Origin of the sequence: Micromonospora arborensis (assembly GCF_003205615.1) — a bacterium.
Lineage (GTDB): Bacteria > Actinomycetota > Actinomycetes > Mycobacteriales > Micromonosporaceae > Micromonospora > Micromonospora arborensis.
Window position 1 is genome coordinate 450,102 of record NZ_PYBV01000005.1, and the last position, 47,691, is coordinate 497,792.

The following is a 47,691-nucleotide window of genomic DNA, read 5'->3' on the forward strand; positions in this document are numbered from 1 at the left end:
CCACCAGCATGGCCACCGCGGTCAGCGACCGCTCGCCACCGGAGAGCAGCGACAGCCGCTTGATCTTCTTGCCCGGAGGGCGGGCCTCCACCTCGACACCGGTGGTGAGCAGGTCGTCGGGGTCGGTGAGGATCAGCCGGCCCTCGCCACCGGGGAAGAGCACGGTGAACACCTGCTCGAACTCCCGCGCGGTGTCCTCGAACGCGTGGGCGAAGACCTCCAGGATCCGCTCGTCCACGTCCTTGACCACGGTGAGCAGGTCCCGACGGGTGGCCTTGAGGTCCTCCAACTGCTCGGAGAGGAACTTGTAGCGCTCCTCCAGCGCGGCGAACTCCTCCAGCGCGAGCGGGTTGACCTTGCCGAGCAGGGCCAACTCGCGTTCCGCCTTGGCGGCCCGCTTCTCCTGCACCGGCCGCTCGTAGCGCACCGGCTCCGGCACCGGCAGGCCGTCCCGTTCGGCCATCGCGACATCGACCTGGGTCGGCGGGACGGGCTGCGCGGGGCCGTACTCGGCGACAAGCGTCTCCACGTCCAACCCGAAGTCCTCGGCAGCCTTCGCCTCCAACTGCTCGATACGCAGCCGTTGCTCGGCACGGGCGACCTCGTCGCGGTGCACCTGGCTGGTCAGCCGCTCCAACTCCGCGCCGAGCCGCTTGGCCGCCCCGCGTACCTCCTGCAGCTCCGCCTCGCGGGCGGCGCGTTCCCGGGCGACGGCGTCGCGGTGCTCCTCGGCCGTCGCGATCGAGGTGGTCAGCCGGGTGAGCGCCTCCCGGGCACCGCCGGCGACGGCCCGGGCGATGCCCGCGCCCCGGGTCCGCGCGGCCCGGCGGGCCGCGGCACGTTCCCGGGCGGCCCGCTCCGCGGTGGCCTGCCGCGCCAGCGAGTCGGCCCGCCCGGCGATCGAGGAGACACGCTCCTCGGCGGTACGCACCGCGAGCCGGACCTCCATCTCGTTCTGCCGCGCCTGCGGCACCATGGCGGCGAGCTGGTCCCGTTCCTCGGTGGAGGGCTCGGCGTCGGCCGGGGTCTCCTCGGCCAGCCGCAGCCGCTCCTCCAACTCCTCCAGCGTGGTGAGGTCCCGCTGCCGGGCCGCCTCTGCGCGGGCCCGGGATTCGCCGAGGCGGTCGGTCTCCGCCTTCGCGGAACGTGCTGCCGCGCCCAGCTCGGCCAGCCGGCGGGCGGCGGCGTTGCGGTGGCTCTCCGCCTCGCGCTTCTCCGCGGCGGCGTGCTGCACGGCCTCCTTCGCGGCGGCCACCTCGGCGCGCGCCTCGACGAGCTGGTCCCGCAGCTCCGCGCCACCGCGCTCGGCGGTGAGCCGGTTGGTACGGGCCTCCTCGACGGCGGCCTGCACCTCGATGTAACTGGGCGCCTTGGCCGACCCGCCAGCCGCCGCGTACGCCCCGACCACGTCACCGTCCGGGGTGACCGCCCGCAGCTCGGGGTTGCTGGCGACCAGCTCGGCAGCGGCGGCGAGATCATCGACGAGGGCCACGTCCCGCAGTGCCCGGTGCACCGCCGGACGCAGCTCCGCGCTGCACTCCACCAGGTCGGGTGCCCACCGGGCGTCATCGGGCAGCTTCGGGCGCAGCGCGTCCGCGGAGCCGGTCATGCCGGGCCCCGCCGGGCTGCCGACGAGCAGGCCAGCCCGGCCGGCGTCGGAGATCTTCAGCAGCCGCATCGCCTCGACGGCCTCGTCCACCCCGCTGACGGCGACCGCGTCGGCGAGGCCGCCGAGCGCGGCGGCCAGCGCGGCCTCGTGGCCCGGCGCGACGGTGAGCAGCCCGGCGAGACTGCCGAGCAGGCCCGGTACGTCGCCAGCGCGGGCGAGCAGCGCACCCGCGCCATCCTTGCGCCGCAGACCCAGTGCGAGCGCCTCTTCCCGTGCCTTCCAGGTGGCGGCGTCCTTCTCCGCCGTCCGCTCGGCGTCGGCCAGCGATCGCACGGTGGCTTGTGCCCGCTCCTGCACGGCGACGGCTTCGGCGTGCCGGGCGTCGAGGTCCGCGTTGTCGCGGTCGGCCTCGGTGGACTGGGCGGCCACCGCGTCCAGGTCGGCCTGCGCCTGCTCGGCGCGACCCAACGCGTCGGCGTGCGCGACGGCGAGCCGTTCGATCTCCTCACCGGCGCTGGTGGTCCGGGCTCGAGCCGAGTTGACCTGGCCGGTGAGCCGGGCCATCCCCTCCCGCCGGTCGGCGATGGCCTTGGCCGCGGCGACCAGCTCCCGCTCGGCGGCGGCGAGCTGCCGTTCCAGCTCCTGGCGGTGCTCGACCGCCTCGGCCAGCCGGATCTGGTCGTCGGTGAGCGCCGCGCGCAGCTCCTCCTCCTGCTCGCGGACGCGTTCCGCCTCGGCCTCCAGCTGGTCCGGATCGCGGCCGGGCCGCTCGTCGTCACCGCTGGTGCTGAGGTGCCGCAGCCGCTCCCGGGCCAACTGCTCGATCGAACGGAAGCGTTCCTGCAGGGCGGACAGCTTGTACCAGGTGTCCTGGGCGGCGGCGAGCAGCGGAGCGTCCTCGGCGAGGGCGGCCTCCAGCTCGCCGAGCCGGCCCTGCACCTCGGCGTGCTCGCCCTCGATCTGCTCGCGCCGCTCCCGCAGCGCCGTCTCGTCGGCGATCTCCCGGTCGAGGGTGGTACGCAGGGTGGCCAGGTCGTCGGCGAGCAGGCGCAGCCGGGCGTCGCGCAGGTTGGCCTGGATGGCGGCGGCGCGCCGGGCCACCTCCGCCTGCCGGCCGAGCGGCTTGAGCTGGCGGCGCAGCTCGGCGGTGAGGTCGGTGAGCCGGTTGAGGTTGGTCTGCATCGCGTCGAGCTTGCGCAGGGCCTTTTCCTTGCGCTTGCGGTGCTTGAGGACGCCGGCCGCCTCCTCGATGAAGGCCCGGCGGTCCTCCGGCTTGGCGTGCAGCATGCCGTCGAGCCGACCCTGCCCGACGATGATGTGCATCTCCCGGCCGATGCCGGAGTCGGAGAGCAGTTCCTGGATGTCGAGCAAGCGGCACGTGTTGCCGTTGATCTCGTATTCGCTCTCGCCGGAGCGGAACATCCGGCGGGTGATGGAGACCTCGGTGTACTCGATCGGCAGCGCGCCGTCGGTGTTGTCGATGGTGAGGGTGACCTCGGCGCGACCCAGCGGTGCCCGGCCGGCCGTGCCGGCGAAGATGACGTCCTCCATCTTGCCGCCGCGCAGGGCCTTGGCGCCCTGCTCGCCGAGGACCCAGGCGATGGCGTCGACGACGTTGGACTTGCCCGAGCCGTTCGGGCCCACCACGCAGGTGATCCCGGGCTCCAGCTTCAACGTCGTGGCGGAGGCGAAGGATTTGAACCCCTTCACCGTCAGGCTCTTGAGATACACCTTCTCGATCCTCGTCCGGTGGCCGCCGTACCGTCGCCGGCTGTGGGGACCTGGGTGAACTCGCAGACTAACCCGGAGGTGGAAGCGGGCCGGCACGCGACCCGCCCCGGGTCGCGTCGGTCGAGGACGCGCTGTTGTTCCGTCGGCCGCGAGAAAGACAAGAGCCGTTCATGATCGGCTTATCCGGTGACGCGCTATTCGGATCTCGTCGGCACGGTTCCGGCGCCATCGACGACAAGATCATAAATCGTCGGCGCCGAAAGGGGCCGGACAGCGTTGCGCGCCGGCACAGACGTGTCGGCGCGCATTTTTGCGATAGTGCGATTCAGTTTTTCGACGCGAAGATCAGGTCAGCGCCGGCTCGGCCAGACGGAGCAGATCGTCCGCCTCCGCCGCAGCCGCCGCGAGCCGATCGTTGTCGGCACGCAGACGCGTGATCTCGAACTCCAGCGCCTGAACCCTGGAACGCAGTCGGGTGACCTCGTCGAGCAGACGCCGATCGGGCGCTGCACCTACGTGGCCGTAGAGGGCCTTCGCCATGCTGACTCCTTGATATGCGCTGCCGGAAAGGCCGGCCAACGCGCGCCCATTTGTACGCGGCTGTCATTCCAGGCTGTATCTGGGCATGACCGGGCGCGACTGGCGACACCTATATATTGAGCCGCAAACCCCTCCTTCGTCAAGTTCTCGCAGGCCGTAGATCATCTCCACGTCGACCTGTCCACTTGTCGGGGGGTTGCCGCAATGGCACGGACACGCTCTGTCCGGACGCCTTTACTGTACGCCCGGATCCGCGGAAGTCCGCACCCTGGCGTCCGACTTCCCCTTAACTCTTCCTTAGCCACGTTGCCGCAGGTCGCGGACGCGCCGTAGCGTCACCCCGGCCCGCAACCGACCCGTGGAGGCATAGGCGTGTACGGCTGGACCGACCCGATGGACCCGAACGGCGCCCCCCGGCGTGCCGAGCGGCCGACCGACGAGCCGGCCTGGCTGCACGACCGCCCGGAGCCCCGCTCGGCCTACCTGTTCGGCGACGTCCCCGATCAGCCCGGCGAAGAGTGGCACCGGGAGCAGTCCCCGTCCGGCCCGGCCACCGGCACGGGGTCGACCGACGCCCACACCGCCGCCTGGCCGGCACACCGGCCGGAGCACGAGCCGACCGCTGACTGGCACCGCGGCAGCCCGACCGACGCCACCAGCGACGGCTGGCACGGCACCGGCCCGGTCGAGGCGACCACCGGCACCTGGCACACCGACGCCGACCCGGACCCGACCGGTGGCTGGCACGCCGGTGCCGATACGACCGGAGGCTGGCGGACCCACGCCGACCCGGACCCGACCGACGGCTGGCACGCCGATGCCGGCCGGTCGGGCGAGGGGCGGCATCGCCCCCCCCGCCGCTGGCGACGGCCGCTGATGATCGGTGGCGCCGCCGCGGCGGCCACCCTCGTGGTGAGTTTCGGCGTCGGCGCGCTCGCGATGCCCGGCGGTGACGACGGGGCCGATCAGCCCACGGCGGTCGACGACACCTTCGCCGCGTCGGCGGCACCGACCGAGCCGCCGGCCCTCGACACCCTCGCCGCGCCCTCCCCGACCAGCACACCCAGCCCGACCCAGCCGAGCCCGACCCCGAGCAGGACCGTCAAGCCCACCCCGGAGTCGTCGCGCTCCACCGCCGCGTCGCGCCGCAGCGCGCCGCGCACCAGCGCGCCGAGTACCAGCAGCGGCTCCGGCGGCTCCAGCGGCACCGTCAGCGCCCAGGCCCGCGAGGTGGTGGACCTGGTCAACGCCGAGCGGGCCAAGGCCGGCTGCAACGCGCTGAGCATCGACGACAAGCTGATGACCGCCGCCCAGCGGCACAGCCAGGATCAGGCCGACCACCAGAACATGTCGCACACCGGCAGCGACGGCAGCGACTCCGGCGTCCGGCTGGACCGGGTCGGCTACGCCTGGCGCACGTACGGCGAGAACGTGGCCTGGAACCAGAAAACCCCGGCCGCGGTGATGGACGCCTGGATGAACAGCTCCGGCCACCGGGCCAACATCCTGAACTGCGCCTTCACCGAGATCGGCGTCGGCATCGCCAGCAGCAACGGGCCGTACTGGACGCAGGTCTTCGCGGCGCCGCGCTGACCGCGCGTCGTTCGCGCCCCCGCGCTCGTTTGACCCGGTGAGGTACGCCGGGCCGGAGCGTGGGGGCGGCGGCGTACCGGTGAGGGCGGCGACGGGCCGTCCGGGACCCGGGAGCTGCCGATGCGGATCCGGCCACGGCGACGCGCCGCCGTACGCCCACTGCGCCGCGTCCTGTCGGCCGGCGTCGTGCTCGTCCTGGTGGTGCCGGCGTACGCGTGCCGACCCGAACTGACCCCGCCCGGCGCGCCCACCCCCTGGCCAGCCGCACAGGCCCGCCTCTGGCAGTGGCAGTGGCAGCTCAGCGGCCCGCTCGATACGGCGGTGGACGCGGATGTCTTCCTGCTCGACCCGGTGGAGACCACCGCCGCGCAGACCGCCGAGCTGCGGTCCCGGGACCGCCGGTTGATCTGTCAGGTGTACGTCGGCTCGGTTCGCTCCGCCGACCCGGATGCCAGCCGGTTCTCGGACGTCGTGCAGGGCTCCGCCGCTCGCCGACCCGACAGCCGGTGGCTGGACGTCCGGAGCTGGGACGCGCTGGAGCCGGTGTTGGCCGACCGGTTCCGGTTGTGCCGGGGCAAGGGTTTCGGTGCGGTGGCGTTCGCCGACGCCGACGGGTACGCGTCTCGCACGGGCTTCCCGCTCGACTTCGACGACCAGCTGCTGTTCAACCGCCGGCTCGCCCAACTGGCCCGCTCACTCAGCCTCTCCCCCGGGCTGGTCAACGACGTGCCGCAGCTCGCGGCGCTGGCCCCGGACTTCGACTTCGCGGTGAACGAGGAGTGTGTCCGGCTGCGCCAGTGCGCCAAACTGCTGCCGTTCGCCGACGCGGGCAAGCCGGTCTTCCACGTCGAGTACACCGGCGCGACCGACGACTTCTGCGTCACCACCGTCGGCTACGGCTTCGCCTCGATCCGGAAGGACCGCGACCTGGATGCCTGGCGGGAAGCCTGCCCGCTGCCCTAACCCCACCCCACCCGAACCCCACCCCGCCCCACCCCACCCCACCCCGCCCCACCCCACCCCGCCCGCGATCTTGCACTTTCGGTCGTCGATTCGGCGGGGTTGGCCCGCTTTGTCGCGACGGAAAGTGCAAGATCAGCGGAGCGAGGGGGTGGGGGTGGGGGTGGGGGGGTGGGGTCCGGCGGTTAGGGGACCGGCACCAGCTCCGGGGTCGAGGCCGGCGGGTCGGCCGGGGCGACCCTAGGGCGCTGGCGCAGGAAACGCGGCGCCCACCAGTTGGCGTCACCGAGCAGGGTCATCAACGCCGGCAGCACCACTCCCCGGATGATCGTGGCGTCCAGCAGGATCGCCGCCGCCAGGCCGATGCCGAGCTGCTTCATGTCGATCGTGCTCAACGTGGCGAAGATCGAGAAGACGCCGACCATCACGATCGCCGCGCTGGTCACCACCCCGGCGGAGGAGGTGATCCCGTACGACACGGCGTCGCGGTTGGGCATGCCGGCCCGGACCCCCTCGCGGATCCGACTGACCACGAACACGTGGTAGTCCATCGAGAGGCCGAAGAGCACCACGAAGAGGAACAACGGCAGCCAGGACACGATCGCGCCCATCGACGTGAAGCCAAGCAGCCCTTCGGCCCATTCGCCCTGGAAGACCAGCACCAGCAGCCCGTACGCGGCACTGGCGGAGAGCAGGTTCAACGCGATCGAGCTCGCCGCCACCACCACCGACCGGAAGGTGAACACCATGACCAGGAAGGTCAGCACCAGCACGAAACCCATCACCAGCGGCAACTTGTTCCGGACGTGCTTGGCGTAGTCCGCACTGTCGGCCACGCTGCCGCCGACCGCGTACTCGATGCCCGGGATGCCCCGCAGCTCGGCCGGGACCAGGTCGCCGCGCAGCTTCTCCAGCGACCGCACCGACCGGTCGTCCCGACTGGAGTACGGGGTGGCGACGTCCAGCACCGACACTCGCCGGTCGGCCGACACCTCGATCTTCGGGCCGTCCGCCTCGGCCGGGGCGAACAGCGGGTCCCCGGTGGCCCGGGTGGACAGGTCGGTGAGGGCGGCGCGAACCCGGTCGGCCTGCTCGGCCGGTGCCCGGACGGCCACCACGTGGTTGGTGCCGGTGCTCGGGAACGCGGCGGTGAGCCGGTCGTACGCCTGCATCGCCGGCGTGGTGCGCGGCAGGTCCTCCATGCCGGGGAACTTCAGCTTCATGCCGAGCGCCGGCGCGGCCAACGCGAGCAGCAGACCCACCGAGATGACAAGCGTCACGACCGGGGCGCGCAGCGCCGGCCGGAGCACCGCCGGCCAGAGCCGGGGTGCGCGTGGTTCGCCGTGCCGGCCCGTACGCGGCGCGGTCAGCCGCCAGAGCAGCGGCACCCGGGGGCGGTCGACCCAGCGGCCGAGCCGGGCCAGCAGAGCGGGCAGCACGGTCAGTGAGCCGGTCACCGCGACGGCGACCACCAGGATCGAGCCGATGGCCAGGGACGAGAAGACCACGTCGCCGGCGAGCAGCAGCCCGGCCATCGCGATGATCACCGCGAAACCGGAAACCACCACGGCGTGCCCGGAGGTTTCGGCGGCGATCTCCACCGCGTCCAGGCCGGAGCGGCCCTTGGCCCGTTCCTCCCGCTCCCGACGGATGTAGAACAGCGAGTAGTCGACCCCGACCGCCATGCCGATCAGCAGGATCACGGGTGACGTCGTGTCGGTGGCCGGCACCAGGTGCGAGGCGAGCGTGGACAGGCCCATCGCGGCGGCGACCGAGGAGAGCGCCAGCAGCACCGGGACGCTGGCCGCGATCAACGCGCCGAACGCGATGATCAGGATGGCCAGGGTGACCGGCAGGCTGAGCAGTTCGGCGCGCTTGAAGTCCTTGCCCAGGGTGTCGTCGAGGGCCTGGCCGATCGACGGCCCGCCGACCTGTTCGACGCGGAGCTGCGGGTGTGCGGCCTGCAGGGCGGCGGTGGCGTCGCGCAGCGGCTGCACCCGGTCCGAGGCGGTCTCCGGGTCGCCGGACATGGTGATCGGCAGCAGCAGCGCCGAGCCGTCCCGGGCGGTGACCGGCTGACCCACCGCGGCGACACCGGTGACCGTGCGCAGCCGGGCCGCCGCGTCGTCGGCCGCCGCCTTCGCTGCCGTCTGATCGAGCGCACCGCCCCGCGAGGTGATGAGGACGTTGTCCACGGCCGGGTCGTCGAAGTCGGCGGCGTCCACGATGAGGCTGGCCCGCCCGGCCTCGCCGATCGCCTGGTCGGCGCTGGTGGCCTCGTTGAGGCCGGCGGCGTTGCCGCCGATGAAGCACACCGCCACGAACACGACCCACAGTGCGATCGCCCGCCACGGGTGTTCGGCGCTCCACCGCGCCAACCGCACCGTCACCGGTCTGCTGCCCATCTCGGGTCCCCCTGTCACGTCAGCCCCATGTCAACGGTGCTGACGTTAGGTACGTGACGAGGCGGTCACATCGGGGAACGGCCCTGGCCCGCCCCGGAACCCGTACACCATGGCGGCGGGTCGATCCGGCGGGCGGCGACCCGCGCTTCGGACAGTTCCCGGGGGCCAGCCCGGAGCGTCCGGACACGACCCGCCGGGACCGACCCGGAGCCTGCTCCGGGTCATCCCCGAAGGGAGCCCCGAGGCCGTGGCTGACAGCGCGGGCAGCTGTACGAGGACCGGTTCATGAACGCCTCCCGGCGGATCGGTGCCCCGCACCGCCGGCACGGTTCGCCCTCGCGGCCGTAGGCGTTCAGCTCCCGGTCGAAGTAGCCGCTCTCCCCGTTGACGTTGACGTAGAGGGCGTCGAAGCTGGTCCCACCCACTTTGATCGCCTCGGCGAGCACGTCGCGGACGTGACCGAGCAGGCGCTGCGCGGCCGGGCCGGTCAGCGCGTCGGTGGGTCGGCCTCCGTGCAGCCCGGCCCGCCAGAGCGCCTCGTCGGCGTAGATGTTGCCCACCCCGGAGATCAGGGTCTGGTCGAGCAGCGCCCGCTTCACCTCGGTGTGCCGGCGGCGCAACGCGGCGACGAACTCCGCGTCGGAGAACTCCGGGTCCATCGGGTCGCGGGCGATGTGCGCGATCTCGTCGGGCAGATCGGCGCCACCCTCGCTCACCGCGAGCCCGCCGAACGTGCGCTGGTCGACGAAGCGCAGCTCCGGCCCGTCGTCGGCGAACCGGAACCGGACCCGCAGGTGCGTCTCGTCCGCGGTGCCGAGTGGCTGGAGCAGCAGCTGACCGGACATACCCAGGTGCCCGATGATCGCGTCGCCGCTGTCCAGCGGCAGCCAGAGGTACTTGCCGCGACGGCGGGCGTCCAGCACGGTCCGGCCAGCGAGTACGTCGGCGAAGTGCACGCCGCCCGGGACGTGCCGGCGAACGGCGCGCGGGTGACGGACCTCCACCGAGGCGATCCGGCGGCCGATGACCCAGCGGGCCAGCCCCTGCCGGACGGTCTCCACCTCGGGCAGCTCAGGCACGCCCCAACCCCGTCTCGTGGCCGTCGGCACCCCCGGCCGGCAGGGCCTGCGCCAGATGGTCGGCCTGCTCGGCCTGGGCCGACCGCTCGGCGCGCTCCAGCGGCCCGAACGGCTCGTCCCGGTCGGCTGCGTCGTCCGGGTCGACCGGCTGGTCCTTCCGGTCGTCGCCGGTCCGCCCGTCCTGACCGTCGTCGCCGGCCTGGCCGTTCTGCTCGGCGAGCGTTCGCCAGGCAGCCTCGGCCGCCCGCTGCTCGGCTTCCTTCTTGCTGCGCCCATCGGCACCGCCGTACCGGTTGCCGGCCACCACCACCCAGGCGGTGAACGTCTTGAGGTGATCCGGGCCGGTGCCCTCGATCCGGTATTCCGGGACGCCGAGACCGAGCGCCGCCGTCAGCTCCTGCAGGCTGGTCTTCCAGTCCAGTGCGGCGCCCCGGCCAGCTGACTCGGCCATCAGCGGGTCGAAGAGCCGGTGGATGACGATCCCCGCGGTGTCCAACCCGTACTGCAGGTAGATAGCGCCGAGCAGCGCCTCGAGCGTGTCGGCGAGGATGCTCGCCTTGTCCCGGCCACCGGTGGTCTCCTCGCCCTTGCCGAGCAGCAGGTACGCGCCGAGGCCGTCCGGGCCCAGGCCACGGGCCACGTCGGCGAGCGCCCGCATGTTGACCACGCTGGCGCGCAGCTTGGCCAACTGCCCCTCGGGCAGGTCGGGGTGGTTGTGGAAGAGCGCGGTGGTGATCACCACGCCCAGTACCGAGTCGCCGAGGAACTCCAGCCGCTCGTTGGTCGGCAGCCCGCCGTTCTCGTACGCGTACGAGCGGTGGGTCAGCGCGCGCTGCAGCAGCTCGGGTTCCAGGCTCACGCCGAACGCGGCTTCCAGGTGACCGACGGACGCCCGCCGCCGCTTGTCGTTGCTCATGATGTGCGTACCTCGGTGTCGGTGGAGCGGTCGGTGCGGTTCGTCGCGGCGTCGAGCAACGCCGAGACCAGATCGATGGCGCGCCGCCGCCACAGGTGGGCCGCGAGGGCTATGCCGGAGGCGACGTCGTCGGCACGAGCGGAACCATGGCAGACGACCACCGTCCCCGCGACGCCCAGCAGGGCGGCCGCCCTGGGCGCACCGCCCTCGGCAGGGGGGCCGCCGGCCATCGCGTACGCGCCCTCGATGGCCTTGAGCAGCACGTTACCGGTGAAGCCGTCGGTGACGACCACATCGACGCGCGCGCCGAGGGTCACGTCGTACCCCTCGACCAGCCCGACGTAGCGCGCCCCACCGGGCAGCGGCTCGACGGCGAGCAACGGGTCGGTGGCCCGCCGGACCCGGTCGCCCTTGCCTGCCTCGGTGCCGACCGAGAGCAGTCCGACGCGCGGCGCGGCGATCGAGTGCGCCACCGCGGCGTAGGCGGCGCCGAGCACGGCGTGGCGGGCGAGGGTGGCCGGGCGGGGCTCCAGCGAGCCGCCGACGTCGAGGAGCACGACCGGCCCCGCCACGGCGGGCAGGGTGGCGACGAGCGCAGGTTGGCGGATCTCCGGCCAGCGGCCGAGGCCGAGCACGGCTGCGGTCACGGTGGCGCCGGTAGCGCCGGCGGAGACCAGGGCGTCAGCGGTCCCGTCGTGGACGGCGGTGACCGCAGCCCGGACGGTGCTCTGTGCGCGGGCGGCCATGGGATGGTCGGCCATGCCGACGGCAACGCGGACGGGCCGCACCGTGATCCGGGCGCGTTGCGCCGGATCGAGGGCAGCAATCAACTCGTCGGCGACCTCGGCCGGGCCGACGAGGAGCAGGTGCAGGTCAGGGTCGGCGCGCATGGCCCGCAGAGCGCCGTCAACCACGACGGCGGGAGCGTCGTCCCCGCCGAGGAGGTCAACGGCGATCCGCGCGGTGCCCGGCTCCACCGGAACGCCGACCGGAGTGGGCCGGCCGGTGTCGGAGGGAGCCGGGGCACCGGGCGAATGCCAGGATGCGCGCGCCGCCCGACCTGAGGTCGGGGGCGTCACTCGGCGTCCAGGTCAGACCTCGAGAACCTGGCGGCCGTTGTAGGTGCCGCAGACGGAGCAGGCAGCGTGCGGCAGCTTCGGGGACTTGCACTGCGGGCACGCGACGGTCGCGACCACGGTCGCCTTCCAGTTCGCCCGGCGGGACCGGGTGTTGCTGCGCGACATCTTGCGCTTCGGGACGGCCACGGTTCTTACTCCTCTGTAACGGTCAGTTGCGACAGGCCCGCCCAACGCGGGTCGATCTGCTGGTGACTGTGGTCGGCCGGCAGATCATCCCAGTGCGCCCCGCATTCGGGGCACAACCCTGGGCAGTCCTCCCGGCAGAGCGGGTTGGTCGGCAGCGTGAGCACCAACGCGTCCCGCAGCGCCGGCTCCAGGTCGATCAGATCGCCCTGCATCCGGCCCACCTCGTCCTCGTCGGTCGTGGCATCCGTGGTGCTGTCCTCATACGCGTACAGCTCCTGGATCGTCACGCCCATCGAGTCGTTGATCTCGCGCAGGCAACGGCCGCACTCGCCCCGGACGGGACCGGTGATGGTCCCGGAGACGAGCACGCCCTCGGACACCGACTGCAACCTCAGATCGAGGTCGAGGTCCGCGCCCTCCGGCACGCCGATCAACTCCACACCGAGGTCCGCCGGTGCCGGCACGACCCGCTGGACCTCACGCAACGCGCCAGGTCGGCGCGGCAGGTCCCTCGTGTCGAGGACCAGCGGCGACCTGGGGTTGAGTGTCGATGGCGAGTGCTTGGGCATAGTTAGACTCCGGCCGGTGAGAGGCCGACAAAAAAGGTTACCTGGACGACCGCCGGACCGTCGAACCGGGGGCGACGCCCGCCTGAGAATGTCGGCTGGTGAGGTGCCGCTCAGAAGGGTAGCGGGCGTTCCGCCTCATCCCCACCGAAGGTACCGATCTCCCGCAGCGCGTGCATCTTGTCGCGGCCACGCTCTATCGAGGCCAGCGCCCGGGTGAGGAACTGCTCGAAGTTGGCCAGCGCGGTGTCGACGTAGTCGTCGACCTCCTCCCGCAGGCGCTGCGCCTCGGCCCGGGCCTCGGCGATGATCCGGGCACCCTCGTGCTCGGCCGACACGGTGATCTCGTTCACCGAGACCAGGCGGGCGTGTTCTGCCTCACCCTCGCTGATGATCCGGTCCGCCTCGCGCTTGCCGGCGTCCATGATCTTGTCGCGCTCATCGAGGAGCGCGGCGGCACGACGCAGGTCGGCGGGGAGGTCGGCGCGCATCTCGTCGAGGGCAGCGATCATCTCACCCCGGTCGACCATGCAGTTGTTGCGCGACATCGGGACGGAGCGGGCCTGCTCCACCATGGCGATCAGTTCGTCGATGCGATCGAGCGGGTCCACCGGTACCTCACTCCTGTCGTTCCTCGGCCGACCTCCATGATGCGGGCTACGGCCGTTCCCCGCGCCACCAATCATGTCGTGCGAGCCCCACACAAGCCCCATCCGCCCCAACCCGGCGCGTCGCGACATCGTCACCCCGCGCCGACCTTGCACTACCTGTTACGGCAATCCGCCGCAAAAGGGGCAACGGCGCGACCGAAAGTGCAAGATCGCGGGAAGCGGATGAGTCGGTCAGGGGCGGGGGCCGAGGCGGGCTTGCAGGGCCTCGCGGACCGGGTCGGGCACGTGGGCGGAGATGTCGCCGCCCCACTTGGCCACGTCCTTGACCAGACTCGAGGAGAGGAACGAGTAGAGCGGGTTGGTCGGCATGAAGAGCGTCTCGACGCCGGCCAGCCCGATGTTCATCTGGGCCATCTGCAACTCGTAGTCGAAGTCGCTGACCGCCCGCAGACCCTTGATCAGCACACTCGCCTGCTGGGCCCGGCAGAAGTCCACCAGCAGCCCGCGGAACGACTCGACCCGCACGTTCCCGTACGAGGAGGTCACCTCGCGGAGCATGTCGATCCGCTCCTCGACGGTGAACAGGCCACTCTTCGACTGGTTCACCAGCACACCGACGATCACCTCGTCGAAGAGCCGGCTGGCTCGCCCGATGATGTCGAGGTGTCCGTTGGTGACCGGATCGAACGAACCGGGGCACACCGCACGTCTCATGATCGGCGACCGTACCAAAGGGTGGTCTCGCCGTACCGGCGACTGCGCTCGGCGGTGATCCCGTCCACCCAGTCGAACTGCCTGGTGCGACGGGACCGCTCCACCACCACCAGCGCGTCGGGCGCGAGCCAGCCGCCGTCGACAAGCGCGGTCAGCACGGCGGTGATCTCCTCGGCCGGCACCGCGTACGGCGGATCGGCGAAGACCACGTCGTAGGTCTCGCCACCGGGGCCAGCGGCGAGCACCGTCGCCACCTTGCCGGTGACCAGGCGGGCCGCCGTTCCTGCGCGCAGGGTCGCCACGTTCTCCCGGATCACCCGGGCCGCCCGCGGGTCGGACTCGACCAGCAGCACGTGCCGGGCCCCCCGGGAGAGCGCCTCCAGCCCGACCGCGCCGGAACCGGCGTACAGGTCGGCGAAGCGGGCACCGTCGAGGTCGACCTCGGCCTGGACGGCACTGAACAGCGCCTCCCGCACTCGGTCGGACGTGGGTCGGGTGCCGGCGCCGGGAGGCGCGGCGATTCGCCGGCCGCCGAGCGTCCCGGCCACGATCCGGGTCACCGTTTCCTCCTGCTCATGCCCGCGACGCTACGCGAGCCAGCGCAGACCGCGACCGACACCGCCCGTATCACCAGTCACCAGCCGACCAGGTCCGAGCCGAGCCGCTCAGCCACGGCGTCGACACCGAACGGCACCGGAGGCGGGTGCACTGGTGAGCGTTATGACTCAGAGGTATAAATATGCCGCTGAGTCATAACGCTTGTCGGGATGTCCGCCCGGCGGGCCGGACGACAGACGTCCGCACTTCGCACCGGCACTTGAGGACGATCCGGGTCCATTGCGGAGCCCCTCGCGACCGTCGCCGCCGATCCTCAGTGATCAGACGGGCACCACCAGTTCATCAAAGATCACGAATTGATTACATTGCCCAATGGCAATGATATGAACTCCCTTCATTCGTGGCCCGCCAGTACAGTCACCCCCTGTCCCCGCTTCGCGCGGGAACACCCCCGTGTTGCGCGACGTCCCGGTGAGCAGACGATCCGTCCGGTCGCCAGGCCTCCCGACCTCCCGCACACGATCCGTACCCCCTCATCAGGAGCAGGCGTTGAACCTCCCCAAGTCTCCGCTGCGGCGCATCGCGGCCATCGCCGCGGGCGCGCTGATCGGCCTCACCGGTGTTGGCGTCATGGCGTCCCCCGCCAGCGCCCACTACAGCGAGCCGAGCGGCAAAGCGGTCTGCGACACCACCACCGGCGAGTGGGTGGTGACCTGGACCGTGCAGAGCAAGGCCCACTACTCGTCCAAGTTCTTCGGGCTGAAGACTGTCCGGCTCACCCCCGCTGGCACCACCGTGACCAACATCGAGGTGTCGGAACGCGGGAAGTACCCGTACGACGTCAACACCCCGATCACGGGCGAGCAGCGGGTCCCCGGCTCGGCGACCCAGGCCACCCTCGCGGTGCAGGCCAAGTGGGACGACCGCTACTCCGAGGACAAGCCCACCAAGGGCAAGGTGACGTTCGGCGGCACCTGCACCAAGGACACCCCGCCGGCCAGCCCGACGCCGACGCCGACGGCCAGCCCGACCCCCACCCCGAGCCCCACCGTGACCCCGCCGGCTGCGGTCACCGTCCCCACCGCCAGCTTCGCCTCCGACTGCGAGGGTGCCGTCACGGTGACGCTGGCTAACGGTGCCGACGCCACGACCGACGCCAAGCTCACCGTCAAGGCGACGGGCTTCTCGGAGACCTACACCGTCAAGCCGGGTGCCAGCAAGAGTGACATCGTCGTTCCGGCCAAGGCCGGCGCGATCACCGTCAGCGAGGGCGACAAGGTCGTCGGCACGCCCTACACCTGGGCGACCCCGGAGGACTGCGTCAAGCCGGGTGAGCCCCAGGCCGGCTTCGAGTCCACCTGCGACAAGCTCGTCTTCGGCTTCGCCAACCCGGAGGACGGCAAGGCCTTCGAGGTGACCCTGACCCCGAACAAGGGCGAGGCGCAGAAGCGGACCGTCGAGCCCGGCAAGACCGTGATCGTCGAGTTCCCGGCGTCCGAGGGTCTGACCGTGACGCCGGCGGCCGAGGGCCTCGACGACACCAGCCCGATCGCCTGGGAGAAGCCGGCCGACTGCAACGCCGGCCAGGGTGGCGGCGACAAGGACGAGCCGGCGCTGCCGCTGACCGGTGCCGCGACCGGCGGGATCATCGCTGGCGCCGTGGTGCTGCTCGCCGCTGGTGCGGGCCTGTTCGTGATGGCGCGTCGTCGTCGGGTGCGCTTCACCGCCTGAGACAACCCGCTCTGAAAGCTGAGGGCGCGTCGACCATCTGGTCGACGCGCCCTCGGTGTATTCCGCTGACCAGTTGATGAGAAGCAGGCCAGGCGGGGACCGTCAGCCCTTTTCCAGGTATTCCGCGCGGTCCTCGTCGACAAGCGCGGCGACCGAGGCGGCCAGCGCCGGGTTGCGGGTCAGCTCCGGGTCCTCCTCGACGAGGGTGATCGCCTCGGCGCGGGCGTCACGGATCAGGTCGGCGTCGCGGCGCAGGGACAGCAGCCGCAGGTGCGAGCGGTGCCCGGACTGGGTGGCACCAAGCACGTCACCCTCGCGGCGCTGCTCCAGATCCAGCTCGGCGAGCTTGAAACCGTCGCTGGTGGACGCCACCGCGTCCAGCCGTTCCCGTGCCGACGAACCCTCGGCCGCTTCGCTGACCAGCAGGCAGAGCCCCGCCGCGGCGCCACGGCCGACCCGGCCACGGAGCTGGTGCAGTTGGGAGACACCGAACCGGTCGGCGTCCAGCACGATCATGACGGTCGCGTTCGGTACGTCCACGCCGACCTCGATCACGGTGGTCGCCACGAGCACGTCCAGCTCACCGGCGGCGAAGGATCGCATCACCGCGTCCTTCTCGTCGGCCGGCAGGCGACCGTGCAACACCCCGATCCGCAGGCCGTGCAGTGGCCCCTCGGCCAGCAGTGGGGCCACCTCGGTCACCGCCAGCGGCGGCCGTCGGCCGTTGTCGTCCTCGGGCGGTGGTTCCTCTTCCGACGCCGGGCCGTCACCGATTCGCGGGCACACCACGTACGCCTGATGGCCGGCGGCCACCTCCTCGCGGATCCGACGCCAGGCCCGATCCAGGTACGCCGGTTTCTCGGCGGCCGGCACCACGTGCGAGGCGATCGGCGATCGCCCTCGGGGCAACTGGGAGAGGGTGGAGACCTCCAGGTCGCCGTAGACGGTCATCGCCACCGTGCGCGGGATCGGGGTGGCCGTCATCACCAGCACGTGCGGCGGCTGGTCGGCCTTGGCCCGCAGAGCGTCGCGCTGCTCGACGCCGAAGCGGTGCTGCTCGTCGACGACCACCAGGCCCAGATCAGCGAAGTCCACGCCCTCGTAGAGCAGGGCGTGGGTGCCGAGCACGATGCCGGCGGCTCCACTGGCCACCTCGCCGAGCGCCCGTCGCCGGGCTGCCGCGCCCAGCGAACCGGTGACCAGCTCGACCCGGGTGGCGTGCTCGGCGGAACCCAGCTCACCGGCCTGCCCGAGTGGCCCGAGCAGGTCGAGCATGCCGCGGTGGTGTTGGGCGGCCAGCACCTCGGTCGGCGCCAGCAGCGCGGCCTGCCCTCCCGCGTCGACCACCTGGAGCATTGCCCGCAACGCCACCACCGTCTTGCCCGAGCCCACCTCACCCTGCAACAACCGGTGCATCGGGTGCGGGGCGGCCAGGTCCGCGGCGATCTCCACGCCGACGTCGCGCTGGCCGGCCGTCAGCTCGTACGGAAGGCGGGCGTCGAAGGCGTCCAGCAGCCCGTCGGGACGCGGCGGGCGGGGCCGGGCCGGCCAGTCCGCGGCCCGGTGCTTGCGCTGCACCAGGGTCAACTGGACGGCGAACGCCTCGTCCCACTTGAGCCGCCGCCGCGCCCGGTACAGCTCCTCCTTGCTGGTGGGCCGGTGGATCTCCCGCAGGGCGGTGCCGAGCCCGACCAGTTTGCGGCTGGCCCGCACGCTGCCCGGCAGCGGATCGTCCGGCGGGGTGAACGTGTCCAGCACGACCCGGACACAGCGGGCGATCACCCAGGTCGGCACGGCCGCCGCGGCCGGGTAGACGGGGATCAGCGCACCGGCGAACTCCTCGATCTCGTCGTTGACCGCCGCCTCGCCCTCACCACCCTCGCCGAGCAGGACGTACTCCGGGCCGTTGAGCTGCCGTTTGCCCCGGAACTCGGTGACCTTGCCGGCGAACAGCCCCCACCGGCCGGGGCGCAGCTCCCGCTCGCGCCACGCCTGGTTGCCGAAGAACGTCAACGTCAGCAGCCCGCCGGAGCCGTCGCCGACGGTCACCTCCAGCAGGTTGCCGCGCCGTTGGCGCATCGGGCGCACGGCGGTGCGCTGCACCTGGGCCAGCACGGTGACCTGCTCGCCGACGTCCAGCGAGCGGATGTCGGTGTGCTCGCCGCGCTCGTCGTAGCGTCGTGGGAAGTGATAGACCAGGTCACCCGCGGTGTGCAGGTCGAGGTGTGCGGCCAGCGCCTTGGCTGTCTTGTCCCCGACCAGCTTCTTCAGCGGAGTGTCCACGGTGGCTGGTTCGCTCATTCGATCCCTACCAGGAGCGGATAAAACGGCTGGCCGCCCGGGTACGTGTGCACCTCGACGAACGGCCAGCGCCTCGCGACGTGCGCGCGGACGGCATCGGTGAGCCCGGCCGGGGCGTCCGCCCCGGCCAGCAGGGTGACCATCTCGCCACCGCCGCCGAGCATCCGGTCGACCACGGCCGCGCAGGTGTCGGTGAGGTCGGTGCCGATCAGGTGCACCTCCCCCTCCACCAGCGCCAGCACGTCGCCCGGACGACAGGGGCCGGCCACCGTCAGCGCCTCCCGGCTGGCATGGCAGACCTCGGCGTAACGGCAGGCCCCGGCGGCCTCCGCCATCGCGATGACGTCGTCCTCGAAGCGGCGGTCGCCGTCGCGGACCGCGAGGGCTGCGAGGGCCTGCACGGGCGAGCGGGTCGGCACCACGCTCACCTTGATGCCGTGGCGATGGGCCTCGCGGGCCGCCGCGCTCGCCACCGCCTGCGTGTTGGGGTCGTTGGGCAGCACCACCACCCGGGCCGCGCCGGTGCCGCGGACCGCGTCCAGCAGCTCGCCAGTGGACGGGTTGCCCGGCACCACGGTGGCCCCCTCCGCGGCGAACAGGTCGGCGATGCCGCCGCCGGTGGCCACCACCACCGCGGCCCGGCCGTCCGCGACCGGGCCGCGGGGCGGCTCCGGTTGGTCGGCGAAGCGGGTCACCGAGATCCGGTACGGGCGGCCGGCGGCGACGCCCGCCTCGACCGCCGCGCCCACGTCGTTGACGTGCACGTGCACGTTCCAGGTGCTCTCCGGCTCGCGCCCGTCGCCGACGACGACCAGCGAATCCCCCAGCGCGTCCAGCGCCCGCCGCATCCCGGCCACCGCCTCGGCCCCGGCGTCGAGCAGGAACTGCACCTCGTACGCGTACTCGTCGGAACCGGCCTCCCGCGCGACGGTGGCCGCCGGGCGGGCGGAGCGCGGCGTCGGTGCGGGCCGGGCGGCGCTCTCGCCGGTGAGCACCTCGACCAGGGCGTCGAGCAGCACGCAGAGCCCTCGGCCGCCCGCGTCGACCACGCCCGCGAGGGCCAGCGCCGGCAGTTGCTCCGGGGTCCGGGCGAGGGCCTCGGTCGCCGCCCGGGCTGCGACGCGGGCCACCGCCGGCAGGTCGCCGCTGTCGGCGCGTTCGGCGGCGGTGGCGGCCGCCGCGACAACGGTGAGCAGGGTGCCCTCGACCGGTCGGGCAACCGCGGTGTACGCGGCGGTGGCGCCGGAGCGCAGCGCGGCGGCCAACTCCCGGCCGCGCACCGCCGGAACCACGGCGACCTCGTCGGCGAAACCCCGCAGGATCTGCGAGAGGATCACCCCGGAGTTGCCCCGCGCGCCGAGCAGCGCGCCCTGGGCCATCAGCCGCAGCGCGTGCCCGTGCGCGGTCGGCCCGCTGTCGGGCAGAGTGTCCAGATCCATCGCGAGGGCCTGCTGGGCCGAGGTGAGGGTGAGCACCAGATTGGTGCCGGTGTCGCCGTCGGGCACCGGATAGACGTTGAGCTGGTCGATCTCGCCCTGGTGACGCTTCAGCGCGGTCAGCCCACCCGCGCACCAGCGGCGGACCGCGGCGGCGTCGAGGGTGTCCAGCACGGCCAGAAGCCTACTGGCGCGCACCGACACGCGTCGGACTCGTCCGGCGTGTCCGGTTGCCCCCGCCCCGGGCGGCGCTCCCTCCCGGGCCGATCAACCCGGACCTGCCCTGCGGGTACAGTGGCCGCCGGAACCACCCCCCTGCAACCGGCGGGCCGACCCACCATCCGCTGGCGGGGGCGCGGCTGGCCACCGGGCCAGGGCGGTTGGTCCCGTCGGCGGGGCATCGGGTAGGCTGACCAGGTTGCCCGTGCAGCACCTCTGCCGGCGACCTCATGAACGTTTCAATCCCAGGAGTATCCCGTGGCTAGCGTGTGCGACGTCTGTGGCAAGGGGCCGGGCTTCGGCCACAACGTGCCCTGGTCCAAGAAGAAGACCAACCGCCGCTGGAACCCGAACATCCAGTCGGTGCGCACCCCGGCCGGTGGCGGCAACACCAAGAAGCTGCAGGTCTGCACCTCGTGCATCAAGGCCGGCAAGGTCACCCGCGCCTGACGCGGCGGCACCACACTTCTCGTTCGGCTCAGCCGGCGGACCCTGAGGTCCGCCGGCTCTGTCGTGTTCGCGCCGAACGCCGTACCGCCCGCGCCCGGAGCCGCAGGCCGCGCCCGTCGGCGACCTCAGGTCAGAGGGTGCGGCCGAAGGAGACGCAGCCCTCCGCGTCCTTGTAGAAGCCGAAGTTCGGGATCCGCTCGTAGCCGGCGGAGCGGTACATCGCGATTGCCTCGGGCTGCTTGTCGCCGCACTCCAGAACCACCCGCTTGCGGCCCTGCTCCCGAGCCGAGCGCTCGACGGCCGCCAGCACCGTGCGGGCCACGCCTCGCCCACGCGCCGCCGGGGCCGTGTACATCCGCTTCAGCTCCGCGGTGTCCGCACCGTGGCTGCGCCAGCCACCGCAGCCGACCGGCTCGCCAGCCAGATAGGCGACGAGGAACGCGCCATCGGGCGGCTCGAACTCGGTCGCGTCCACCGGGGTGTCGTCGCCGGAGCCGCCGTAGCGGGCACTCAGGTCGGCCAGGGCCGAACCGATCAACTGCTGCGCCACCGGTGCGTCGAACCGCACCACCCGGATCTCGATCTCACTCACGGTATCCAGGGTACGGCGGACGTCAGGTTTCACCGGAAGTGATCCCAGCCGGTCGGGCCCTCGTAGGGTGCGCCGTCGACCGTCACCCCGGCACCGTCTGTCACCACGCCGATCGGCCGCCAGTTCGGCGGCAACACCACCGCCGGGGGGAAGGTCGCGGCCAGCGCATGGTCGTCGCCACCGGAGAGGATCCAGGTGTACGGGTCGACGCCGAGCGCCTGCGCCGCGTCGGCCATCTGCCGGGGCACCTCGAACGCGTTCCGGCGCACATCGATCGCGACCCCGCTGGCCGCCGAGACGTGCCCGAGGTCGGCGAGCAGCCCGTCCGACACGTCGATCATCGAGGTGGCGCCGAGCCGGGCGGCCTGCGGGCCGGCCGGGTAGGGCACCTGCGGCCGTCGGTACGCCTCGACCAGCAACCGGGGGGTGCGGAAGCCCCGGGTGAGCACGGTCAACCCGGCTGCCGCGTGCCCGGTGCGCCCGGCCAGGGCGAGCACGTCCCCCGGGCGGGCACCCGAGCGCAGCACGGGCGCGCGACCCTCCAGGTCGCCCAGGGCGGTGACCGCGACGGTCAGGGTCGGGCTTGCCGACATGTCCCCGCCGACGACGCTCGCGCCGACCGTCGCGGCCTCGGCGCCCAGCCCGTCGGCCAACTCCTCCGCCCAGCCGGTGTCCAGGTCCGCCGGCATGCAGAGCGCGACCAGCAGCGCGGTCGGCGTGGCACCCATCGCCGCGATGTCGGCCAGATTGGCCGCCGCCGCCCGGTGCCCGACGTCGCGGGCGGAGGACCAGTCCCGCCGGAAGTGCCGCCCGTCGACCAGCACGTCGGTGGAGGCCACCACCCGGCCGTCCGGCGCGGTCACCACCGCCGCGTCGTCGCCCGGGCCGAGCAGGGTCGTCGGTCCGTACGACAGTCGGGCGGTGATCTTCCCGATCAGCCCGAACTCTCCAATTCCGGACACGCCGGCACCGCCGCCGGCGTTCCGCCCGTGCTGCTGCCCGGCTCCGCCGTGCTCGCTCACCGCTGCTCCTTGACCGCCGATAGGGATCAGACCTGGTCCGTAAGGTACTTTCACCCTTCGGGCCGCTCCCGAGCGGCGACGGACGGAGGTCGAGTCGTGGTACAGGCGTACATCCTCATCCAGACCGAGGTCGGGCGCGCACGTGACGTGGCGGGTCTCATCGCGGACATCACCGGCGTGGTACGCGTCGACGCCGTCACCGGGCCGTACGACGTGGTCGTCCTCACCGAGGCGAACACCGTCGACGAACTCGGCAAGCTCATCGTGAGCAAGGTGCAGATGGTGCCCGGCATCACTCGTACCCTCACGTGTTCGGTGGTGCGGCTGTAAGTGGACGAGATGACGACCTCCCCTGCGGCTCTGGACGACGGCACGCGCGAGCCGGCTGACGGTACCGGCGAGCCGGCCGATCCCGCCGCCGCCGCGCCGGCCGGCCGGGACCGGACCATTCGTGGCGCCGCACTGCTGGCCACCCTGATCGCGCTGCCGATCACGCTGCTGGTGGCCCTGCTCGCGTTCAGCAAGCTCACCCCGGACACGCCGGCCGCCGCGCCGACGCCCTCCGCGACCACCGCGCGGGTGCAGTCCACCGACCCGGTGCAGATGGCCGCCCCGGCTCTGGCCACCCGCCCGGCCACGGTCTGCCGGGCCCTGCTCTCCCAGTTGCCGACGGGCATCCGCGACCTGGCCCAGCGGCCGGTCACGGCCGGCCCGGAGCAGAACGCCGCGTATGGCGACCCCGCGCTCACCGTGGCCTGCGGCGGCACCGAGCCGACCTTCCCCAGCACCGACGAGGTCTGGACGGTCAACCGGGTCTGCTGGCACCTGGCCGAGGAGACCGAGGCGACCGTGCTCACCACTGTCGACCGGGAAACCCTGATCACGGTGCGGGTGCCGCGCTCGTACGAGCAGCCGTTGCAGTGGGTGTCACCGATCTCCAGCACGATCGTGGCGGCCGTGCCCTCCGGCGGCGCCATCCCGTCCGGCTGCCAGCGCTGACCCGACGCTGACCCGGCCTCGGCCGGGCTGACGTCGGCGGGTGCGGCCGGGTCGCTCAGTGCAGGCCGACGCCGCGCCGCTGGGCGGTACGCACGAGCCGGTTGACCAGCTTCGGATACTCCAGGCCGGAGGCCGCCCACATCCGCGGGAACATCGACGTCGGGGTGAACCCGGGCATCGTGTTGATCTCGTTGAGGTAGACGTCCAGCTCGGGCGTGACGAAGAAGTCGGCCCGGGCCAGGCCGGCGCAGTCCAGCGCGGTGAACGCACGGACCGCGTACTCCTGCACCTGGCGGGTCACCCGCTCCGGCAGGTTGGCCGGAACGTCGTACTCGCAGGATTCGTCGAGGTACTTCGCCTCGAAGTCGTAGAACTCGTGGTCGGCGACGACCCGCACCTCGGCCAGGACGGATGCCTCGGGCACACCACCGGCCTCGCCCTCCAGCACGCCGCACTCGACCTCGCGGCCGACGATCGCGGCCTCGATGATGACCTTCGGGTCGAACTGCCGGGCGGTGGCGACCGCGTCGTCCAACTGCTTCCAGTCGGTGACCTTGCTGACGCCGAACGACGACCCGGCCCGGGACGGCTTGACGAAGACTGGCAGGCCGAGCCGCTCCTTGTCCTGCTCGCTGAGGGTCATCCCGTTGCGCAGCACGGCGTACGTGCCGACCGGGATGCCCTCGACGGCGCAGAGCTTCTTGGTGAACTCCTTGTCCATGGCGGCGGCGGAGGCGAAGACGTTCGCCCCGACGTAGGGGATGCCGGCCATCTCCAGCATTCCCTGGATGGTGCCGTCCTCGCCGTACGTGCCGTGCAGCACCGGGAAGACCACGTCCACGTCGGCCAGGACCCGCGGCCCCTCGGTCGGATCGAGCACCATCAGCCCGTTGCCGGTGGGGTCGGCACGCAGCACGATGTCGTCGCCGGAGTCGGCGGTGATCTCCGGGAGCTCACGGGCGTTGATCGCCAACTGGGCGGGATCTCCGCTGGTCAGCACCCACTGGCCGGCCCGGGTGATGCCGACGGGCACCACCTCGAACTCGTCCGGGTCGAGCGCGCCGAACACGCTGCCGGCGCTGACGCAGGAGATGCCGTGCTCCGGGCTGCGGCCGCCGAAGACGATCGCCACGCGGGTTTTGCCTGGGGTGGTCACTCCGGTCACCTCTTCGTACGCGACTGCGGCTGGTCGTGCTCGCCGGTGGCGCTCACCCGGTTGACCTTACTGTGCGTGGCGGTACGACGAGGCGATACCCGGCGAGCCACGACCCGACACGGCATTCGGTCATCACAGCATATACGGTGCGTGACGGTACTGTCGCATTGTCGCAGGTCAGCGGCCCTGGGCCTGCTCAGTCGCGGGAGTGCCGGCGGCCGACCGCGATCACCTTCACCCGCTGCCGACCGGCTCGCACCATGCCGAGCGCCATGAACGCTCCGGCGATCCGGTCGGCCGCCTCGCGACTGCTGGCGCCGACCACCTGCCGTCGCCGCTCCGGCGCGGTCCGCTCGTCACGGTCGATGCCCTCGACGGCACGCACGTCGGTGAGCACCACCAGAAAGCGGGTCATCGAGGGCCGGCCGGATGCATGGCGGAGGGCTCCGGAACGTTACGCACGTCGTCGTCTCCTTCCGGCGGGCCGGGATGGCGGCGGCACGCGACGATCGGGTACGGGGGAGAAACCCGATCGCCGCGCGCCCTATCCCCTCCGGTCGCTCACCACCACCGTCGCCACGACAACCGGCGGTGAGGACGCGATGACAGATTGACACGTGTACAGGCGTGAATGCAACTCCCATCGGCGTTCTCTCATGCACACGTTCCCACAGATGTGTGCGACCATCGATGTATGGCCCCGAAGACAGCCCGTGCCCGCCGGCTCGGTATCGCCCTGCGCCACCACCGGGAAGCCGCCGGGCTGACGCTGGAGACCGCGGCGGATGAGATCAACAGCACCCGCAGCACCCTCTCCCGGTACGAGAACGCCCAGACCCTGATCACTCCGGCCACCGTGCGCGCCCTGCTCACGTCGTACGGGGTGGGTGCCGAGGAGGTGGCCGCGGCGGTGCAGCTCGCCAAGGACGCCCGCAAGCCGGGCTGGTGGGTGTCGTACTCCTACCTGCTGGATCCGCGCACCATCGACTTCATCGCGTTGGAAGCCGAGGCGACCGCCATCGCCAACTTCGAGCCGTCGGTGGTGCCCGGCCTGCTGCAGACCGCCGACTACATCCGTGGCGTCATGCGCGGAGGCCCGCACACCCTCGGCGACGACCTGGTGGAGCAGCGGGTCAAGGTCCGGCTCGACCGGCAACAGCGGCTCACCGGCGACGATCCGCCCATCCTCGACGCGATCATCGACGAGGGCGCGCTGCTGCGCCCGGTCGGCGAGCAGTCGGTGATGGACGGGCAACTGCGGCACCTGGTCAAGATGGCCGAGTTGCCGAACATCACCGTTCAGGTGATCCCGCTCTCCGCCGGTTACCACCGCGGCACCCGGGGCTCACTGCACATCCTCGAGTTCGCCGACCCGGAGGATCCGATCATCGCGTCAGTGGAGACCGTCGCCGGTCAGATGATCCTCGACCGGGCCGGCGAGACGCGTACCTGCACCAAGATCATGGAGCATCTCCGCAGCGTGGCCCTCAGTCCGGCCGACAGCCGCGGGATGCTCCTGACAGTCCTGAAGGGACGGTAGGACCGATGACACCGACGATCACAGCGGCCTTGGCCGCGGCGGCGTGGCGCAAGAGCAGCCGCAGCGGCGACGAGGGCGCCTGCGTGGAGGTGGCCGCGATCCCGCGGCTGGTGGCCGTCCGCGACTCCAAAGACCCGTCCGGCCCGGCCCTGCTGTTCCCGCCGGCCGCCTGGGCCACCTTCGCCGAGGCGCCACCCCGCCGCTGACCGGGTCGCCGCATCGCCGACCTGACCGGACGTACCACCCCGCCGTCCCGGCCGCCGCGTCGCTGACCACGCCGCGCGGCGGCCGGGACGGGGCAGACCACGCTCAGACGACCACCGGACGGGGCTCCCCGACGGTGCGCAGCGCCTCCAGTGCGGCGATTGCCACACCCCGGGCACCGGCCATGTCCCGGTCCGGCACCAGCGCGAAGGTGGCCACCGCCGCCTGCTCCTCGCGAAGCACGGTGTGCTCGCGGACCGTCGCCAGGAACCAGTCGCGAAACTCCGGCGCCGCCTCCACCACCCCACCCCCGACGAAGTACGCGTGCGGGTCGGTGAAGTTCGCCGCCACGGTGAACAGCCGACCCAGCGCCATCGCCTGCTGGGTGAAGAGGTCCCGCGCGAGGGCGTCCCCCCGCTCGCCGTACCCCCGGACCAACTTGGCCGCCCGGGCCAACGGCTCGGCGGCCAGCGGGTGGTCGGGATACCGCGTCAGCCAGTACGGCAGCAGGTTGCGCTCGATCCCGGTCAGCGACGCGATGCTCTCGACGTCGCCGGTGAAGCCGCAGGCGCAGGTGGGCTCCGCCTGCCCCGGGCCGAGCAGCCCGGTCAGCGGGATGTGCACGTGACCAAGCTCCCCGGCCATCCCGGCCGCACCGGCGATCACCCGGCCGCTCTCGACCACACCGCCGCCGAGGCCGGTGCCGACGATCGCGGAGACCGACGAGCGGCCCATGGCGTCGGCACCGAAGTGCACGTGGTGGGCGTAGAGCGCGGCCGCGTTGCCGTCGTTGTGGTAGATCACCGGCAGGCCGAGCCGCCGTTCCAGCGCGCCCCGCACGTCGAAGCCGCGCCAGGCCGGCTGGGAGAAGTTGGTCGAGCCCCGCGACGAGATGACGCCGTCGGCGCTGGCCGGGCCGGGAGTGTCCAGACCCACCGCCTGGACCAGTTCGCGCGGCACCCCGGTCTGCGCCAGGGCACCGTCCAGCGCCTGGGCGAGCGCCTCGATCGCCGCCTCCGGCCCGGCGCGCACCTCGCTGGGGATCTCCAACAGCCCGTCCACCAGGAAGCGACCATCCACCGTCAGCACGGTGGCGTTGTTGCTGGTGCCGCCGTTGTCCAACCCGACGACCACCGGCACCCCTGCGCTGCCCACCGAAACCGCCTCCCGCCGCCGTAAGTGTGAGCCGAGGCTAGTGCCAACCCCTCTCCCCCGCCATGCCCGCCCACCCCGACCAGCCGACCCGCCCGCGATCTTGCACTTGCTGTCCCGACATAAGGGGTGTTCGGCTCAATTCGACGACCGAAACTGCAAGATCGCCGGGGTGAGGGGCAGGGCGGGGTGGGGCGGGGTGGGGTGGGGGGGGGTGGGGTGGGGGTTGGTGGGTTAGGGGGTTGGGAGGGTCAGGGTGGCTAGGACGGGGCGGTGGTCGCTGCCGGGCAGGGCGAGCACCCGCACCGAGCGGACCGCGATGCGCCGGTCGACCAGCACGTGGTCGATGGTGACCGGTGGGATGAGGTCACCGTCGTAAGGGCCCCAGGTGCCGGTCAGGCCCTTCCCGGCGGCGTCGGCTGCGTCGACGTAACCGCTGCGCAGTAGCGCCCGCAACGGGCTGTGGTCGAGGGTGGCGTTGAAGTCCCCGGCGAGGATCTGCAGGCCACCGTCCGGGGTGGCCGGAGGTTGGGCGGTCAGGTCGGTACGCCATGCGCCGACCTGGTCCACGGCGTACGGGGCCGAAGGGTGGGCCGACTCGACGCGAACCGGGGGTGCGCCGGGGACGGCTATCGTCCCGTACGCCTGGGTGAAGCCCCAGCCGTTGAGGTTGCGCCGGAGGCCGAGGTCGGTGACCGGCCACCGCGAGTAGACCCCGGAGCCGGGTGTGCCGATCTCCGCGTTGAGCTGCCGGTGGGGCAGTAGTCGGTCGAGGCCGAGCTGATCCAGGGCGGCCTGCGCCTCCGGCGTGAACTCCTGCACGGTGAGCACGTCCACCTCGTGCCGTCGGACCAGCTCGACAAGCGTCCCCGCGTCGCCGGAGCCGGCGAGCAGGTTGGCGGTGAGTAGCCGCACCGTCGGTCCGGCCGCCGCCGGCTGCGGCGCGGCCAGCGCCCGGGGGGCGACGACGCCGACAAGTGCCACCGCCGCCAGGGCCGCGACCGCCGTCGCCCACCAGCGCCGCAGGGCGAGGGCGAGGGCGAGGGCCAGCACGCTGAAGCCGGCGACGTACGGCGTGAAGGCGAGCGCCTGCACCAGCGGCCCCCGGTCCAGACCGACCAGGCGGACGGCCGCCCAGAGGGCGGTGGGTACGACCGTCAGCCAGCAGAGCGCTGTGCCCACTCGGGCGGCGCGGTGTCGCCCGGTGGCGGGCGTGGGCGTGGACGGGGTGTCGACGATCATGTCAATGATCCTAGTGGCTTTACCGAGCCCATTTCATGAATGGTGGTGCGTTCACCTTTCACAATTATCTGACGGCTGATCGACAGCTCGATAAAGTGAGATCAACTATTGACGGCTGGCTTTTTGCGGTGCTACGTTCCATCTGGCTCAAACGACACAACTCTGAGTAGTAATACCAGCTCAGACCGGCTGTGGATCGTTGAGAAATCAACCTCACCGGATGTCGGTAAGTGCGCTTTCCCTCGCCCTGCTGTCGTCGTCGACCTATTTATTGGCAGTCATCCGTCCCGCCCTGCGGGTCGGCCGAATTCGCACGGTCACACAAGGGGGACCTGTCATGGAAACATCCTTCCGACGCAAGGCGACAGCGGTCACGTTCGCTGTCCTGGCGCTCACCCTGGCTGGTGGGGGGATCGCCGTCGCCCAGCCGTCGGCGAAGGCGCCGCAGGCGGCCGTCAAGCCGACGGACCGTGGCACGAACAGCCAGCCGCCGGTCTCCGCCGAGTCGGCGCGACTGTCGAAGGCCGCGTTGAAGGCGGGTGGGGTCAGCACGATGGCGGCCTCCGTCAGCATCACCGTCGTCAACTCCAACGGCACCAAGGCGCGCGGCGCCGGCACCGTGATCAAGTACGGCACCGGTCAGTACGAGGTCCAGTTCGGCTACAACGTCGCGTCCGCTGTCATCGTGGCGACCGTCGGCCGGGCTGACAACTGCTGCATCCCGCCGGCCGGCGAGATCTCGGTCGCGCCCCGGCTGCTCACGCCGAACGGGGTCTTCGTGCAGACCCGCACGTCGTCCGGCTACCCGACCGACCTGGGCTTCCATCTGGTCGTCCACACGCCCTGACCGAGTCGACGTCCGGCCCCCGCGCCCCGCGCGCGGGGGCCGGATCCCTGTTCGCCCGGCACGCGCCGGCCCTCCGACCGCACCCGGCAAGCCTGCACCCCGGCAGCAACCTGTCCCAGGGGCGCTCACTCCGGTGGCAGCCTGTGAGCGAGCATGATCCACTCCAGGTCGCCGACATTGTGCTTTCCCTCGTCGCGGACACCGCCATGTCGGCGAAACGGAGTGGATGAGCCGTCCGTGGACGGTCTCCGGCTCTTCCTGGTCGGCTCGTGCCGATCGTCACCCTTCCGTGCGGCTCATCCCCGTTCGGGCTGCTCCGGGCCTGTCCGGGCCGCACAATCCCACGTTTGCCAGGCCCCTGGCCCGGGAAGCAAGCACCGTGACGGACATCTCGGACACCCTGGCCAGCATGCCCAGCTCGGTCGAACCCGAACCGACCGGCGTCGAGCTGGAACAGACTCTCTTCGAGGTCAAACGCGTGATCGTCGGGCAGGATCGGCTCGTCCAACGCCTGCTCACCGCACTGATCGCCAATGGGCACTGCCTGCTGGAGGGCGTGCCCGGGGTGGCCAAGACCCTGGCCGCGCAGACCCTCGCCACCGTGGTCGGCGGCACCTTCACCCGGATCCAGTTCACCCCGGACCTGGTCCCCAGCGACATCGTCGGCACCCGAATCTATCGGGCCTCCAAGGAGACCTTCGACATCGAACTGGGCCCGATCATGGCCAACCTGGTGCTGGCTGACGAGATCAACCGCGCCCCGGCAAAGGTGCAGTCCGCGCTGCTGGAGGCGATGGCCGAACGGCAGGTCTCCATCGGCGGGCGGAGCTGGCCGGTCCCGGAGCCGTTCCTGGTGCTGGCCACCCAGAACCCGATCGAGTCCGAGGGCGTCTACCAGCTTCCGGAGGCGCAGCGCGACCGGTTCCTGATGAAGGTGGTGGTCGACTACCCCAGCGACGCCGACGAGCTGGCCATCCTCTACCGGATGAGCACCGACCGGCCGAGCCCGCGCCAGGTGCTCGACGCGCAACGGCTGCGGGACCTCCAGGCCCAGGCCGAGAGGGTCTTCGTCCACCACGCGTTGGCCGAGTACGTGGTGCGGCTGATTCTCGCCACCCGTGACCCGGGCCGGTTCGGCCTGCCGGAGATCGCCCCGCTGCTGGCGTACGGGGCCAGCCCGCGCGCCACCCTGGGCCTCGTCGCGGCCGCCCGGGCGCAGGCTCTGCTGCGCGGGCGGGAGTACGTGCTGCCCGAGGACGTCCGTGAGCTGGCCGTCGACGTCCTCGCCCACCGGCTGGTGCTCTCCTTCGACGCGGTGGCCGACGGTGTGTCGGCGGAGAGCCTGGTGCGGCGGCTGGTCGAGGCGGTGCCACCGCCCCGGCTGGCGGCCGGGCACCCACAGCAGGCGCCGGATCTGGCGGCGGCATGAGACGCGCGAAAGTCGCGCCGGCTGTTGCGCAGGCTGATCCCGGCCTGGCCGAGCTGGCACCCGATCAGCGGTTGCGCCGTCTGGAGTTGACCGTCACGCGCCGACTGAACGGCCTGCTGCACGGGCAGTACCGCGGCCTGCTGCCCGGCCCGGGCAGTGAACCCGCCGGCAGTCGTGAATACCGGCCGGGCGAGGACGAGGTCCGTCGGATGGACTGGGCGGTGACGGCCCGCACCGCCGTGCCGCACGTCCGTCAGGTCGACGCCGACCGGGAACTGACCACCTGGCTGCTGGTCGACGGCAGCGCCAGCATGGAGTTCGGCACCGCCGAACTGGACAAGCGGGAACTGGCGGTCGCCGCGGTCGCGGCAGTGGGCTTCCTGACCGCGGGCGTCGGCAACCGACTCGGCGCCCAGGTGCTGCGTGCCGACGGCGTACGCCGGTTCCCGGCCCGCAGCGGGCGTACCCATCTGTTTGCTCTGCTGCGCGCGCTGCTCGCCGCCCCCCGCCCCAGCGCGACCGACGATCGGTCGGGGTGGGCGGCCGGCGTGTCGGCCGAACCGCCCGATCTGGCGGACGGACTCGACGCGTTGCACCGGATCGCCAACCGACGTGGACTGGTCGTGGTGGTCTCCGACTTCCTCGACGGACTGCCCGACGACCCCGGCCAGCCGGCACCCTGGGAGCGGACCCTGCGTCGGCTCGCCGCCCGGCACCAGGTGCTGGCGATCGAGGTGACCGACCCGCGTGAGCTGGAGCTACCGGACGTCGGCCTGATCACGCTCGTCGACCCGGAGACCGGCCGCCGCCGCGAGGTGTGCACATCGGACCGCCGGCTGCGCGAGCGGTACGCCGAGGCAGCCTCCGCCCAGCGCGAGCAGGTCCGCCAGTCGTTGCGCCGCAGCGGTGCGGCCCACCTGGCCCTGCGCACCGATCGGGACTGGAGCGCGGACATCGTCCGGCACGTACACGCGCAGCGCCGGATGGCGGCCGCGCCGGCCGGCCGACGGGGAGGTGCCGCGTGACCTGGCAGTCGCCGCTTCGCCTCTGGCTGCTGCTCGGCGTGCTCGCCCTGGTCGTCGCGTACCTGGTGATGCAGCGCGGACGCAGCCGCTACGCGGTCCGCTTCACCAACCTGCGGCTGCTGGACCGGGTGGCGCCGGAGCGACCCGCCTGGCGTCGACACGTACCGGCCGGGCTCTTCCTGGCCATGCTGGCGCTGCTGGTGGTCGGCTTCGCCCGCCCGAGCGCCGAGGTCCGGGTGCCCCGGGAACGCGCCACGGTGATGGTGGCGGTGGACGTGTCCACGTCGATGCTCGCCACCGACGTCGAGCCGGACCGGTTGGCCGCGGCGAAGGATGCGGCCCGGCGCTTCGTCGAGGGCCTGCCCGACGAGTTCAACGTGGGTCTCGTCGCGTTCGCCGGAAGCGCGGCCGTGCTGGTGCCGCCGGGCACCGACCGGGACGTCCTCGACGAGGGGATCGGCCGACTCGCCGAGGGAATCACCGGCGTGCAGGGCACCGCGATCGGCGAAGCGATCAACACGTCGCTCGGCGCGGTCAAGAGCCTCGACAGCGCGGCCGCGAAGGAGACACCACCGGCCCGGATCATCCTGCTCTCCGACGGCGCCAACACCTCCGGAATGGATCCGATGGAGGCGGCGGCGGAGGCGGTGACGGCGGAGGTGCCGGTGCACGCCATCTCCTTCGGCACCCCCTCCGGGTTCGTGGACCGGGGTGGACGGCCCATCCAGGTGCCGGTCGACGGGCAGACCCTCAGGGCGGTCGCCGAGGAGACCGGCGGGATGTTCCACGAGGCCAGCACCACCGACGAGCTGCGGGCCGTCTACGACGACATCGGCAGCTCGGTCGGCTACCGCACCGAGCGGCAGGACGTCTCGGCCCGGTTCATCGGCCTCGGACTGGTGTTCGCGATGGGTGCCGCCGTCGGCTCGATGCGCTGGTTCTCCCGGCTGCCCTGACCACCGCGCACAACCGACGTCGACCGTGAGGAGTACGCATGGCAGTGCAGACCGGACTGGGCGAACCGCGCGGTCCCTGGTTCATCTCACCGCAACTCGACCCGGACGGGCGCGGGTGGTGGGACGCGCCCGAGCGTGACCCGGGCGGGCGACGGCCGCGACGGCTGCTCGCCGCGCTGGCCGTGGTGGCGGTCTCCGCCCTCTCGGGCGCCGTCGCCGGCGGTGTGGTGGCCGCCCGGGACGGGGGTCCGGGCACGGCTGCCGCGTCCGCGGCCCCGGTGCCGGCCGAACTGGTCACCGCGGCTGAGCGGACCGTACCGGGGGTGGTGTCGGTGCTGGCCGGCGGAGCGAACGGCGGGTCCGCGACCGGCTCGGGCTTCGCCATCGACGACCAGCAGCATCTGATCACCAACGACCACATCCTGGCCAAGGGCGGTGGCGGGCCGGTGACCGTGGAGCTGCCCGACGGTCGCCGGTTCGCCGCCGAGGTGGTCGGACGCGAGCCGCGCAGCGACCTGGCGGTGCTCAAGGTGCCGGCAGCGGCCGGTCTCACCCCGTTGCCCCTGGCCAAGCCGGGCGCGACCCGGGTCGGTGAGCCGGTGCTCGCGGTGGGCTCGCCGCTCGGTCTGGCCGGAACCGTCACCGCGGGCATCGTCAGCGCGTTGGACCGCCAGGTGCGGTTGGGCGACAACCGGCACAGCGCGGTGCAGACCGACGCGTCCATCAACCCCGGTAACTCGGGCGGGCCACTGGTCAACGCCCGCGGTGAGGTCGTCGGGGTGAACACCGCCATCGCCACCATCGACGGGAGCGGCTCGATCGGCATCGGGTTCGCCATCCCGATCGACCAGGTGCAGCAGACCGCCGACACGATCATCGGCAAGGGCGGCTGACCTGCTCGGACAGCCCTGTCGCGCGCGATGGGAACGCTGTCACTGTCAGATATCCGGCGTGACGGCATCGGGCCATGGAAATATTACGGTCGATCCGGATACTGGCGGAGGTGGAGCGTCCTCTTCTCGCGGTCCTCCTGCTGGTGGGCCTGGTCATCGGAATCGCAGTGGGGTCGGCGTACGCCCGGGCACGACGCGGGTGGAACGACTACCAGACCGTCAAGAAATCGGTGCCGGGCGCCCGTCGAGGCGCCTGGGCGCTGATCCGTGGGGTCGCCGTGAAGGCCGGGGTGATCGCGCTGCTGCTCTTCGGCGCGGTGGCGTACGCGGCGGTCGGCGACGACGAAGAGACCGCCGGGCCGGTGCCCAGCCAGTCCCCGACGCAGAGTGAGACCCCGCACCGATGACCCCTGCCGGATCGTCGCGGGTTAGCCTCGGGGCGTGGACGACGGACTGCGGGTGACCGACCGGTGGGTCGTCCCTGCCGGGGAGCTGCGGGAGCGCTTCTCCCGCTCGTCCGGGCCGGGTGGACAGGGTGTGAACACCGCGGACTCCCGGGTCGAGTTGAGCTACGACCTGGCCAACTCGCCGTCGGTGCCCGACTGGCTGCGGTCGCGGGCGCTGGACCGGCTGGCCAACCGCCTGGTCGACGGGGTGCTGACGATCGCCGCCAGCGAGCACCGGGCCCAGTTGGCCAACCGGGAGGCGGCCCGTGAACGGATGACCGCGCTGCTGCGCGAGGCCGCCGCACCTCCACCGCCGCCCCGCCGAGCGACCCGCCCGTCCCGTGGAGCCAAGGAGCGACGGTTGGCCGAGAAGAAACGCCAGTCCCAGCGCAAACGGGACCGCCGCGCCGACGGCGACTAGTCGGCAGCCCCCGGCTCAGGCCGGGACGGCGGCGAGCAGCCGGTCGCGCAACACCGCGGCCCGGTCGGCGAACGTCCGCTGCGCCGCCGCGTACTCCGCGCGGCCCTCCGGCGTCTCCACCCGCACCGGCGGGTAACCGAGTGCTGCCAGGTCGTAGGGGCTGGCCCGCATGTCCAGCGTCCGGATGTCCCTGGCCAGGTCGAACGCGTCGGCCACCAGCTCCGAGTCGACCAGCGGGGACAACTTGTACGCCCACTTGTACAGATCCATGTTGGCGTGCAGACAGCCCGGCTGTTCGAGTGCGTGCTGCGTCTCCCGGGTCGGGGTGAGCAGGTTCAACGGCCGGGCCGGCGGTGTGAAGAACCGGAACGCGTCGAAGTGGCTGCACCGCACGCCCCGCTCCTCGACGACCGCGGCGGTCCCCTCCGGGGTCAGCCGCAGCGGCCAGGCGTTGTGCCGCAGCTCGTCACGGGTCTGCCGGTAGACCATCGCCCACTCGTGCATCCCGAAGCAGCCGAAGTGTGGCGCTCGCCCAGCGGTGGCCGCCAGCAGGGAGCGGATCCAGGCGATCGACTCGCCGCGCCGCTCGCGTACCCCATCGGTGTCGAGGGTGACCCCGGCGGCGGTGGCGCGGTAGTCCCGGCCGAACTCGGCCGGATCGGCGTCGCGCAGCTCGACCCCCGCGCCCGGGTGCCAGCGGCGGAGTTGGGCCGGGCGGTGCGAGTAGTAGGTGAAGAGGAAGTCGGCCACCGGATGCCGTTCACCGCGCCGCCGGCGGGCCAGGTGCGGGGTCAGCCAGACGTCCACCCGCTCCTCGTGGGCACGCCGGCGGGCCTGCCACTGGCCCACGTCGAGCACGGCGGGGGCGAGGGCGGCGGTCACGCACCCCAGGGTACGACCGCCGCCCGCTGACCGGTCAGGGCATGTGCACCCGAACGCCGGCGGAGAACACCCCGCTGCGCAGCTCCAACTGCTGGGGCTGGTCCCGCCCGTCGACGGTGAACACCAGCGGAAGCACCATTCGGGTGCCCGCGGCCATCGGGTCGGCGAAGACGTCCCGACCCAGGTTCGCCGCCCGTGTGGCCGACTCGTCGGTGCTCACCCAGCGGCCGCCCGGCAGGTACGCCCGTTGTAGTTGGCTGTGCCAGGGCTGGTGGTCGCCGGTGACGTTGCGCACACCAACGGTGGCCTGACAACGTCGACCGTTGGGCGGCGTGGCGCCGCCGTCGGCAGGCTTCCCGGCGGTGCCGGGTGCGCCGCAGGACATCCTGTACACGGTGAACTCGAACGCCGACTCGCGAAGCGGCACACCCACCGGTCCGGTGACCCCGGTGCCCATCCACGCGCCGCTGGTGGGTTGCTTCTGCGTGTCGATCTCCGAAACCTGTCGGGTCGCCGTCCATCCCGCGGTGCCGACGATGGCGGCCAGTACCGCCACGGCCGCACCCACCACCAACCAGACCGGCGGGGTACGCCGACGCCGCGCCGTGCTCGGGGCTGCCGGACGCGGATAGATCGTCCCGCGACCACCGTCGGGCCCGCCGCCCGTGGTGGCCAGTGCGGCGGCCGTCACCCGACGCCCACGCCGACGTCGCCACACCCAGACCAGGGCGGCGCTGACCAGCAGCAGGACGGCCAGACCGGCGAGCAGCACCGGGTACCGGCGCCAGGGCGGCGCCTCGGAGACCTCGGCCGCCGGTGCCGCCGCCGCCTTCCAGGTGGCTGTGGCGCAGTCGAACGGTCGGGCTCCGTCACTGGTGAACGCGCAGGTAGGCGCGGTCAGCGGCTGACCGGGTGCGGTCGCGGCGAGCGCGGTGCCCAGCGTGGTGGTGCTGTGCGCCGGCAGCCGCAACCGCCAGGTCACCTCCGTGGTGGACCCGCCAGCCCGGGTGGATCGGCCACCGGCGCTGATCGCGGTCGGCGACGAGCCGGGCGGCAACTCCTGGCGCACGGTGGTCTCCACCGGCGCGTTGCCCACGTTGCGCACCTGGATCCGGTACCTCGGCGCGGGGCTGCTCTCCGGGGCGACCGCCACCGTGACCTGTTGCGGGGGTGCCTTCGCCGGTCCCCGCGAGGGCGGAGCAACCGCCGGTGGCGCCGAGGGCGGGGTCGGCTCGGCGGCCACCCGCGCGAGCACCGCCACCGGTGGCTGCGTGACCCCTGCCGGCGCGGACGTCCGCACCCCGGGCGTCGTGGCGCTCGGTCGTGGTGTGGCCGCCGGCCCTGGTGTGGTGGCCGGTGCCGGCGTTCTGCCCGGTGCTGGTGCTGTGCCCGGTGGTGGCGTGGCCGCCGTTGGTCCGGTGGCGGCGGGTGGTCGTGGCGCGGCCGCCGCCTCCGGGGCCACCGCCGGCAGGGCCGGCACGGCGGCGAGGATGCCGAGGCAGTGCACGAACACTGCGAGGGCTCTGTGGTGTCGTGTCGATGCAGGCATACGAACGAACCTCCGGAGCCGACGCTAGGGGCGAGCTGCGTCCGTGCGGGTACGAAGTCGGGAAGCCCGCCCCGGTCACCTCCAGCTCCGGTAGGGTGCCCGCGCGGTGACGCGTTGCGCACACCCGACGGCCGGTCCTGGCCGGTGGAGGTGTCGGCGGCGCTAGATTGGCCGGGTGCGTATCGCTCGTTTCGCCCATGCCAAGGGAATGTCGTTCGGTGCCGTCGAAGGCGAACCGGAGGCCGGGCCGCAGGGCCTGACCATCGCCGAGATCGAGGGCCACCCGTTCGGCAAACTCTCCTTCAGTGGGGCCCGTTGGGCCCTCTCCGATGTCCGGTTGCTCTCCCCGATCCTGCCCAGCAAGGTCGTCTGTGTCGGTCGCAACTACGCCGACCACGCCGCCGAACTCGGCAACGACGTGCCCAAGGAGCCGCTGCTCTTCCTCAAGCCGTCCACCTCGGTGATCGGTCCCCGGGACGCCATCCGACTGCCGATCTTCTCGAAGCAGGTCGAGCACGAGGCGGAGCTCGCGGTCGTGATCGGGGCGCCGGGTGCGCGCCGCGCCGACCGGGCCGCCGCCGAACGCGCCATCTTCGGCTACACCTGCGCCAACGACGTCACCGCTCGGGACCTCCAGCGTTCCGACGGGCAGTGGACCCGGGCCAAGGGCTTCGACTCGTTCTGCCCGATCGGCCCGTGGATCACCACCGGTCTGGACGTCTCCGACCTGGAGATCCGGTGTGAGGTCGGTCGCAATCCGGAGGAGATGGAGGTACGTCAGCTCGGCCGCACGAAGGACATGGTCTTCGACGTGGCGGGCCTCGTGTCGTACATCTCGCACGTGATGACTCTGCTGCCCGGCGACGTCGTTCTCACCGGCACGCCGGCAGGGGTTAGCCCGCTCGTCGAGGGGGATACCGTCACCGTGCGGATCGAGGGCATCGGCGAGCTCACCAACCCGGTGGTTCCCGTCGCCTGATCCGTCCGATGCCCCTGTTTCCGCAGCTCAGAGGTGGTTCGGGGGGATCGGATTTGGCCTGCTGGCACCGGGAGGGTAAAGTTCACTCCCGGCGCCGCAAGGGGCCAATGGGGTATGGGGTAATTGGCAGCCCGACTGATTCTGGTTCAGTTAGTCTAGGTTCGAGTCCTGGTACCCCAGCGCTACCGGAATTCGCGAGAATTCCGGACGCTGGATTCTGACGGAGTTCGACTCCGCCCCTTCCGGGGGGCGGAGAGTGATCCGGTAGAGTACAGCTCCTCCGCCCGCAGGGGTGGGGGAGCAGAAGTAGTTCTGGCCCCGTCGTCTAGTGGCCCAGGACGCCGCCCTCTCAAGGCGGTAGCGCCGGTTCGAATCCGGTCGGGGCTACATTGTGCACAGCCCGTCTCACCTGGTGAGGCGGGCTGTTTCGTTGTCTGCTCCGGTGCCACGGGGGCTCGCACCCGGTGATTGTGCCAACGGGCGGTGCCGCTAGACTACAACCGCACCGCCCGCGAGGGCGGTGAACAGCAAAGTTCTGGCCCCGTCGTCTAGTGGCCCAGGACGCCGCCCTCTCAAGGCGGTAGCGCCGGTTCGAATCCGGTCGGGGCTACAACCAAAGGCTCGTCTCGCTTCGCGAGACGAGCCTTTTCGCTTCCCCCCACCCCCACCCCTTCTGCTCGCGGTGATCAAGAGGTTTGCGTCAGCAGCCTCGGCGTGTCATGACGCAAACCTCTTGATCACCGCGGAGAGGCGGGGGGAGGGGGAGGGGGGAGGGGGGTTAGAGGCCGGAGAGGCGTTGGCCTGCTCTTACTACGGCCATGGCGTGGCGTTCGCCGGGGCGGCGGCCCAGGCGCTCTATCGGGCCGGAGATGCTCACCGAGGCGATGACGCGGCCGGTGCGGTCGCGGATCGGGGCGGAGACGCTCGCCACACCGGCCTCCCGCTCGGCGACGCTCTGCGCCCAGCCACGACGGCGCACCTCGGCGAGGGTACGACCGGTGAACTTGCTGCGTGGCAGCAGCGGCATCACCGCCTCCGGCGGTTCCCAGGCGAGCAGGATCTGGGCCGCCGAGCCGGCGGTCATCGGCAGCACCGAGCCGACCGGAACGGTGTCCCGCAGACCGCTGGCGCGCTCCGCCGCCGCCACGCAGATCCGCTCGTCGGCGCGGCGCAGATACAGCTGTGCGCTCTCACCGGTGGCGTCGCGCAGCGCGGCCAGCAGAGGCTCGGCGGCGGTCAGCAGAACGTCCGGTGCCGCGTTGGCCAACTCGCCCAGACGGGGGCCGGGGCGCCACCTGCCCTGTGTGTCCCGGACCAGCATCCGGTGAATCTCCAGAGCCTGGGCCAGCCGATGTGCGGTGGCTCGGGGCAGCTTGGTGCGATCAACGAGTTCGGCCAGGCTGGCGCCGTCGACACAGGCGGCCAGGATGACCACCGCCTTGTCGAGAACGCCGACACCGCTCATACTGTGTCCCACAAGCCGAAACTTACCTCCCAGAATTTAGGATGTCCAGATGGTGGGAGTCACTCCTGAGCCGAGGACCCTGGCCGAGAAGGTCTGGGACGCGCACGTCGTACGGTCCGCCGCTGGTGAGCCGGACCTGCTCTTCATCGACCTGCACCTGCTGCACGAGGTGACCAGCCCGCAGGCGTTCGACGGGCTGCGGCTCGCCGGGCGCCGGGTGCGTCGTACCGACCTGACCCTCGCGACCGAGGACCACAACACCCCGACCGGGTACGCCGACCCGGCGTTCCGCCTCCGCCGCGGTGACCTGCTCACCATCGCGGACCCGACGTCGCGTACGCAGATCGAGACCCTGCGCCGCAACTGCGCCGAGTTCGGGGTGCGGCTGCACCCGCTCGGCGACGACAACCAGGGCATCGTGCACGTGATCGGCCCGCAGCTCGGCCTCACCCAGCCGGGCATGACGATCGTCTGCGGCGACTCGCACACCGCCACCCACGGCGCGTTCGGTGCGCTCGCCTTCGGCATCGGCACCAGCGAGGTGGAACACGTACTGGCCACCCAGACGCTGCCGCAGAGCCGGCCGAAGACGATGGCCGTGAACGTCACCGGGCGCCTCGCCCCCGGCGTCACCGCCAAGGACCTGGTGCTCGCGCTGATCACCCAGGTCGGCACCGGCGGGGGGCGCGGGCACATCGTCGAGTACCGCGGCGAGGCGATCCAGGCCCTCTCCATGGAGGGGCGGATGACCATCGCCAACATGTCCATCGAGTGGGGTGCCAAGGCCGGCATGATCGCGCCGGACGAGACGACCTTCGCGTACCTCAAGGGTCGACCGAACGCGCCGCAGGGCGCGGACTGGGACGCGGCGCTGGCGTGGTGGCGGACGCTGCCCACCGACGAGGGCGCGCGCTTCGACGCCGAGGTGACCCTGGACGCCAGCCGGATCACGCCGTTCGTCACCTGGGGCACCAACCCGGGGCAGGGCGCGCCGCTGAGCGCCCCCGTGCCGGACCCGGAGGACTTCGTCACCGACTCGGAGCGCACCGCCGCCCGGCGCGCGCTGGAGTACATGGACCTGCGTCCCGGCACCCCGTTGCGGGACCTGCCCATCGACGTGGTCTTCGTGGGTTCCTGCACCAACGGCCGGCTGGAGGACCTGCGGGCCGCCGCCGACGTGCTGCGCGGCCACCAGGTCGCCGAGGGCGTCCGGATGCTCGTGGTGCCCGGTTCCGCCGCCGTGCGGGAGGCCGCCGAGGCCGAAGGGCTGGACAAGGTCTTCGCGGACGCCGGTGCCGAGTGGCGGTTCGCCGGCTGCTCCATGTGCCTGGGGATGAACCCCGACACGCTGAAGCCGGGTGAGCGCTCCGCCTCCACCTCGAACCGCAACTTCGAGGGCCGGCAGGGCCGGGGTGGGCGTACCCACCTGGTCTCCCCGCCGGTCGCCGCCGCCACCGCCGTGGTCGGCCGGCTGGCCGCCCCCGCCGACCTGTAGAAGGGACCGAGGAGATGGACAAGTTCACCACCCACACCGGCACCGCCGTGCCGCTGCGCCGGTCCAACGTGGACACCGATCAGATCATCCCGGCCGTGTACCTCAAGCGGGTGACCCGGACGGGCTTCGCCGACGGCTTGTTCAGCGCCTGGCGGGAAGATCCCACATTCGTGCTCAACGATGAAACCTATTCCGGAGCGTCGATCCTCCTCGCCGGCCCGGAGTTCGGCACCGGCTCCTCCCGGGAGCACGCCGTCTGGGCACTACGGGACTGGGGTTTCCGCGCGGTGGTGGCACCGCGGTTCGGTGACATCTTCCGGGGCAACGCCCTCAAGGAAGGCCTGTTGCCGGTCGAGTTGGAATTGAAGGCCGTCGAGGAACTGTGGGATCTGGTCGAGGCGGAACCGACCACCCCGGTGACGGTCGACCTGACCGCCCGCCAGCTCCGGGCCGGGGACGCCAGCTGGTCGTTCCCGCTGGACGACTTCAGCCGCTGGCGGCTGCTTGAGGGCTTGGACGACATTGGACTCACCCTCCGGCACGGCACCGAGATCGACGCCTACGAGGCCCGCCGATTGCCGTTCCTGCCCTCCGTGGCATAGCCCAAGACCCGCCCGCGCAGCAGAATCCGCCCCCACCGGCCTGACCGGTGGGGGCGAATCCGTTACGACACAAGGGCTTTTTTCCACCGAATGTTTGTGTAGCGGCAGCACAGGGCATACGGTGCGCGCAGAATGGCTCGCGACGAGTCAGTTGCACAATCGGGAGGAAGTCGTGAACAAGGCCGAGCTCATCGAGGCGCTCGCCGTTCGCCTGGGGGACCGGAAGACGGCGACGAACGCCCTCGAGGCGGTCCTCACCGAGGTCCAGGCGGCGGTCACCAAGGGCGAGAAGGTGGCGATCACCGGATTCGGAGCATTCGAAAAGCGTGTGCGTGGCGCGCGAACAGCGCGCAACCCGCGTACCGGCGAGGCGGTGAAGGTCAAGAAGACATCCGTGCCGACCTTCCGCCCCGGCGCCGGGTTCAAGGAAATGGTGGCCAGCGGCAAGGTGCCGAAGGCCACGGTGGCGACGAAGAAGGCCGCCAACGCCACCGCCACGGCCAAGACGGCCGGCACCAAGGCGGCGGGCACCAAGGCGACCGCGGCCAAGGCGGCCAGCAAGAAGACCGCCCCGGCCAAGGCCGCCACCAAGAAGACCGCCCCGGCCAAGGCGAGCAAGACCACCACGGCGACCAAGACGGCCGCCAGTAAGAAGACCGCCCCGGCCAAGGCGAGCAAGACCACCACGGCGACCAAGACGGCCGCCAGCAAGAAGACCACTGCCGCGGCGAAGAAGACCACCGCGGCGACCAGGTCGACCGCGGCGAAGAAGACCACCGCGGCGGCGAGCAAGAGCACGGCGGCCAAGAAGGCGCCGGCGAAGAAGGCTCCGGCCAAGAAGGCGGCCAGCAAGCGCTGACCGACCCTGCGCGAAAGGGCGTCCACCCGTGGGTGGACGCCCTTTCCGCGTACGCGGACCGTTGACCCGCTCGTTTCGGTCGCGCGGAATCGCCGTGCCGGCCCCCTCCGCCGGCCCGCCGACGCCGACACCGGTTGCGGTGTCCCGCACCCTTCCGCCCCGCCGACGCCCGGAAGGGACGGCCCTACAGGCGGTCGGCGGCCAGCAGCCGGTCGGCGGTGAAGGCGAGCAACCAGCCGCCGCCCTTGGGGGTGGTGAAGTCCTCGTCGGCGCGGCCGGTCAACCGCTCCAGGGCGCCCGGCAGCACCTTTCCCTGGCTGCACACCGCCACCTGCCCGCCGGCGCCGGCCAGTTCCAGAAGCGTGGCGGCGGTTGCCAGGATCCGTTCGTCGCTCTGCTGGCCGGGCTGTGGCTCGTCCAGGTCGCCGCAGACCTCGATCGGCAGGTCCAGCAGCGCGGCCGCCGGATCCAGTGTCTGTACGCAGCGTCGCGGTGACGCCGACACCAACCGGGCCGGCCGGATCAGGGCGACCAGGCCGGCCAGCGCGGTCGCCTGGGCCCACCCCTCGGCGTCCAGGGGGCGGCCGACGTCCGGGCCGGACCAGGTGGCCCGCTTACCGGCGTGGGCGTGCCGGACCAGCACGACCGTCGCGGTCACCGACGGCAGCGCGGCGAACGCCGCCAGCACCTCGGCGTCGTGGGGGTAGCTGACCAACCGGATCGCGTCGTCCACCGCGAGCCAGCGGATGTCGTCCACCTCGGTGTCCGGTTGGAAACCGCCACTGGCCGCCGCGAGCATCGACCAGTAGTCGACCAGCTTGTCCTGCCCCTCGCTGCGGTAGCGCACCGACGGCAGCCGGACCTGCGGTACGCCCCGCACGTCGGCCTCCTCGGCGACTTCGCGGACCGCCGCCGCCAGCGCGTGCTCACCCGGCTCCAGCTTGCCCTTCGGCAGCGTCCAGTCGCCGTAGCGGGGGCGGTGCACCACGCAGACGCGTACGCCGTCGGAGGTCGGCCGCCAGGCCACCCCGCCCGCCGCCCGGATGCCGGTCACGGCAGCCAACTGGTCCGCCGTCGCCGGGTGGCCCGGTGCCAGGCAGCCGGGAACAGATCCCGCATCCGGCGGACCGACTGGCGTTCACGCTCGGCCAGCCGCCCGGCGGTGACCGCCAGCTCGTGGTCGTCCGGCCGCTCGGCGGCGATCTCCAGCCAGGTGTCCGCTGCCACGGCCGCATCCTGGTGCTCGCCGAGCACGTCCTGCACGTCGGCGAGGGCGCGGGACAACCGGCGGGCGCCCTTGCTGACGGTGGGTGCCACCGCGTTGACCGCGTACCGGGCCTGTTTGCCCTCCTTGCGCACGGCGTGCCAGCGGTCGTCGGGTGACTGGGCGTCGAGCCCGTCGACCCCGTCCGGCCCGGCCAGCCGCCTCCAGGGCCGAGCCACCAACGCGGGCAGCGCCTCCGCCGCGGGGGCGGCCGACCGACGGGTGAGCCGGGGCGCGCGGGCGGCCAGCACCAGGTTGTCCACCAGGGCCAGGTAGCGCGCGGAGCGCAGCGCCTCGTCGATGCCGGTGAGTGCCCGTCGTTGCCGTCCGGCGAGCACCTCGTCCAGCCGATCCACCGCGCCCTGGTCGAGCGGGCTGAGCGGATCGGCGGTCGCGGTCTTGCGGAGTCGCTCGCGCAGCACCTCGGCGTCGCGGGCCGCGCCGAGAACACCGGCCAGCCAGCGCAGCTCGTCGCGCAGCGGACGGGCCCAGGTCTTGCGGACCAGCGGTTTGAAGGTGCGCAGATCACTACGCAGGCGTCGACAGGCAACCCGCATCTGGTGCACGGCGGTGTCGCCGCCAGCCGCCGGGGCGCGCAGCCGGACCAGCGGGTCGTGGGCCAGCAGTCGGCGGACCTCCTTGCGGACCGCCTCGGTCACCACGTCGCCGGCGCTCGGCTCGGCGGTCAGCCCCGTCGGCGCGACCAGGTCCGGATCGGCCTGCGCGGTCGCGCCCAGCGCGCGTACGTGCTTCGGGGTGAACGCGCCACCCTGGGCACCAGCCTCGCGCAGCACCGCGCCGACCCGGTCGAGCAGCTTCCGGTCGCCGGCCTTGAGCTCCACCTCCAACTCGCGGAACGTGCCGGTGGTGGCACCGGCGTCGTCGAGCACGGTCACCCGGTCGTCCACCACCTCGACGAGCACCGTGGCGGAGGCGTCACACACCTCGTACGCGTGCCGGAGGGTGCGCACCACCGTCACCGGGGCCAGCGGGGCCCCACGGTGCAGGACGGTGACCAACTCCACCAGATCCGGAGGTGGCTGACCCGCCGGACCGGGGCGGGAGACCTCGTGCCGGACGCCCGGCGTCCCGGTCGGCAGCTTGACCGTCCAGGGCAGCTCGTCGCCCCGGCGGTGGCGCAGCGAGGCGCCCGCGCGGGCCAGCCGCAGGTCGACCGTGTCGAGGTAACGGGCGACGAGCGTCACCGGTGGCAACGCCCGGACCCGACCTCCGGCCGGGGATGTGGCGGTCAGGTCCGGCAGCACGTAGGCGTCGTCCACCTCGTACTTCTGTTCCTCCTCGACCATCGGTTCAGCCTATGCGCTGATCGGTCAACTGGCCGTGCCACCGACGCGGTGCAGCAGCAGTTCCTGCAGATGCACCCGGGCGGCGTCATCACTGCCGGTGCGCCTTGTCCAGGTGCCGTCGCCGGCCAACTCGAACGCGTCCACGTCGGGGCTCATCGCGGCGGTCAGGACGTGGTCCAGCTCGGCGCGGGCGATCGGGTCGGTCACCTGCACCAGCGCCTCCACCCGGCGGTCGAGGTTGCGGTGCATCAGATCGGCCGAGCCCATCCAGAACTCGGCCTCGCCGTTGTTGCCGAACCGGAAGACCCGGGAGTGTTCCAGGAAACGACCGAGGATCGAGCGGACGCGGATGTTGTCCGACAACCCCGGCACCCCCGGGCGCAGCGTGCACATGCCCCGGATGAGCAGGTCGACGTGCACGCCGGCCTGGGAGGCCCGGTACAGCGCGTCGGTCACCCCCTCGTCGACCAGAGAGTTGACCTTGAACTGGACGAGGCCGGGCATGCCCAGCCGGACGTGGGAGATCTCCCGCTCGATCCGCTCGATGAGGCCGCTGCGGATGCCCTGCGGAGCAACGAGCAACCGCCGGTACGCGGTCTGCCGGCTGTAGCCGGTGAGCACGTTGAACAGGTCGGTGAGGTCGGCACCGATCTCCGGGTCGGCGGTGAGCATGCCGAAGTCCTCGTACAGGCGGGCGGTCTTCGGGTGGTAGTTGCCGGTGCCGATGTGGCAGTAGCGGCGGATCTGGTTGCCCTCCTGGCGGACCACCAGCGCGGTCTTGCAGTGCGTCTTCAGGCCGACCAGGCCGTACACCACGTGGCAGCCGGCGCGTTCCAGGGTGCGCGCCCAGCCGATGTTGGCCACCTCGTCGAAACGGGCCTTCACCTCCACCAGCACCACCACCTGCTTGCCGGCGGCGGCCGCGTCGACCAACGCGTCGACGATCGGGGAGTCGCCGCTGGTGCGGTAGAGGGTCTGCTTGATGGCCAGCACGTTCTCATCGGCGGCGGCCTGCTCGATGAAGCGCTGCACGCTGGTGGCGAACGAGTGGTAGGGGTGGTGCACCAGGATGTCCCCGTCCCGCAGGGTCGAGAAGACGCTGCGCGGCACCTCGCCCTCGGCGAGCCGGGGATGGGTGGACGGCACGAACGGCGGGTCCTTGAGGTCCGGCCGGTCGGCCTCGCCGTAGACCTGCCACAACGCCGACAGGTCCAGCAGTCCGGGTACCCGCAGCACGTCCTGCTCGTTCATGTCCAGCTCGCGGACGAGCAACTCCAGCATGTGGTCGGAGATGGACGCGGCCGCCTCCAACCGGACCGGTGGGCCGAACCGCCGCCGGGCCAGCTCCCGTTCCAGGGCCTGGAGCAGATCCTCGTCGCGGTCCTCGTCGACCTCCACCTCGGCGTTGCGGGTGACCCGGAACAGGTGGCACTCGACCACCTGCATGCCGCTGAACAGCTGGCCCAGGTGCACCGAGATCAGGTCCTCCACCGGCAGCATCCGTACGCCCGGCTGGTCCCGGTCCACGCGCACGAAGCGGGGAACGTTGTTGGGCACCTTCACCCGGGCGAACAGCTCGGAACCGCCGTCGGGGTCACGAACCGCCACCGCCAGGTTCAGCGACCGCCCCGAGATGTACGGGAACGGGTGCGCCGGATCCACGGCGAGCGGGGTCAGCACCGGGAAGATGTGCTCCCGGAAGTAGGTGCGCAGCCGCTCCCGCTCGGGATCGCCCAGCTCGGCCCAGCGCAGTATGCGGATGCCCTCGTCGGCCAGCTTGGGCAGCACGTCGTCGACGAAGCAGGCGGCGTGCCGGGCGCCCAGCTCGGCGGTCCGCTCGGCGATCAGCTCCAACTGGGTACGCAGGGGCAGTCGGTCCCCGCCGCGCACCGGCAGGCCGGCGGAGAGCCGCCGCTTCAGCCCGGCGATCCGCACCATGTAGAACTCGTCGAGGTTGCTGGCGAAGATCGCCAGGAACTTGGCCCGTTCCAGCAGCGGGGTGCGTTGGTCCTCGGCCAGGGTGAGCACCCGGGCGTTGAAGTCGAGCCAGGAGAGCTCCCGGTTGAGGAAACGGTCCTCCGGCAGCGGCGGGGCCGTCGGCGGTTCGTCGTCGTCCTCGTCCCCCTGCTCGGCGTCGGTCGGCAGGTCGCTCGGCAGCACCGGGTGGACGTCGACGGCGGCCGGTCCGTCCGCCTCGGCGGTCGGCCCGGGGTCGAGCACCTCGTCCAGCCCGGAGGAGGCGCCACCGGGGTCGTCGGCGAGGGTGTCGGCGCGGGCCGCACCGGCCCGTTCGGCGCGGGACGGGCGGAAGCGGCCGTCGGTGCCGCGTACGCGGGAGCCGTTGCGGGGGTCGGTGGCGGACGGGCGGACCGGATGCTCGCGAGGGGTGCTCACCCGCTCATAATCACCCGATTACGGTAAACGCAAAATGAACTTGGGCTCGCTGGCTCAGATCATCGTCGGCAATGTCACCCGGACGACCTCGCCGTCGGGATCGGTGTCGATGCGAACCCGCTGGCCGAGCCGGAGCAGCCGCAGCCCGGAGGCGTCGAAGGCCCGGGCGGGGAAGCGCATCTCGGTGCCGTCGTCGAGCAGCAGGACTCCGCTGCGCGTCGCCGCGTCGTAGCTGGCCACCGTGCCCTGCATGCAGGCACCGTACACCGGCGGGTCAGCCCGCGGGG

The 47,691-nt window shown here is 72.1% G+C and carries 44 protein-coding genes, 3 tRNA genes and 1 pseudogene (1 of these 48 cut by a window edge); 22 read left to right on the forward strand and 26 right to left on the reverse strand.

Annotated elements, in window-relative coordinates:
- Nucleotides 1-3,340 carry the 5' portion of a chromosome segregation protein SMC gene (gene smc, locus C7C45_RS05130; protein ID WP_110562449.1) on the reverse strand. 275 nt of this gene lie to the left of the window's left edge, so only the first 3,340 of its 3,615 coding nucleotides appear in the window; the start codon lies at nucleotides 3,338-3,340; its stop codon lies beyond the left edge, outside the window.
- A gap of 345 nt (nucleotides 3,341-3,685) precedes the next feature.
- On the reverse strand, nucleotides 3,686-3,880 hold the full coding sequence (locus C7C45_RS05135) for a hypothetical protein (protein WP_030487463.1): 195 nt from the start codon (nucleotides 3,878-3,880) through the stop codon (nucleotides 3,686-3,688).
- A 372-nt stretch (nucleotides 3,881-4,252) separates the two neighbouring features.
- Between C7C45_RS05135 and C7C45_RS05140 the strand changes: the two genes are divergently transcribed.
- Nucleotides 4,253-5,473, forward strand: a complete 1,221-nt coding sequence (locus C7C45_RS05140) for a CAP domain-containing protein (RefSeq protein WP_110562450.1) — start codon at nucleotides 4,253-4,255, stop codon at nucleotides 5,471-5,473.
- Nucleotides 5,474-5,593: 120 nt separating this feature from the next.
- Nucleotides 5,594-6,436, forward strand: a complete 843-nt coding sequence (locus tag C7C45_RS05145) for an endo alpha-1,4 polygalactosaminidase (protein ID WP_110562451.1) — start codon at nucleotides 5,594-5,596, stop codon at nucleotides 6,434-6,436.
- Nucleotides 6,437-6,618: 182 nt separating this feature from the next.
- Here C7C45_RS05145 and C7C45_RS05150 read toward each other — a convergent pair whose 3' ends face one another.
- From C7C45_RS05150 to rsmD, 9 genes and pseudogenes are all read right to left on the reverse strand, one after another.
- Complete coding sequence (locus C7C45_RS05150) at nucleotides 6,619-8,838, reverse strand: MMPL family transporter (protein WP_110562452.1); 2,220 nt, start codon at nucleotides 8,836-8,838, stop codon at nucleotides 6,619-6,621.
- Between the two features lie 221 nt (nucleotides 8,839-9,059).
- Nucleotides 9,060-9,917, reverse strand: coding sequence for a bifunctional DNA-formamidopyrimidine glycosylase/DNA-(apurinic or apyrimidinic site) lyase (mutM, locus tag C7C45_RS05155; protein ID WP_110562453.1), 858 nt, complete (start codon nucleotides 9,915-9,917; stop codon nucleotides 9,060-9,062).
- A 166-nt stretch (nucleotides 9,918-10,083) separates the two neighbouring features.
- Nucleotides 10,084-10,833: pseudogene (gene rnc, locus C7C45_RS05160) on the reverse strand (ribonuclease III); the annotation flags it as partial.
- Nucleotides 10,830-11,810: a phosphate acyltransferase PlsX gene (locus C7C45_RS05165; protein ID WP_110562454.1), complete on the reverse strand. Its 981-nt coding sequence runs from the start codon at nucleotides 11,808-11,810 to the stop codon at nucleotides 10,830-10,832. The pseudogene rnc and the gene C7C45_RS05165, both read right to left, overlap by 4 nt.
- Nucleotides 11,811-11,924: 114 nt before the next feature.
- On the reverse strand, nucleotides 11,925-12,098 hold the full coding sequence (gene rpmF, locus C7C45_RS05170; protein WP_030335284.1) for a 50S ribosomal protein L32: 174 nt from the start codon (nucleotides 12,096-12,098) through the stop codon (nucleotides 11,925-11,927).
- A 5-nt stretch (nucleotides 12,099-12,103) separates the two neighbouring features.
- Nucleotides 12,104-12,667, reverse strand: a complete 564-nt coding sequence (locus C7C45_RS05175; protein WP_110562455.1) for a YceD family protein — start codon at nucleotides 12,665-12,667, stop codon at nucleotides 12,104-12,106.
- Nucleotides 12,668-12,777: 110 nt separating this feature from the next.
- Nucleotides 12,778-13,275, reverse strand: coding sequence for an SPFH domain-containing protein (locus C7C45_RS05180; RefSeq protein WP_110562456.1), 498 nt, complete (start codon nucleotides 13,273-13,275; stop codon nucleotides 12,778-12,780).
- Between the two features lie 231 nt (nucleotides 13,276-13,506).
- Nucleotides 13,507-13,989 carry a pantetheine-phosphate adenylyltransferase gene (gene coaD / locus C7C45_RS05185; protein ID WP_110562457.1) on the reverse strand — a complete coding sequence of 161 codons (483 nt, stop codon included), beginning with the start codon at nucleotides 13,987-13,989 and terminating at the stop codon, nucleotides 13,507-13,509.
- Entirely contained in the window at nucleotides 13,986-14,549 is a 564-nt protein-coding gene (rsmD, locus tag C7C45_RS05190; RefSeq protein ID WP_110562458.1) for a 16S rRNA (guanine(966)-N(2))-methyltransferase RsmD, read from the reverse strand. The genes coaD and rsmD overlap by 4 nt, the downstream gene beginning before the upstream one ends.
- 547 nt (nucleotides 14,550-15,096) lie before the next feature.
- On the opposite strand from rsmD, the gene C7C45_RS05195 reads away from it, so the two are divergent.
- Nucleotides 15,097-16,278 carry a cell wall anchor protein gene (locus C7C45_RS05195; protein ID WP_110562459.1) on the forward strand — a complete coding sequence of 394 codons (1,182 nt, stop codon included), beginning with the start codon at nucleotides 15,097-15,099 and terminating at the stop codon, nucleotides 16,276-16,278.
- 102 nt (nucleotides 16,279-16,380) lie between these two features.
- Here the strand turns inward: C7C45_RS05195 and recG are convergent, their stop codons facing one another.
- Nucleotides 16,381-18,579 carry an ATP-dependent DNA helicase RecG gene (recG, locus tag C7C45_RS05200; RefSeq protein WP_110562460.1) on the reverse strand — a complete coding sequence of 733 codons (2,199 nt, stop codon included), beginning with the start codon at nucleotides 18,577-18,579 and terminating at the stop codon, nucleotides 16,381-16,383.
- Nucleotides 18,576-20,189, reverse strand: a complete 1,614-nt coding sequence (locus C7C45_RS05205) for a DAK2 domain-containing protein (RefSeq protein ID WP_110562461.1) — start codon at nucleotides 20,187-20,189, stop codon at nucleotides 18,576-18,578. Before C7C45_RS05205 ends, recG begins: the two co-directional genes overlap by 4 nt.
- 303 nt (nucleotides 20,190-20,492) lie before the next feature.
- On the opposite strand from C7C45_RS05205, the gene rpmB reads away from it, so the two are divergent.
- On the forward strand, nucleotides 20,493-20,684 hold the full coding sequence (gene rpmB / locus C7C45_RS05210) for a 50S ribosomal protein L28 (protein WP_091671657.1): 192 nt from the start codon (nucleotides 20,493-20,495) through the stop codon (nucleotides 20,682-20,684).
- Between the two features lie 130 nt (nucleotides 20,685-20,814).
- On the opposite strand, the gene C7C45_RS05215 is transcribed toward rpmB, so the two are convergent.
- Entirely contained in the window at nucleotides 20,815-21,276 is a 462-nt protein-coding gene (locus C7C45_RS05215; protein WP_110562462.1) for a GNAT family N-acetyltransferase, read from the reverse strand.
- Between the two features lie 29 nt (nucleotides 21,277-21,305).
- Entirely contained in the window at nucleotides 21,306-22,298 is a 993-nt protein-coding gene (locus tag C7C45_RS05220) for a thiamine-phosphate kinase (protein ID WP_110562463.1), read from the reverse strand.
- A 96-nt stretch (nucleotides 22,299-22,394) separates the two neighbouring features.
- Here C7C45_RS05220 and C7C45_RS05225 point away from each other — a divergent pair, with 96 nt between their 5' ends.
- Nucleotides 22,395-22,628 (forward strand): Lrp/AsnC ligand binding domain-containing protein, encoded by a 234-nt coding sequence (locus C7C45_RS05225; RefSeq protein WP_110562464.1) that lies wholly within the window; start codon nucleotides 22,395-22,397, stop codon nucleotides 22,626-22,628.
- Nucleotides 22,629-23,297: a DUF3515 family protein gene (locus C7C45_RS05230; protein ID WP_244200246.1), complete on the forward strand. Its 669-nt coding sequence runs from the start codon at nucleotides 22,629-22,631 to the stop codon at nucleotides 23,295-23,297. It abuts the gene before it with no gap.
- 55 nt (nucleotides 23,298-23,352) lie between these two features.
- Here C7C45_RS05230 and C7C45_RS05235 read toward each other — a convergent pair whose 3' ends face one another.
- Entirely contained in the window at nucleotides 23,353-24,453 is a 1,101-nt protein-coding gene (locus C7C45_RS05235; RefSeq protein WP_110562465.1) for a D-alanine--D-alanine ligase family protein, read from the reverse strand.
- Nucleotides 24,454-24,649: 196 nt separating this feature from the next.
- Entirely contained in the window at nucleotides 24,650-24,868 is a 219-nt protein-coding gene (locus C7C45_RS05240; protein ID WP_110562466.1) for a hypothetical protein, read from the reverse strand.
- Nucleotides 24,869-25,147: 279 nt separating this feature from the next.
- On the opposite strand from C7C45_RS05240, the gene C7C45_RS05245 reads away from it, so the two are divergent.
- Complete coding sequence (locus C7C45_RS05245) at nucleotides 25,148-25,993, forward strand: helix-turn-helix domain-containing protein (RefSeq protein WP_110562467.1); 846 nt, start codon at nucleotides 25,148-25,150, stop codon at nucleotides 25,991-25,993.
- A gap of 5 nt (nucleotides 25,994-25,998) precedes the next feature.
- Complete coding sequence (locus tag C7C45_RS05250; protein WP_110562468.1) at nucleotides 25,999-26,199, forward strand: DUF397 domain-containing protein; 201 nt, start codon at nucleotides 25,999-26,001, stop codon at nucleotides 26,197-26,199.
- Nucleotides 26,200-26,302: 103 nt separating this feature from the next.
- Here the strand turns inward: C7C45_RS05250 and C7C45_RS05255 are convergent, their stop codons facing one another.
- Together C7C45_RS05255 and C7C45_RS05260 are read right to left on the reverse strand one after the other, a co-directional pair.
- Nucleotides 26,303-27,352: an ROK family protein gene (locus tag C7C45_RS05255; RefSeq protein WP_110562469.1), complete on the reverse strand. Its 1,050-nt coding sequence runs from the start codon at nucleotides 27,350-27,352 to the stop codon at nucleotides 26,303-26,305.
- 231 nt (nucleotides 27,353-27,583) lie between these two features.
- Entirely contained in the window at nucleotides 27,584-28,591 is a 1,008-nt protein-coding gene (locus tag C7C45_RS05260) for an endonuclease/exonuclease/phosphatase family protein (RefSeq protein WP_110562470.1), read from the reverse strand.
- A gap of 337 nt (nucleotides 28,592-28,928) precedes the next feature.
- Here C7C45_RS05260 and C7C45_RS05265 point away from each other — a divergent pair, with 337 nt between their 5' ends.
- The 7 genes from C7C45_RS05265 (at nucleotide 28,929) to arfB (ending at nucleotide 34,608) form a co-directional block, all read left to right on the forward strand.
- On the forward strand, nucleotides 28,929-29,438 hold the full coding sequence (locus C7C45_RS05265) for a hypothetical protein (RefSeq protein ID WP_110562471.1): 510 nt from the start codon (nucleotides 28,929-28,931) through the stop codon (nucleotides 29,436-29,438).
- Between the two features lie 379 nt (nucleotides 29,439-29,817).
- Nucleotides 29,818-30,867 carry an AAA family ATPase gene (locus tag C7C45_RS05270; protein ID WP_110562472.1) on the forward strand — a complete coding sequence of 350 codons (1,050 nt, stop codon included), beginning with the start codon at nucleotides 29,818-29,820 and terminating at the stop codon, nucleotides 30,865-30,867.
- Nucleotides 30,864-31,892: a DUF58 domain-containing protein gene (locus C7C45_RS05275; RefSeq protein ID WP_110562473.1), complete on the forward strand. Its 1,029-nt coding sequence runs from the start codon at nucleotides 30,864-30,866 to the stop codon at nucleotides 31,890-31,892. Before C7C45_RS05270 ends, C7C45_RS05275 begins: the two co-directional genes overlap by 4 nt.
- Nucleotides 31,889-32,848: a VWA domain-containing protein gene (locus C7C45_RS05280; protein ID WP_110562474.1), complete on the forward strand. Its 960-nt coding sequence runs from the start codon at nucleotides 31,889-31,891 to the stop codon at nucleotides 32,846-32,848. The genes C7C45_RS05275 and C7C45_RS05280 overlap by 4 nt, the downstream gene beginning before the upstream one ends.
- 38 nt (nucleotides 32,849-32,886) lie before the next feature.
- On the forward strand, nucleotides 32,887-33,741 hold the full coding sequence (locus C7C45_RS05285) for a S1C family serine protease (protein ID WP_110562475.1): 855 nt from the start codon (nucleotides 32,887-32,889) through the stop codon (nucleotides 33,739-33,741).
- 110 nt (nucleotides 33,742-33,851) lie between these two features.
- Nucleotides 33,852-34,148 (forward strand): hypothetical protein, encoded by a 297-nt coding sequence (locus tag C7C45_RS05290; RefSeq protein WP_110562476.1) that lies wholly within the window; start codon nucleotides 33,852-33,854, stop codon nucleotides 34,146-34,148.
- 34 nt (nucleotides 34,149-34,182) lie between these two features.
- Entirely contained in the window at nucleotides 34,183-34,608 is a 426-nt protein-coding gene (gene arfB / locus C7C45_RS05295) for an alternative ribosome rescue aminoacyl-tRNA hydrolase ArfB (protein WP_110562477.1), read from the forward strand.
- Between the two features lie 15 nt (nucleotides 34,609-34,623).
- On the opposite strand, the gene C7C45_RS05300 is transcribed toward arfB, so the two are convergent.
- Both C7C45_RS05300 and C7C45_RS05305 read right to left on the reverse strand, forming a co-directional pair.
- Complete coding sequence (locus tag C7C45_RS05300) at nucleotides 34,624-35,490, reverse strand: 3-methyladenine DNA glycosylase (protein ID WP_110562478.1); 867 nt, start codon at nucleotides 35,488-35,490, stop codon at nucleotides 34,624-34,626.
- A 34-nt stretch (nucleotides 35,491-35,524) separates the two neighbouring features.
- Nucleotides 35,525-37,039 (reverse strand): hypothetical protein, encoded by a 1,515-nt coding sequence (locus C7C45_RS05305; RefSeq protein WP_110562479.1) that lies wholly within the window; start codon nucleotides 37,037-37,039, stop codon nucleotides 35,525-35,527.
- Nucleotides 37,040-37,214: 175 nt separating this feature from the next.
- On the opposite strand from C7C45_RS05305, the gene C7C45_RS05310 reads away from it, so the two are divergent.
- The 4 genes from C7C45_RS05310 to C7C45_RS05325 all read left to right on the forward strand — a co-directional run bounded on the left by C7C45_RS05310 (nucleotide 37,215) and on the right by C7C45_RS05325 (nucleotide 38,628).
- Nucleotides 37,215-38,018: a fumarylacetoacetate hydrolase family protein gene (locus C7C45_RS05310; protein WP_110562480.1), complete on the forward strand. Its 804-nt coding sequence runs from the start codon at nucleotides 37,215-37,217 to the stop codon at nucleotides 38,016-38,018.
- Nucleotides 38,019-38,126: 108 nt separating this feature from the next.
- Nucleotides 38,127-38,198 (forward strand) — tRNA-Gln (locus C7C45_RS05315).
- Nucleotides 38,199-38,332: 134 nt separating this feature from the next.
- Nucleotides 38,333-38,405 (forward strand) — tRNA-Glu (locus C7C45_RS05320).
- 150 nt (nucleotides 38,406-38,555) lie between these two features.
- A tRNA-Glu gene (locus tag C7C45_RS05325) sits at nucleotides 38,556-38,628 on the forward strand.
- Nucleotides 38,629-38,796: 168 nt separating this feature from the next.
- Here the strand turns inward: C7C45_RS05325 and C7C45_RS05330 are convergent.
- On the reverse strand, nucleotides 38,797-39,483 hold the full coding sequence (locus C7C45_RS05330) for an IclR family transcriptional regulator (protein ID WP_110562481.1): 687 nt from the start codon (nucleotides 39,481-39,483) through the stop codon (nucleotides 38,797-38,799).
- Between the two features lie 49 nt (nucleotides 39,484-39,532).
- Between C7C45_RS05330 and leuC the strand changes: the two genes are divergently transcribed.
- From leuC to C7C45_RS05345, 3 genes are all read left to right on the forward strand, one after another.
- Complete coding sequence (leuC, locus tag C7C45_RS05335) at nucleotides 39,533-40,978, forward strand: 3-isopropylmalate dehydratase large subunit (protein ID WP_110562482.1); 1,446 nt, start codon at nucleotides 39,533-39,535, stop codon at nucleotides 40,976-40,978.
- Nucleotides 40,979-40,992: 14 nt separating this feature from the next.
- Nucleotides 40,993-41,580 carry a 3-isopropylmalate dehydratase small subunit gene (leuD, locus tag C7C45_RS05340; protein WP_110562483.1) on the forward strand — a complete coding sequence of 196 codons (588 nt, stop codon included), beginning with the start codon at nucleotides 40,993-40,995 and terminating at the stop codon, nucleotides 41,578-41,580.
- 172 nt (nucleotides 41,581-41,752) lie between these two features.
- Nucleotides 41,753-42,439 carry an HU family DNA-binding protein gene (locus C7C45_RS05345; RefSeq protein WP_208641067.1) on the forward strand — a complete coding sequence of 229 codons (687 nt, stop codon included), beginning with the start codon at nucleotides 41,753-41,755 and terminating at the stop codon, nucleotides 42,437-42,439.
- A gap of 184 nt (nucleotides 42,440-42,623) precedes the next feature.
- Here the strand turns inward: C7C45_RS05345 and C7C45_RS05350 are convergent, their stop codons facing one another.
- The 4 genes from C7C45_RS05350 to C7C45_RS05365 all read right to left on the reverse strand — a co-directional run.
- Entirely contained in the window at nucleotides 42,624-43,502 is an 879-nt protein-coding gene (locus tag C7C45_RS05350; RefSeq protein WP_110562485.1) for an NUDIX hydrolase, read from the reverse strand.
- A complete protein-coding gene (locus tag C7C45_RS05355) occupies nucleotides 43,490-45,010 on the reverse strand; it encodes a CYTH and CHAD domain-containing protein (RefSeq protein ID WP_110562486.1) in 1,521 nt (506 codons plus the stop codon). Before C7C45_RS05355 ends, C7C45_RS05350 begins: the two co-directional genes overlap by 13 nt.
- Before the next feature lie 24 nt (nucleotides 45,011-45,034).
- A complete protein-coding gene (locus C7C45_RS05360; protein ID WP_110562487.1) occupies nucleotides 45,035-47,404 on the reverse strand; it encodes an RNA degradosome polyphosphate kinase in 2,370 nt (789 codons plus the stop codon).
- Nucleotides 47,405-47,458: 54 nt separating this feature from the next.
- Nucleotides 47,459-47,691, reverse strand: a 233-nt coding sequence (locus C7C45_RS05365) for a cold-shock protein (RefSeq protein WP_425271110.1), incomplete at its 5' end; no start/stop codon positions are given.

Bases quoted from the DNA above. Each gene is read 5' to 3' on its own strand.
- C7C45_RS05305 (WP_110562479.1), bottom strand. From the start codon at position 37,039: ATGCCTGCATCGACACGACACCACAGAGCCCTCGCAGTGTTCGTGCAC.
- C7C45_RS05330 (WP_110562481.1), bottom strand. From the start codon at position 39,483: ATGAGCGGTGTCGGCGTTCTCGACAAGGCGGTGGTCATCCTGGCCGCC.
- C7C45_RS05285 (WP_110562475.1), top strand. From the start codon at position 32,887: ATGGCAGTGCAGACCGGACTGGGCGAACCGCGCGGTCCCTGGTTCATC.
- C7C45_RS05240 (WP_110562466.1), bottom strand. From the start codon at position 24,868: ATGACCCGCTTTCTGGTGGTGCTCACCGACGTGCGTGCCGTCGAGGGC.
- C7C45_RS05250 (WP_110562468.1), top strand. From the start codon at position 25,999: ATGACACCGACGATCACAGCGGCCTTGGCCGCGGCGGCGTGGCGCAAG.
- recG (WP_110562460.1), bottom strand. From the start codon at position 18,579: ATGAGCGAACCAGCCACCGTGGACACTCCGCTGAAGAAGCTGGTCGGG.
- C7C45_RS05150 (WP_110562452.1), bottom strand. From the start codon at position 8,838: ATGGGCAGCAGACCGGTGACGGTGCGGTTGGCGCGGTGGAGCGCCGAA.
- C7C45_RS05175 (WP_110562455.1), bottom strand. From the start codon at position 12,667: ATGCCCAAGCACTCGCCATCGACACTCAACCCCAGGTCGCCGCTGGTC.
- C7C45_RS05245 (WP_110562467.1), top strand. From the start codon at position 25,148: ATGGCCCCGAAGACAGCCCGTGCCCGCCGGCTCGGTATCGCCCTGCGC.
- leuC (WP_110562482.1), top strand. From the start codon at position 39,533: ATGGTGGGAGTCACTCCTGAGCCGAGGACCCTGGCCGAGAAGGTCTGG.
- leuD (WP_110562483.1), top strand. From the start codon at position 40,993: ATGGACAAGTTCACCACCCACACCGGCACCGCCGTGCCGCTGCGCCGG.
- coaD (WP_110562457.1), bottom strand. From the start codon at position 13,989: ATGAGACGTGCGGTGTGCCCCGGTTCGTTCGATCCGGTCACCAACGGA.
- C7C45_RS05260 (WP_110562470.1), bottom strand. From the start codon at position 28,591: ATGATCGTCGACACCCCGTCCACGCCCACGCCCGCCACCGGGCGACAC.
- C7C45_RS05135 (WP_030487463.1), bottom strand. From the start codon at position 3,880: ATGGCGAAGGCCCTCTACGGCCACGTAGGTGCAGCGCCCGATCGGCGT.
- C7C45_RS05275 (WP_110562473.1), top strand. From the start codon at position 30,864: ATGAGACGCGCGAAAGTCGCGCCGGCTGTTGCGCAGGCTGATCCCGGC.
- C7C45_RS05145 (WP_110562451.1), top strand. From the start codon at position 5,594: ATGCGGATCCGGCCACGGCGACGCGCCGCCGTACGCCCACTGCGCCGC.
- C7C45_RS05265 (WP_110562471.1), top strand. From the start codon at position 28,929: ATGGAAACATCCTTCCGACGCAAGGCGACAGCGGTCACGTTCGCTGTC.
- C7C45_RS05355 (WP_110562486.1), bottom strand. From the start codon at position 45,010: ATGGTCGAGGAGGAACAGAAGTACGAGGTGGACGACGCCTACGTGCTG.